Below are 56,171 nucleotides of genomic sequence, written 5' to 3'. Positions count from 1 at the left end.
CAGGCGGGCCAGAAGGCGCGGGCTGAAGCTGATCAGGACATAGGGCAGGGCCAGGCCCAGGCCCAGCATGACGAAGACGGCCAGGGCCATGGGCCAGGGCATGACCAGGGCCGCGCCCAAGGCCAGGGCCATGAAGGGCGCCGTGCAGGGTGCGGCCACCACGACGGCCAGGACGCCGGTGAAGAAGGCGCCCACGGCGCCGGGCAGGCGCGACAAGGAGCCGTTCCCGGCGCCCTGCAATCCCGATCCGACATGGAAGACGCCGGACAGGTTCAGGGCGACGGCCAGCATCAGCAGGGCCAGGGCCGCGACTACGGCGGGCGATTGCAACTGGAAGCCCCAGCCCAGGGCCTGGCCGCCCGCGCGCAGGGCCAGGAGGGCGCCGGCCAGGACGACGAAGGTCGCCAGAACCCCGGCCAGGAAGGCCAGGCCGTCGCGACGCGCCTCGACCGGATGATGGGCCGAGCGGCTGAGCGCCGCCGCCTTCATCGCCAATATGGGAAAGACGCAGGGCATGAGGTTGAGGATGAGCCCGCCCAGCAGGGCGAAGAGGGCGGCGCGCAGGAAGCCGACGGCGTCGACGGTTGATCCGGCGGTTTGAGCTCCTTCGCCGTCTCCGATCCCGCCGTCGCCAGCGACGCCGGCGAGGGGCGCACCCGGTTCCGCCGTGATCTCCCAGGCGCCCAGGTCGGTGGACAGGACGCCTTGGATCGGTCCCGTCAGGCCCTCGGCGACCAGGTTCCGCCCGGCCGCGACCGTCGTCGTCAGGCCTTGCGGGCCGCGCTCGCCGGACTGGGCGGCGGCGTGATCGATGATTCCGCCCTGGAAGGGATAGAAGTAGGCCCAGCGCGGGCGGGCGTTCGCCAGGGGCCCTCCGCTCGCCGTCAGGGTCAGCCGGCCGTCGGCCAAGGCGGCGCGCGCGACGATCCCTGCGGGGCGCGGCGCGGCAGCGACCGTATCCTGGATCGCCTGGCCGTAGCGGGGATCGAGCGGCGCGGCACCGTCGCGCACCGGCAGGTTCAGCGCCAGATTCAGGTCCTCGGGCACGCACATCTCGTCGCTGCAGACGAAGAAGCGCGCCGTGGCGCGCAGGGACAGGACCTCGCCGGGACGGGCCGAGGCGGGAACCTCGATCGGCACGGGCAGGAAGACGACGTCGGAATAGCCGTAGTTCATCAGGCTCTGCAGCCTCTGCCGTTCAGGCAGGGGCCAGAGGATGTCGCCCGCCTTGATTCCGGCGGGCAGGGACCATTCGAGCGTGGTCGGGCCGCCCGAATCCCCCTGGTTGCGCCAATAGGTGTGCCAGCCGGGCTTGATCTTCTGGCGCACGGCGACCACGGCGGTCGAGCCCGGCGCGGCCCATGCGCTCATCGGGACCAGCTCCGCCTCGATCCGTTCGGTCCTCTGGGGACCGGCCGGAGATGCGGCCGCGCCGGCGGCCAGAGCCTGGTCGAGGGCTGAGGGCGCCGCGACGGCCGGAACGGCGAGAGCCAGCCAGAGAAGCAGGAGGGACAGAAGGCGCAAGACGAAAGGACCGCTGAGTTTCAGAGCGAGCCGGACCTTAGTCGCCTCTTGCCCCGACAGCCACCGTCCACGACCCGGCGCCGCATGGGCGGATTGTCCGAGGCTCAGCGCCGGGGACGCGCCTCGATCAGGACCTCGGTGCGGCGACGCAGGGGATCGTTGACGCCGTTGACCCGGGCCCCGTCGGCGCCGGCGGCCTCGACCTCGAAGGCCGGCGCGGGAAGTCCGGCGGCGGCCAGGACCTCTGCGACGGCGCGGGCGCGACGCTCCGACAGGGTCTGGTTGGCGGCGGCGGTGCCGCTGCGGGCGTCGGCCAGGCCCAGGACCTGTACCTTGGTGACGTCGCAGCCCTGGAGCTGGGTGGCGGTCAGGCTGACGGCCTCGCGTGCGGCGGGGGTCAGGCGGGCCTGGTCGTTGTCGAAATAGACTTCGAACCGCTTGGGCGCGCAGGCTGCGGGATTGCTGACCAGATCGCTGCGTTCCTTGTAGGGGCTGGAGGGCGCGCAGGCGGCGAGGGCGGCCAGGCTGGCCCCGGCGACGACGGCGAGGACGTGGATCGTTTTCATGCGGCGGCCCCTCTAGCGAACGCCCAGCCCCGGGCGCGACAGGATGGATACAGAAATCAGAAAGGGCGGCCCGCGTCGCGGACCGCCCCTGAAAACTGACCCGAAAAAGCTTCGGACGCCAGCCGCTTAGTAGCGACGCTGGCCGTTCTCCCAGTAGCACTCGGACTGACGGTTGTCGTAGCAGTAGTAATAGCGACCCTGGTTGTCGCGATAGCGCTGCTGGTTGCCGCGGTCCTGGTTGGAGCCGCGGATGGCGCCGGCTGCGCCGCCTGCCAGGGCGCCGATGGCCGCGCCGGTCGCGGCGTTGCCGCCGCCGACATTGTTGCCGATGATGGCGCCGGCGACCGCGCCGATGCCGGCGCCGATGGCGCCCTGACGCACGGTTTCATTGCCGCCGCCGCCGTAATACGGATCGCTGGCGCAGGCTGTAACCAGAAGGCCGGCGCCGGCGATGGCGATGATCGCCTTGTTCATGGGTCTGTCCTTCATCCCGAAATTGCTCCCCTTGCGCACAGAACGCCCAGGAAAGAGGGCGGTTCCGGGGCGAAGGCGATAAGCTTCGCAATATTTCGTTCGACGGAACTTCGATGGGAAACGAGGCGTTCCCGCGAACCATGACAGACACGGCTCCGACATTGGAAAAGCGCCCTCTAACCCCGCACGCGGCGCTCAAGCGGGTGATCATCCTGGTCAATCCCCTGTCCGGCGGGGTCGGCCCCGGCGCGGCGGCGGAAGCCGAGGCCATGCTGGCGGAATATGAGTTGGAGGCGACGGTGACGACCCTGGAGGGGGCGAAGATCCCCGTCCAGATCGGCGAGGCGCTCGAGGCCGGAGCGGATGCGGTCTTCGTCCTGGCCGGAGACGGGACGGCGCGCTCGGTGGCGACGCGGGCGGGACCGGACGGCCCCCTGGTGGCCCCCCTGCCGGGCGGAACCATGAACATGCTGCCCAAGGCCCTGTACGGCACGGGGGACTGGAAGGTCGCCCTGCGGCGCGCGTTGGAGGAGGGCGTGGCCCAACCCGTGTCCGGCGGCCGGATCGATGCGGAAGAGGCCTTCTTCTGCGCCGCCATCCTGGGCTCTCCTGCCCTCTGGGCGCCGGCCCGCGAGGCCATGCGGACCGGCAAGCTGAAACTGGCCTGGATGTATGCGCGCCGGGCCTTCAACCGCGCCTTTTCCGGCCGCATCCGCTTCGCCCTGGACGCCGGAGAAAAACAGAAGTCGGAAGCCCTGGTGCTGATCTGCCCCTTGATCTCCAAGGTCATGGACGAGCCGGTGGGGCTTGAGGCTGCGGCGATGAACACCTCGGACGCGGCGCAGGCCTTCCGCCTGGCGGCGCACGCCCTGTTCGACGACTGGCGTCATGATCCCGAGGTGACGACCCGACCCGCCAGGAAGATCGCCGTCTGGGCGCGCTCCCGCATTCCGGCGGTGATCGACGGAGAACCGGTGCTGCTGCGCGCAGAAGCCAAGGCGGTCTTCATTCCGCGCGCCTTCATGGCCCTGGCGCCCCGGCGTTCGCCGCCCGAGGCCGCGACGGACGTCCGCGCCTGATGGGGCGGGTGATCCAGTTTTCGGACGTCCATTTCGGCTGCGAGCACGTGCGGGCCGTGGCGGCGGCGGTGGACTACGCCCACGCCGAGCCTCACGACCTGGTCCTGATCACCGGGGACATCACCCAGCGGGGCCTGCCCGAGGAATTCGCGGCGGCGGGCGAATGGATCCGCGCCATGCCCCAGCCGGTCTTCGTCACCGTGGGCAATCATGACGTGCCCTACTGGGATGTGGCGGCGCGCCTGTTCTGGCCCTGGCGGGCGTTCGAGCGGGCCACCGGCCATCCCGCGCACGACCATGAGTTCCGCAGCCCGGGCCTGATGGTGCGCGGGGTCACGACGGCGCGCGGCTGGCAGGCGCGGCTCAACTGGTCGAAGGGGGTGATCGATCTGGATCAGACGCGTCGCGCGGCCGAGGCCCTGAGACGCGCGCCCCAGGGCGCTCTGCGCATCCTGGCCTGCCATCATCCGCTGATCGAGATGATCGGCGCCCCCATGACCGGCGAGGTCAAGCGCGGCGAGGCGGCGGCCCTGATCTTCGCCGAGGCCGGGGTGGACCTGATCACCACCGGCCATGTGCACACGCCCTTCGCTCTGAACGTCGATCTGTCCGATCGCTGCTCCTACGCCGTGGGATGCGGAACCTTGTCGCGGCGGGAGCGCGGAGCGCCGCCAGGCTTCAACCGTATCGATTGGGACGAGCGGGAGATGGTCGTGACCTCCGTCGTCTGGACCGGCCAGCGGTTCGCCGACGACCAGGTCTGGCGCCTGCCCCGACGCCGAGCGGCCGTAGCCCCGGCGTGAAAAAGCCCCGGCCGACGACCGGGGCTTTTGTTCGATCTGCTGAATGTGGCGGCTAGACGCGAGGTCCGCGTCCTCTCATGCCGCCGACGAGCAGAGAGACCACAAAGAGAATGACGGCGATGATGGCGATGAATTTCGCGATCTCGAACGACATTCCTGAAATGCCGCCGAAACCGAGAACGGCCGCGACCAAGGCGATTATAAAGAAGATGATAGCCCAGCGAAGCATGAAGACCTCCGGAACATTATCGGGATGAAGGCGAAATCATCGATGTCCATCGATGGCGATTTCACCTGCTCCTTGATAACGCTCCGAAGACTGTGCTGTTCCGTCGATCAACGGCGGCGGCGCGAGTGGCTTTTCTCGGTGAAGGCTGCGGCGACCATGGTGGCCAGGGCCGGATTGCGCAGGAAGATCCAGCCGCCGGCCAGGGCCGCGACCGTGCCCAGGACGGGGCGTTGCTGGAACAGGTGGAAGGCGCGGGCGCCCAGGCCTTCCGGCTGATAGTCCTCTTCCTCCTCCTCGTCGTCGCCATGGGCCTGACGGATGAAGATCAGGACCACGAACAGGGTGACGAGGGCGAACAGGGCCGAGGTGACGGCCGCCGCGGCCACGGGCGGCAGGGCCAGCAGGAGCAGGTAGTAGACCGTGGCGCCCAGGGCGACCATGGCGACGAAGCCCGCTCCCGCCGCGACAAAGGTCGCGACCGCGCGATTGATCAGCCGGCGCCCGAGCATCAGCGGCGACGACCGGCGATCAGCATGCCCAGGACGACGCCGACGCCGAGGGCGATGGCGGTGGACTGGACCGGGCGTTCCTGGACGCGTTCGATGACGTAGCGCTGGGCTTCGTCGAAGCGCTCGGCGGCCTCGTCGTAATATTCACGGCCGCGCACCCGGGCGCTGTCGTAGTAGCCGCGCGCCTTGTCGCGCAGTTCCTCGCCCTGTTCGCGCAGGCGGGCCTCGGCCTCGGCGGCCTTTTCCTTCAGGCGCTGCGTTTCTTCGCGGGCGCCGGTCTTCAGATCCTCCTTGAGGGTCTTCAGGTCGTTCTTGATGTCTTCCCGAGCCTTGGTCGTGGCCATGTGCGCGCTCCGCTGGGTGTATAAGCTTGACGATTATAGATAGAGAACCCTTGAGCCGAACGCCACACCGGCGACCAAGGTTCCTGTAGAGCCGCCGCGTCTGGCGTCGTCCGAACGGTCGTCCTAAGAACGACGGCATGACCCGATGGCTGTTCCCGCCCGCTTCGATTCCCTCGCTGTCCGTCGTCGGCGACGACCGGCGTTTCCCGGTGCGCCGCATCCTGTGCGTGGGCCAGAACTACGCCGCCCACGCCCGTGAAATGGGGGCTGATCCGGACAAGCCCGCGCCCTTCTTCTTCGCCAAGCCCGCCGACGCCCTGGTCGTGGACGGAGCCGATCCGGCCTATCCGTCGGCGACCGGGAACCTGCACCACGAGGTCGAATTGGTCGTCGCTGTTGGTGAAGGCGGGGTCATCGCGGGTTGGGCCGTGGGCGTCGATCTGACGCGGCGCGATCTTCAGGCCGAGGCCAAGGCCAAGGGGCGGCCGTGGGAGGCGGGCAAGGCCTTCGACCAGTCGGCGCCTTGCGGCGCCCTGACGCTGGGCGCCCTGCCTGATGCGGATGCGGTCATAGAGCTGAAGGTCAACGGCGAGGCGCGTCAGTCGGGACGTCTGTCGGACATGATCTGGGACCCGGCGGGGATTCTGGCCAAGGCCAATGAGCTGTGGAGCCTGCAGCCCGGCGACCTGATCTTCACCGGCACGCCCGAAGGAGTCGGGCCTCTGGTTCCCGGCGACCGGGTCGAGGCGAGCATCGGCGGCCTGACGCCGCTCAGCTTCACGGTGACGTCATGATCCTGCACGGCTACTGGCGCTCGGGCACCAGCTATCGCACCCGCATCGCCCTCAACCTGAAGGGGCTGGTCTATGAAACCGCTCCGGTCGATCTGAGGGCCGGAGTGCAGAAATCCGCCGCCTATCTGGCGCTGAACCCCCAGGGCCTGGTTCCGGCGCTGGAGACCGACGACGGCCTGGTCCTGTCCCAGAGCCCGGCCATTCTGGAGTGGCTGGAGGAGACGCACCCGACCCCGGCCTTGCTGCCCTCGTCGGCAGGCGACCGGGCCGTGGTGCGGGCCATGGCGGCTCTGGTCGGCTGCGACATCCATCCGCTGAACAATCTGCGGGTGCTGAAGGCGGTGCGCGAACTGGGCGCCGATCAGACGGGCGTGGACGCCTGGGCCGGGCGATGGATTCTCGACGGCTTCGCCGCCCTGGAGGCTCTGGTCGCGCGTCATGGCGAGGGATGGTGTTTCGGCGGCGCCCCGACCCTGGCCGACTGCTACCTGATCCCGCAGATTTATTCGGCGCGGCGGTTCAACGTCGATCTGGCCGCGTTTCCGCGTCTGCTCGAGATCGAGATGCGGGCGGGCCTGCATCCGGCCTTCAATGCGGCGCATCCCGATAATCAGCCGGATGCGGATTAAGCCTGTTCGTTCACCAACAGCCTTGATTTCAGTCAATCTCCCTTAAGCTTTGGCGCGGAATATCGGCGTGTGAGATTCGCCGTCCCGCCCTCTCCGGCCGACCGGCTGGCCATCGCTGTGGTGGCCGAGCCCGAACGGTCCCGTCCGCTGCCGCCCGGCCAGCGGGAGGATGCGACGCGCCTTCTGCTTCAAACTGCGGGCGACGCGGGCGTCAGCCTGGTGGCCACCCGTCCCGAAGGCGACGTGGAGCGGATGCTGGGCCAGGCCTGGCCCTTCCCCTCGCCCTTCCGCGTCACCGTGCGCACAGTGCCCCTGGCCGACGGCCTGGACCGGGTTGAGGCGCGGGCGCGTCGTTCGCTGGAGCGCATGGGCCTGCCGCGCGGCGACGCCGTCCTGGTTCAAAGCGCCGCCGATCTGGCGGGCGCCGAGGGGCGCGCCCTGTGGGACCGGCTGCAGGCGCTGAAGGATCGGGGAATCTTCCGCAAGATCGGCTTCGTGGCGGCGGTCGAGGACGGTCCCGCCCTGATGGCCCGTCGTTTCCAGCCCGACGTGGTGCAGATCGCCTGCAACATCCTGGATCAACGGGCCGCGCGCGGCGGCGCGATCGAGGAGATGGCGGCCCAGGGGGTCGAGGTGCATCTGGCCTCGGTCTTCGCCCAGGGCCTGCTGTTCGCTCATCGCGACAGCCTGCCGCCGGAACTGGCGGATCACGGCATGGCCCTGTCGCGGACGCGACGTCGTCTGGCCGAGGCGCGGATCGACCCCATGCAGGCGGCCCTGGCCTACGCCCTGAACCTGCCCGGCGTGGATCAGGTGGTGGCCAGCGTCGCCTCGGCCGCCGAGATGCGCGCCATGATCGCCGCCTCCCACGCCCGGACGCCCGACATCGACTGGAGCGCCCTGGCTCTGGACGAAGGCCCGGCGGCCCTGGCCTCGCGCCTGCGCCTGAGGATCAGCAACGCGGCCTGATCCACAGGAGGTTGGGCGTTTCGCCTTCCGCCTGTGCATGATCGGCGCGGTTCACGCTTGAGGCGGGCGGGGCGATCCTGCACCCTGTGCGGGTATGAACGCTCCCGTCGCCCACCCTCCGAAAACCGATCTGAAGCCTGACGCCGGAACCACGCCGGTCATGGCGCAATTCCTGGCGGCCAAGGCGGGTCAGCCGGACGCCATCCTCTTCTTCCGCATGGGGGACTTTTACGAGCTCTTCTTCGAGGACGCGCAGAAGGCGGCGGCGGCCCTCGGGATCGCCCTGACCAAGCGGGGCAAGCACCAGGGCGAGGACATCCCCATGGCCGGGGTGCCGGTCCATGCGCTGGACGGCTATCTGGCCCGACTGATCCGCATGGGCTTCAAGGTCGCCATCTGCGAGCAGTTGGAAGACCCGGCGGAGGCCAAGAAGCGAGGCTCCAAGGCCGTGGTCCACCGCGACATCGTTCGCGTGGTGACGCCCGGCACCCTGACCGAGGACAGCCTGCTGGACGCGCGCGGGGCCAATCGTCTGGCGGCGGTGGCGGTGCGCAAGGGCCGCGCCGCCGTGGCCGTGGTCGAGCTGTCGGCCGGGGCGGTGGACAGCGTGGCCTGCGATCTGTCGGACTTGGGCGCGGCGCTGGCGGCGTTTCGACCATCGGAAGTGCTGGTGCCCGACCGTCTGTTCTCGGACGAGACGCTGAAGGGGGCGCTGGACGGCTCCGGCGGGGTGGTCCAGGCCATGCCGCAGGCCCTGGCCGAACCGGTCGGAGCGCGTGATCGGGTGCAGCGCCTGTACGGCGTCTCAGCCCTGGACGGCTACGGCGCCTTCGAGGAGGCCGAGGTCTCGGCCCTGGGCCTGATCGCCGCCTATCTGGAGACGACACAGGCCGGCAAGATTCCCGCCCTGGCTCCGCCGCGCCGCTCGGGCGAGAGCGGCTTCCTGGCCATCGACCCAGCGACGCGGTTGAGCCTGGAGATCGACCGGACCCAGCGCGGCGAACGCGACGGCTCCCTGCTGCACTGCATCGACCGCAGCGTCACCTCGGGCGGGGCGCGGGCCCTGGCCGAGCGCGTGTCGCGGCCCCTGCGAGATCCGGCGGCGATCAACGCTGGGCTGGACGCGGTGGAATGGCTGCTGGAGCGGCGCGACCTGAGGCGAGGTCTGCGCGACGCCCTGCGGGCCTCGGCCGACGTGGCCCGGGCGACCTCGCGCCTCGCTCTGGGACGCGGGGGGCCGCGCGATCTGGCGGCGATCCGCTCGGGGCTGACGACGGCGCAGGGACTGGCGGGCCTGTTCGCGGCCACGACCCATGACCCTCTGGCCGGACCGCCGGCGCGCGTGGCGGCCTGTCTCGACCGGCTGACGCTGGACGGCGACCTGTCGCATCTGCTGGCTGATCTGGCGGACGGCCTGGTCGAGGAGCCGCCGCATCTGGCGCGCGACGGCGGCTTCGTGAACCCCGGCCATCGTCCTGAACTGGACGCCGCCCGCACCCTGCGCGACGACAGCCGCCGGGTGGTCGCCGATCTGGAGGCTCGCGCTGTGGCCGAGAGCGGCGTCGCCTTCAAGGTGCGCCACAACGCCGTGCTGGGCTACTTCCTGGAGGCCTCGGCCAAGGCCGCGGAAGGCCTGCTGCGGGCCGGGCCGGACAGCCCCTTCATCCACCGTCAGACCCTGGCCAACCAGGTCCGTTTCACCACGGTCGAACTGTCGGAGCTGGACGCCAAGATCAGCCAGGCCGGGCACCGCGCCCTGGCCATGGAGGGCGAGACCTTCGAGGCCTGGCGCCGCGACGTCGTGCGGCTGGCCGGGCCGTTGCAGGGCGTGGCCGAGGCCCTGGCGGAGCTGGACGCCCACGCCGCTCTGGCCGAATGGGCGGAAGAGGTCGGGGCCGTGCGGCCCGTGGTCGACGATTCCCTGAACTTCGCCGTTGAAGCGGGCCGCCACCCGGTGGTCGAGGCGGCGGTGAAGGCGCAGGGCGATCCCTATACGCCCAACGATTGCCGGTTGGCCGGCGACGGGCAGAGGGCTTCGCGTCTCTCCATCGTCACCGGTCCGAACATGGCCGGCAAGTCGACCTTCCTGCGTCAGAACGCGCTGCTGGTGGTCCTGGCCCAGGCGGGCGCCTTCGTCCCTGCGCGCGCCATGCGGCTCGGCGTCGTGGATCGGCTGTTCAGCCGCGTCGGCGCCGGCGACGACCTGGCGCGCGGCCGATCCACCTTCATGATGGAGATGGTCGAGACCGCCGCCATTCTGACCCAGGCCACGGAGCGCAGCTTCGTCGTGCTGGACGAGATCGGACGCGGCACGGCCACCTACGACGGCCTGGCCATCGCCTGGGCCACGGCCGAGGCCCTGCACGAGACCAATCGCGCCCGCACCCTGTTCGCCACCCACTATCATGAGCTGGCGCGGCTGGAGGAGCGGCTGAACCACGTCTGCAACCTGTCGATGAAGGCGCGCGAGTGGAACGGCGACCTGGTCTTCCTGCACGAGGCGGCGCCGGGGGCGGCGGACCGTTCCTACGGCGTGCAGGTGGCCAAGCTGGCCGGGGTGCCGACCGCCGTGGTCGGACGCGCCCGCGAGGTGCTGGATCGGCTGGAAAGCGAGAAGGCGGCGACGGCGCGCCTGGACGACCTGCCTCTGTTCGCCGCTGTGGCCGAACCTCCGCCGGCGCCGATCAGTTCGGCGCTGGATGAGGCGATGGCGGATCTCGATCCCGACGACCTGACCCCGCGCGAGGCGCTGGAAGCGCTGTATCGCCTGAAGGGCCTGGCCCAGGAGCGGAGCCGGCCGTGAACCTGGATCAGCGGCTCGCGGAGGCGGCTTCGACGCCCGACGTGCGGGCCGCTGCGGCGAGCGTGCTGACCAAGTCCTTCGAAGCCGCTCGCGCCCGGGCTGCGCGGCGATTGGAAAGCGGGCAGGGGGCCTCGGACGGAGCCGAGACAGCCCGGCTCTACTGCAACGCCGCCGACGAGATGCTGATCGCCCTGTGGCGGTTCGCGACCGAGACCCTGTATCCGACCCAGGGCGCGACCGAGGCCGGGCGGCTGGCCCTGGTGGCCGTCGGGGGCTATGGGCGCGGGGTTCTGGCGCCCTTTTCTGATCTGGACCTGCTGTTCCTGCGGTCGGGCAAGTCCGACGCCCGGACGGAGGCGGTGACGCAGTTCGTCCACTACGTCCTGTGGGACATGGGGCTGAAGGTCGGTTCGGCTTCGCGATCGCTCGATGAGACCCTGGCGCTGGCGCGCACCGACATGACGGTGCGGACCACCCTGCTGGAGGCGCGCTTCCTGGCCGGCGACGAAGCCCTGGCCCTGGACATGATCGGCCGTTTTCGCGCCCAGGCGGCTAAAGCCGATCCCCGCCCCTTCATCGCCGCCAAGATGGAGGAGCGGGACGTCCGCCTGCAGAAGACCGGGGCGGTGCGCTATCGGGTCGAGCCCAACGTCAAGGACGGCAAGGGCGGGCTGCGCGACCTGAACACCCTGTTCTGGATCGCCCGGTCCCTGGCGCCGGACAGCGAGCGGGGACAGGCGGCCCTGGAGGGCCTGTTGAGCGCGCGCGAGCTGCGCAGCTTCCGCGAAGCCATCGGCTTTCTGTGGAAGGTGCGCATTCATCTGCACCTGGCGGCGGGCAGGGCTGAGGAGAAGCTGACCTTCGACTTTCAACCCGAGATCGCCCGGCGCATGGGTTGGCGCGGGCGCGGCGACGAACTGGCGGTCGAGCGTTTCATGCGGCGCTATTTCCAGGTGGCGCGCGAGGTGGGCGCCCTGACCCGCGCGGTTTCGGCTCAACTGGAAGCTCGTCAGCAGAAGAAGGCGCAAGGGTTGGCGCGCGGCCTGTCGCGCCTGATCCCCCGGCGGCGGGCGAAGCTGGCCTTCGACGGTCTGGCGATCGAAGAGGGGCGGCTGACGGTAAGGGGGGGCGGGGTCTTCGCCCATGACCCGGTGCGGCTGCTGCTGCTGTTCGTCGAGGCCGACCGGCTGGATCTGGACCTGCATCCCGACGCCTTCGCCGCCGTGATCCGCGCCCTGCCTCTGGTGACGCCGGCGTTGCGGCGCGACCCGCGCGCGGCAGAGGCCTTCCTGACGGTGCTGGCGCGCGGGATGCGGCCCTACCGCGTCCTGTCGATCATGAACGAGACGGGTTTGCTGGGTCGCTTCCTGCCGGAATGGGGGCGCATCGTCGGCCAGACCCAGTTCAACATGTACCACGCCTATACGGTCGACGAGCATACGCTTCAGGCCGTGGGGATCATCAACGACATTGCGCGCGGCAAGCTGGAGGCGGATCACCCCGCCTCGACCGCCATCATTCATCGGATCGCCGATCCGGAGGTCCTGATGCTGGCCATGCTGCTGCATGACGTGGGCAAGGGCGGCGACAGGGGACAACTGGAGGACGGCGCCATCGCCGCCCGGCGGGCCTGCGAGCGGTTGGGCGTCGATCCGGGACGGATCGAACTGGTGGTCTGGCTGGTGCGCCACCACCTGCTGATGAGCGACTACGCCCAGAAGCGCGACGTGTCCGACCCCTCGACCGTGCGGGCCTTCGCCGAGGCCGTGGGCGATCCGGAGCGCCTGCGGATGCTGATGGTCCTGACCGTGGCCGATATCCGGGCCGTGGGGCCGGGCGTCTGGAACGGATGGAAGGGCCAGTTGATGCGCGCCCTGTTCGAGGCTGCAGAGGCTTTGTTCCGCGGCGACGACGTGCGCCGCGAGGACCCGCTGACGGAACATCCGGCCCTGGTGGAACGAGCGCGCCGCGAGGGGGCGGCGGTCGAGGCCCTGATGCCCGAGACGGCGCTGGAGAGCACGGCGCGCGTGGCGGTGGCCGCCGTGGATCGACCGGGCCTCTTCGCCGACCTGGCGGCGACCCTGGCCATGGCCGGCGCCGACGTGGTGGGCGCCCGCCTGGCCACGGCCGAGGACGGGACGGCCCTGGACGTGTTCGAGATTCAGGACGGCGCGGGCGAGGCCTATGGTCAGCGCGAGCCGCGCCGCCTGGCCATTCTGGTCAAGGCCCTGGAAAGGGCGGCGCAGAAAGGGGCGCGGGCTTCGGCCGTGGAGACTCCGCGAGTCAGCGCGCGCCGCGCCGTCTTCGAGGTGCGGCCCGTGGTCCGCATCGACACCGAGGCCGGGACCAGCGCCGTGGTGATCGAGGTTTCGGGCGCCGACCGTCCCGGCCTGTTGGCGGATCTGGCGCGCACCATATCGGCTCACGGCTATTCGACCCGATCGGCCCATATCGCCAGCTTCGGCGAGCGGGCGGTGGACGGCTTCTACATCACCGATTCCGACGGCGGGAAACCGAAGGACGCTCCGCGTCTGGAAGCCTTGAGGGCGGATCTTCTGGACGTCCTGAACCGCGCGCCCCTGGGACCGGCGGGGCGACGCATTGTTCCAGTACGAGCCAGCGTGCGGGACGTCTCCGACCTGGAAGGCGAGGTGGGACGCAAGCCCGTATCCAGCGGCGCGCGGGCGCGCTAAGGCGTGTGACCGGGCGAGCATAGAGACCAGCCGTGAACGACAAGACCGATCCCATCGAACCGGCCGCGCCGATCTCCGCCGCCAACGCCACGATGGAGCCGGTCGTCCAACCGCCGGCCGCTTCGACCACGGTCAAGGGCGGGGGCGTCATGCGCTCCTCGGCCATCTTCAGCGGCATGACCCTGCTCAGCCGCCTGGCCGGGTTCGCGCGCGACGTGGTCATCTCGGCGGCGTTGGGCGCCTCGGCGGGACCGGCGGCGGACGCCTATAACACCGCCCTGAACTTCCCCAACCTGTTCCGCCGCATCTTCGCCGAAGGGGCCTTCGCCGCCGCCTTCGTGCCGGCCTACGCCAAGACGCTGAAGACCGAGGGCGAGGCGGCGGCCGATCAGGTGGCGACCGACGCCCTGGCCGCCGTCGCGGCGGTGACGGTGGTGCTGACCATCTTGGCGCAGTTGACGATGCCGTGGCTGATGACGGTCATCAACATCGGCTTCCTGGACGATCCGGCGCGTTTCAAGCTGGCTGTGGTGCTGACCCAGATCACCATGCCCTATCTGCCCTGCATGGCGATCGCCTCCCTGCTCAGCGGGGTGCTGAACGCGCGGGGGCGATTCATCGTCTCAGGCGCCTATCCCATCCTGTTGAACCTGATCATGCTGGCCGCCGTCGTTCCGGCGCAGGGCGGCCAGGTGGGCGCCGCCTATGCGGCGTCCTGGGGCGTGGCGGTCGCGGGCGTGGCCCAGGCCGGTCTGTGCTGGTGGGCGGCGCGCAAGGCTGGAGCGAACATCCGTCTGTCCATGCCGCGCCTGACGCCGGCGGTGAAGGCCATCATCATCACCGCGGTTCCAGCCGCCATCGGCAACAGCGCGACCCAGATCAACGTCTTCATCTCCGGCAATCTGTCCAGCTTCGTGGCGGGCGGTCGGACCTGGCTGGCGACAGCGGACCGGCTGTACCAACTGCCGCTCGGTCTTGTCGGGGTGGCCATCGGCATCGCGCTTCTGCCTCGCCTGTCGGCAGCCGTGGCGTCCGAGGATCGGGGGCAGCAGCAGGCTTCGATGGACGAGGCGACGGTCCTGTCCATGGCCCTGACTCTGCCGGCGACGGGGGCCCTGATGGCCATGCCCTACTTCCTGATCGACGCCCTCTTCACGCGCGGCGCCTTTCTTCAGGTCGACGCGGTCAACACCGCCCAGGCCCTGTTCCAGTTCGGCTGGGGCGTGCCGGCCTTCGTCCTGATCCGCATCCTGGCCCCGGCCTTCTTCGCACGCGGCGACACGCGCAGCCCCATGGCCTTCGCCCTGGTATCGGTGGCGGTGAACGCCGCCCTGGCCATCGCTCTGTTCCACCTGGGCATGGGGGTGTCGGGGATCGCTGCGGCGGTCAGCGCGGCGGCCTGGACCAACGCCCTCTTGCTCGGCGCGACCCTGTGGCGGCGCGGACATTATCGGCCAAGCGCCTCGGCGATGTCGCGCCTGTTGCGGATCGGCGTCGCCAGCCTGGGCCTGGCCGTCGTGGTCGGCGCGGCTTCCTGGGCGCGTCCCCTGCTTCAGGCGCCTGTCCAGACGGTCATGGAGGCCCTGGGTTCGGGACATGGCGCCAAGGAGATCGCCCTTTTGCTGGTCGTGGCGGCAGGAGGGCTGACCTATGTGCTTCTGGCCTTCCTGACGCGGGCGATCACGGTGGCCGAAGTGAAGGGCATGATCCGGCGCGCGCGCTGAAAGTGAGGTTTTCCAAGCCTTGCCCTTCGCTCGCCGAACCGATAAGCGCGATGGCATGACTGCTCAGGGACATCCCTTCGTCGCCCAGCGATGGCGAGGCTGACTGTTTTCAGCACGCCTTCGCGCGCCTGGACCTCATTGTTCAGCGTGCGCGCCGAACTCAGCCGTTTTGATTCCGAGAATCGCCCCCATGACTGACCAGACCCCGGCTCAATACACCGGTCCTCGCCGCATCCTGTCCGGCATCCAGGCCTCCGGCGCCCTGCACCTGGGCAACTACCTGGGCGCTCTGAAGCGCTTCACCGAACTGCAGGACCAGGGCGCGCCCCTGTTCATCTTCGTCGCCGACATGCACGCCATCACCGTCTGGCAGGAGCCCGAGAAGCTGGCGGCTCAGACGCGCGAGATCGCGGCCGCCTATCTGGCCTCGGGCCTGGACCCGGCCAAGGCCATCATCTTCCCGCAGTCGGCCGTGCCGGCCCACGCCGAGCTGGCCTGGATCTTCAACTGCGTCGGCCGCCTCGGCTGGTTGGACCGGATGACCCAGTTCAAGGAGAAATCGGGCAAGCACAAGGAACGCTCCAGCGTCGGCCTCTACACCTATCCGGTGCTGCAGGCGGCGGACATCCTGCTCTACAAGGCGACCGAGGTGCCGGTCGGCGAGGACCAGAAACAGCATCTGGAACTGACCCGCGACATCGCCGCCAAGTTCAACAACGACTTCGGCGCGCCGGGTTACTTCCCGCTGCCCGAACCCCTGATCCAGGGGCCTGCGACGCGGGTCATGTCTCTGCGCGATGGTACGGCCAAGATGTCCAAGTCCGATCCGTCGGACCTGTCGCGCATCAACCTGACCGACGACGCCGACACTATCGCGGCCAAGGTCAAGAAGGCCAAGTCGGACATGGACGTCCTGCCCGACACGATCGAGGGTCTGGAAGGGCGGCCCGAGGCCAAGAACCTGGTGGCCATCTACGCCGCCCTGTCGGACACCACGCGCGAGGCCGTCCTGGCCGAGTTCGGCGGCCAGGGCTTCGGCGCCTTCAAGCCCAAGCTGGCGGAACTGGCCGTGTCCTCGATGGCGAACGTCACGGCCGAGATGCGCCGCCTGATGGCCGACCCGGCCGAGATCGACCGGGCCCTGGCGGCCGGGGCGGAGAAGGCGCGCGAAGTCGCCCAGCCGACCATCGACGAGGTCAAGAAGATCGTCGGCTTCTGGCAGGGCTGAGGCCGTGCCTCATCCTCTCGACCGTCCCATCTGGAACGCCCTGACGTCCACGCGCCAGTCGAATCTGGCCGTGGGCGGCGTGGCGAACGGGGGCCGGGCTCTGCGTTTCGCCCCTGGTTACGGCGTCTTCGCCGCCAGCGTGGACGCTTCGCCTGACAGCCTGTCGGCCATGGCGGAGCTGGAGCAGCCCGAAGGCCTGATCGCCACGGTCGAAGCGGAGGCTGCGCCGGCGCCGCCCGGCATGACGGTGTTGAAGGCGGCGGTTCTGGCGCAGATGGTGCTGATCGATCTGTCTCCGGCGAAGGCCCGCGACATTCGGATCGAGCCTCTGACCGAGGCGGACGCCCCGGCCATGCTGGCGCTCGCGACCCTGACGGAACCGGGTCCCTTCTTCGATAAGACCCATCGTCTGGGCGACTTCTTCGGCGTCAAGCACGACGGGCGGCTGGTGGCCATGGCGGGAGAAAGGCTGAAGCCCGACGGCTTCACCGAGGTGTCCGGCGTCTGCGCCCATCCGGACGCGCGCGGGCGCGGCTATGCGGGCGCCCTGATGCGGACGGTGATCGAACGCATCCTGGCGCGGGGCGAAACGGCCTTCCTGCATTCCTATGCGGACAACGCCGGGGCCATCGCCCTGTACCACGCCCTGGGCTTCACCATTCGGGCCGAGATGCAGATGCGGATGCTGGCGAAAGGCGGCGCGGGCGCCTAGCTTGGGTTCCGAACCACTTTCGGAGCACGCCATGAGCCAGCATCTCGCCGTCGTCGAATGGAGCCGGGGCGATCAGCCCTTCAGCGACAATCAGTATTCGCGGGCCCACGAATGGCGTTTCGACGGCGGGGCCGTGGTGCGCGGCTCCTCGGCGCCGTCGGGCGTGCCCGAGCCCCTGTCCGATCCGGCGGCGGTGGACCCTGAGGAGGCCATGGTCGCCGCCCTGTCCAGCTGTCACATGCTCTTCTTCTTGGCCTATGCCCGCAAGGACGGCTTCGTCGTCGATTCCTACCGCGACGAGGCGGCGGGGACCCTGGGCAAGGACGAGCGCGGCAAGGTGTCGATCACCGAGGTCGTTCTGCGCCCCGCCGTGACCTGGTCGGGCGACAAGCGGCCGGACGCGGCGGCGATCGACGACCTGCATCACCGCGCCCACGAGGCCTGCTATATCGCCAACTCGGTCCGGGCCGAAGTGCGGGTCGAGCCGCAGTAGGAGGCGGACCTCAGGCCGTCTCCTCCTCCAACAGGGAGCGGAAGGCGGCGTGGGCGGCGGTCATGCCGTCCGTTGTCGCCAGGGTGATGTTGCCCGCCGGTCGAGCCAGATCGCCGGCGGCGAAGACGCCGGGCTGGCTGGTCTGCTGCTGGGCGTCGACCTTGACGATCCGCCCCATGGGGGTGTCGGTCATCTCGCACCCCAGGCGCTCGGCGAAACCGTTCGACAGCCGCACCTGGGCGCCGACGAAGACAGCCTTCAACGGTACGAAGCGGCCGTCGGTCAGGCGCACGCCGGTCAGGGTGGGGGCTTCGCCCTCCAGCTGTTCGACAGGCGTCGGCTCGATCGTGACGCTGCGCCTGGCCAACTGGCGAGCCTCGGCCTCGCTCACGCGTGCGGGGTCGATGAACAGGACTGCTTGGCCCCATTCGGCGACGACGAGGGCGTACTGCACAGCGTGGTCGCCGCGTCCGAAGACGCCGATCGGTCCGCCGCCGACTTCGTAACCGTGGCACCAGGGGCAGTGCAGGGCGGTTCGGCCCCAGCGCTCCTTCACGCCCGGAATGTCGGGTAGGACGTCCTCGACCCCGTGGGCCAGGATCAGGCGCCGGCCTGTGGTCCGGGTCCCGTCGGCGAAGGCGATCGAAAAGCCGTCGTCGATGCGCTCGACATCCACGGCCTCGGCCATGCGGAAGGCGGCGGTGGGATAGGCCGCGACCTGGGCGCGGGCGGCGGCGGCGATCTCTGCTCCGGGGCGGCCGTCGTTGCTCAGCACTCCGTGAGCGCGGGCGGCGAAACGGTTCCTGGGGCGACCGTCGTCGACGACCAGAACCCGACGACGCGCCCGGACCAGTTGCAGGGCGGCCGAGAGGCCGGCGTAGGAGCCGCCGATGACGACAGCGTCATGGGGCATCGGGTTTTCCAGGGTGCGCATGAAGCAGGTCTCTCTTCGGATGGTCGGCCAGACGGCGTGAGAAATCCTCCGCCAGATCGGCCAGGGTGAGGGAGGTCAGCCGCGCCAGGATCAGGGCGCGCGCGGCGGCGTAGGCGTCGGACAGGGCGTCGTTGACCGCCGCCTCGATCAGGCAGCCCTCGGCTTCGACCGGCAGGACCTCCGGAACCAGGCCGGGTTCGCCCAGGGCCTCGTGCACCTGGCCCAGGGTGACGTCGGACAGGGCGCGCGCCAGCCGCCAGCCACCGCCGTGGCCCTTTTCGGAGACGACCAGACCTTGCTCACGCAGACCCGCCATGGTTCGCCGGACGACGACGGGATTGGTCGACAGGCAGATCGCCAACTGGTCCGAGGTCATGGGCCCGCCGCATCGTTTCTCGTGCTCGGCCATGTGCAGCAGGGCATGAAGGACATTGGAAAGGCGGGAGTCTCTTTTCATGTAACTTCAATTGTTGCGTGATGGGGCGAGCGTCAACCCGCATTGGCGAATTTCTTTTCGGCCGAACCTCAGGCCTCGGCGGCCGTGGTCTTCAGGAAGTCGGTGAAGCGGCGGAGCGCTTCCAGCGTCACTTCGGGGTCGTGACGCATGGGGCCGTTGTTGGTCGGTTCGTCGAAGGCGTGGGTGCCTTCGGCCACCCAGCTTTCAACCTCGGCCCCGCAACTGCGGATCATGGCGTTGACGCGTTCGGCGTTGCGCACGGTCGTCAGGTGATCGCGGCGTGCGGTCATGGCCAGGACGCGGGGCGCATGCCGCCAGGGCTTCATCCGGTTGAAGGCCCAGGCGCCGACGTAGGCATAGGCCAGCCAGACGGCGCGCACGCCCGACAGGTCCACGTCGCCGGGGTTTGCGACCCCCATGCGTCCCGGTTGGGGGTCTTCGCTCATCATCTCCATGATCGACCAGCCGCCGTGGCTCCAGCCGCCCAGGGCGATCATGGTCGGATCGACGTCCGGGCGCTGCGACACGCCCTTGATCGCAGCGAGGACATCGCCCGCCCGCTCATAGCCGCGCAGCACCAGGCCCGTGCAGACGGTGGTCAGGGTGAAGGCCCGATTCCAGCCGCGCGGACCGTATGAATCGACGATGAAGGCGCGCCAACCTGCGGCCTTGGCCGCCTCGGCGTAGCGGGGCAGGTGGGAGCGCAGACCGCCGCAGCCGTGGAACAGCAGCACGGCGGGGCGTGGCCGATCATCGTCCGGCCCGACCATGACGACATGGGGTTCCAGCAGGGACCAGCGGGCTTCAAGCGTATCCATTGTCTCAACCTAGAGCGAAATCGGTTCGGATGCGATCACGACCGAACCGAGATCTTCGCACCAAGCCGAAGGCCGTTTGCGTCGCGAAGAAGGGGACTTGTGTTTTCGATATATCGATATATCTGTTTGCGAGTTATATATATCGAAGTGTGAGAAACAAGATGAGAGGATCCAGAGGGATCGGAAAATTCGGCCGAGGGTTCGGCCACGGAATGAAGCGTCGCGGCGGCCATGGCTTCGGTTGCGCCATGCGTCCCGAAGGACGCCGGGGCGGTCATTGGGGCGAGGGCCGGACGCGCGGCGAGCGCCATGGACGGCGCGGCGGCGGCGGACGCATGTTCGAGCACGGCGCCCTGCGCTGGGTGCTGCTGTCCATGATCGCGGACAAGCCCAGCCACGGCTATGAGCTGATCAAGGAGATCGAGAGCCGCATGGGCGGGACCTATGTTCCCAGTCCTGGCGTGATCTACCCCAGCCTGACGTTGCTGGAGGACATGGGCGCCCTCAGCGTCGTCGCCGAGGCGGGCAAGAAGCGTTACGCGATCACCGACGAAGGGCGTCGTCTGCTGATCGAGAACGCCGAGGCCCTGGCCCACGCCGAAATGAAGATGAAGGCCCTGCGCGGTCGCGCCGACCGCCCGGCTCGCGTCGCCCAAGCTATTGAGGCCTTCCGCACGGCGACGCACGAACGCCTGACTCAGGATCCGCCCCTGAGCGAAGCCCAGGTCGAGGCCCTGGCCGACCTGATCGAGGCGGCGGCGGAACAGGTGAGGGGGATATGAGGGAGGCCCTGTTGCGCCAGCCGCGGCGCGTGCGGCACGAACTGAAGTTCCGTCGCGCCCAGGTGGAATCGGTGGAGCAGCTGACGCCTGTGCTGCGCCGCGTGGTTCTGACCGGCGATGAGCTGGAGGGTTTCTTCAGTCCCGGCTTCGACGACCACTTGAAGATCTTCCCGGCCCCGCGCGGTCAGAATCTGATCCTGCCGACCGTTGGGCCGGACGGTCCTGTGTTTCCGGAGCCTCGACCGGTGGCGCGGGACTACACGCCGCGCGCCTATGACGCGACGAACCAGCGGTTGACCATCGACTTCGCCGTTGGTCACGGGGGACCGGCCACGGCCTGGGCGGAGGATGCGCGGGTCGGAGACGTGTTGGGGCTGGGCGGGCCGCGCGGCTCCTTGCTGGTCCCGACCAGCTTTTCCGAGCACCTTCTGGTCGGGGACGAGGCGGCGATCCCCGCCATAGCTCGGCGCCTTGAAGAGTTGCCCGAGGGGGCGCGGGCGGTCGTCTGCATCGAGGTCGCCGACGCCTCGGGCGAGCTGGCCCTGTCCAGCGCGGCGGACGTCGAAATCGTCTGGGTCCATCGCGACGGCGGCCCGCGCGGTCGACCGGAGGCCTTGACCGCCGCGGCGGTGGAGGCGGCGGGCCGGATCGACCCGATCGACGCCTATGTCTGGGTCGCCTGTGAATCCTCTGTGGCGCGAGCCATGCGCGCGGCGCTTCTGGCGGCGCGCCCGTTCAATCCGAAATGGATGAAGGTCGCCGGCTACTGGCGCCTGGGCCGCGCCGGCTCGCACGAAGTGATCGAGGACTGAGCCCCTAAGTCTCAGACGCCGACAAAAAGGGCGCTGCCGACGACCGGCAGCGCCCTATTTTTACGCTCAAGCAGCGAGCCGCCGTGCGGTTCGCGCTAGCGTCCTGAAAAGCGGCTCAAACAGCGGGCGACCGTGTCGCCCGCATTAGCGCCCTTCTGGCTTAATGCCGGAAGACGCGCACGCCTGTGAAGGCCATGGCGATGCCGCGTTCGTCGGCGGCGGCGATGACCTCCTCGTCGCGGATCGAGCCGCCCGGCTGGATCACGGCCGTGGCCCCGGCGGCGACGGCTTCCAGCAGGCCGTCGGCGAAGGGGAAGAAGGCTTCGGAGGCGCAGGCCGACCCTTCGGCCAGAGAATGGGCCAGGCCCTTGGCCTCGCCCGCTTCCTTGGCGCGGATGGCGGCGATGCGGGCGCTGTCGCGGCGGTTCATCTGACCGGCGCCGATGCCCGCCGTCTGGCCGTCCTTGGCGTAGACGATGGCGTTGGACTTGACGTGCTTGGCCACGGTGAAGGCGAACAGCATGTCCTGGATCTCGGTCGGCGTCGGCTGACGCTTGGTGACGATCTTCAGGTCCGACGGCTTGATCAGGCTGCGGTCGCGCGACTGGACCAGGAAGCCGCCGGCCACTGAACGGAACACCTCGCCCGCGCCATGCGGGTCGGGCAGGCCGTCGGTGATCAGCAGGCGCAGATTCTTCTTGGCGGCGAAGACGGCCTTGGCCTCGTCGTCCGCGCCCGGCGCGATGACGACTTCAGTGAAGATGCCGGTGATGGCGCGGGCGTCTTCGCCGTTCAGCGGGCGGTTGACCGCGATAACGCCGCCGAAGGCCGAGACCGCATCGCATTCCAGCGCGCGGGCGTAGGCTTCCGACAGGTCCTTGCCGACGGCCACGCCGCAGGGGTTGGCGTGCTTGACGATGACGCAGGCCGGGGCCTCGAACTCGGCGACCAGCTCATAGGCGGCGTCGGCGTCGGCGATGTTGTTGTAGCCCAGCTCCTTGCCCTGGACCTGCTCGGCATAGGCCACGCCCGGGCGCTTCTCGCCGGTGCGGTAGAAGGCGCCGGTCTGGTGCGGGTTCTCGCCATAGCGCAAGGTCTGGGCCAGCGAACCGGCGATCGACTTGCGCGCCGGGGCGGCGTCTTCCAGTTGACCGGCGAACCAGCCGGATACGGCGGCGTCATAGGCGGCGGTGCGGGCGAAGGCGCGGGCGGCCAGTTGCTTGCGCAGGGCCAGGGTGGTCGAACCGTCGGCCTTCAGCGCCTCGACGATCAGGCCGATGCTTTCGGCGTCGACGGCGACAGCGACGTGGCCGTGGTTCTTGCTGCCCGAACGGATCATGGCCGGGCCCCCGATGTCGATGTTCTCGATGGCCGCTTCAAAGTCTCCGCCGCTCTCGACCGTCTTCTCGAACGGATAGAGGTCGATCCAGACGATGTCGATGGCGCCGATGTCGTGCTCGGTCATGGCGGCGGCGTGGGCCGGGGCGTTGCGCACGCCCAGCAGGCCGCCGTGCACGACCGGGTGCAGGGTCTTGACCCGGCCGTCCATCATTTCCGGGAAGCCGGTCAGATCGGCCACGTCCTTGACCGGCAGACCGAAGCCCGCGATCGCCGCCTTGGTGCCGCCGGTCGAGACCAACTCGACGCCCAGGCCCGCAAGCGTGCGCGCGGCGTCTTCCAGGCCTGCCTTGTCCGACAATGAAATCAGGGCGCGGACAGGCTTGATCGCGTCCGGGGCGGGCGGAAAGTCGGGAGCGGCGGGCATGGGCGGCGTCCGTTTACAGCTGGGGCGGGGAGATGGCGGGGCCTCTAGCACCAACAGGCGGCGGCGTCAGCCCGCGCCGCCCGATTAGTGCGGATCGCCGCTTGCGCCGGCCGGGCTCAGCTTCCAGCGGACCTTAGTCTCGGCGTCGGTGCGGGCCGAGCCTCGGACGACGATCTGCAGGGAGCGCCGGGTCAGGCCCTCATCGACGTGGACCGCTGGCTCGATGGCCACGTCGGGGCCGTCGCTGCGGAACCACCAGCCGCGTCCCGAATGGCCGCGCAGCAGGATGGAGCGGCGGTCGCGGGCCAGGGAGGCTTGAACGCCGGGCTCCAACTGGAAGCGTAGAGCGTAGGGGGCGGCGATGGCGCGGCTCACGTCAGGGCGGCCCTCGGGCGGATGCAGGCGTTCCTCCGCGCGCAGTTCGTCCAGGCGCTGATCCAGATAGAGGCGGCGCTGGTGCATCAGGCCGTAGTGGGCCATCCAGCCGTCGTGCTCGACTTCCAGCCAGACAGCGCCGTCGCCCTCGCGGTGGTCGCGTGAGACGTGCAGGGCCGGGCCGATCAGGCGGGGGCCGAGCAGGTCGCTCTTCCAGCCGGACAGAGGCTCGCCGAGGGGTTGTTCGCCGAGGGTCAGGGTCGAGGCGCCGGGCGTCAGGCGCAGGGCCTGACGGTCCATGGCGCGGGGCGTCCATCCGGCCGAAGTGAACAGACGGTCGCGGCCGCAGGCGACCTCGATCGCGGCAGGCTGGCCGCAGGCGGCGGCCGACCAGGCGCCGCGCGCCGGAGCGTCCACATCGATCATGACAGTCAGCAGGGGGCTGGAGATCCGCACCAGGCCGCCGACGGCGCCGCTGGGCGGCGGGGCGGGAGTCTCGTCATGGGCGCGGGCGGCGGCGACGCGCTCGGGCGTCGAGGGGCCGCCGCCCTGGAAGGCGGCCAGACGGCCGTCCGGCTGAACCAGGATGCGAAGGGCGGTGGTCAGGCGCGAAATCGCGGTCGCCAGGGCTTCCGGAGTCGGTTCCGACAACTGGGCCAGGGCGTCGTCCAGGGTCAGCAGGTCCAGCAGCAGTTCCAGACCCATTTCCGGCGCGCGGGAGGCGTGATGGCCGTCGGGGAAGACAGTCGCTTCCAGCACGTGGGGCAGGCGCTTCAGGGCGGTGCGGCGAATCCCGGCGCCGGCCTTGCCCGACAGGGCGCAGCCGGCCACGGCGGCGGCGGTCAGACGCTCGGCCCGACCCATGACGCCGCCTGGCGGACGCAGCAGCTGACGCGCCTGACGTGCGAGAATGTCGGTCAGGCGCAGACGCTCGGCCTCGGTCGCGACCTGGGCCAGGCGACGGCCCGCGCAGGCCAGACGATAGACGCGTCGCGCCAGGATGTCGGGATCCCAGGAGAAGGGCGACCAGCGGGCGAAGACGTCATGCCAGGCCAGAGTCAGGGCCAGGGCCTCGCGCGCGCCCTTGTCGCCTTGGGCCATCATGGCCGGCAGCCAGGCGAAGGCGTGCAGTTCGACGGCGAAGGCGCGACTGGGCGTGGGGCGGTTCCACAGATCCGTAGGCCCCTCGGCGTCCAGGCTGAGTCCGGCCAGGGTGAAACGACCCGACAGCAGGGGGCGCGGGGCTTCTTCGGGCAGGGGGCGGAAATCGCGGGGACTGACGGCGAAGCCGTCGGCGCGGGCGCCGGCCAGGGTCATGGTGTAGCCGGGCAGGCCGTAGAGCTCGATCCAGACCTGACGCGCGGCCAGTTGGGCGGCGACGGCGGCCCACAGGGCGGGATCGGTCTTGGCGGCGGCGGCGCGCACAGGGGTGCGGATCGGGGCGCCGCGCAGGCCGGGGATGTGGCCTTCGTTCAGGCCGCCTTCCGCGTCGCGCGGGGCGAAGGGGCCGAGGGGGCTCACGCGGCGGCGGCCTTCAGGGCCTGGATGTTGGCGGCATAGGCGTCCGGCCCGCCCTTGAAGACGAAGGAGCCGGCGACCAGGGCGTCAGCCCCGGCGGCGACACAGGCCCCGGCGTTGGCGGCGACCACGCCGCCGTCGACCTGCAGGTGGGCCTTGGACCCGGCGCGGTCGAGGATGGCGCGGGCGCGCTCGATCTTCTTCAGCGAGGACTCGATGAATTTCTGACCGCCGAAGCCCGGGTTGACCGACATGATCAGCACCAGGTCGACCAGATCGACCGCCTCTTCCAGCACGCTTAGCGGGGTGGCCGGGTTGAAGACCAGGCCGGCCTTGGCGCCCAGCTGGCGGATCTGGCCCAGGGTGCGATGGACGTGCGGGCCGCTCTCGGGGTGGACGCTCATGATGTCGGCGCCGGCCGCGCGATAGGCCTCCAGCCAGTTGTCGACCGGGGCGACCATCAGGTGGACGTCGAAGGGCAGGTTGGTATGGGGACGAAGCGCCTTCACCACGTCCGGGCCGATGGTCAGGTTGGGCACGAAGTGGCCGTCCATGACGTCGACGTGAATCCAGTCGGCGCCCGCGGTCTCCAGCGCGCGAATCTCCTCGCCCAGCTTGGCGAAGTCGCTGGCGAGAATGGAGGGGCAGATCAGCGGGGCGGTCGCGGTCGTCTGGGTCATGGTCTGCGACTTACGGCCCCTCGGCGCGGGGGGCAAGCCGGGCCGCTGACGCAGGGCTGCGACGGGCGACGGCGACAGGTGTTCACTGGCGCTTCGCGAACGGTCGGCGGTGGTCGTTGGCGAAGGCGCGACGGTCGAGGGCGCAAGGCCGCTGGCGAGGCTGGGCGGGGCGGGGGAGGAAGACGGCGACTTCTTCACCACCCCTTCAAGGACGCCCGCCATGATCCGCTCTCTCGCCTTCGCCGCCGTTCTGGCCTTCGCCGCTCCGGCCCTGGCGCAACCTGCGTCTTCGACGGCCGACAACCGCCTGACCCTGACTTTCGAGACGGCCGCCGAAACTGGCGCAGTCTTGGTCGCCCTCTATGACAGCGAGGCCGCCTATGAGGGCGGCCAGCCGGCCCGCGTGGCCCAGGTCGACGTGGCGGCGGGCCAGAACGAGGCGGTGTTCGACCTGCCCGCCGGAACCTACGGCATGAAGGCCGTCCACGACGTCAACGGCAACGGCAAGATGGACGTGAACCCGTTCGGCATGCCGAGCGAGCCCTACGCCTTCTCCAACAACGCCGTCGGCAACATGGGGCCGGCCAAGTGGGATCGCGCCCGCTTCGAGGTGTCGGGCGTCACGGCCCAGACCATCCGCATCCGCTAAGTCCCGAGCTCGAAGAGATCGCCATGACCCCGACCCGTCGCACCCTGTTCATGGGCGCCGCCGCCCTCGCTGCCGCCCGCGTCTTGACCCCCGACCGGGCCTATGCCGCGCAGGCGATGAGCGCGACCGCCGACTGGGCCCTGGCCACCGCCGACGTCGAGGGCGACGTGGCCCCGCGCGCCCTGCGTCTGGTGCACGGTCGGGCGCCCGCCGGCCTGTCGGGCAGCCTCTATCGCAACGGCCCGGCCAAGTTCCGCAGGCCCGGCGGCTCGTCCCAGCACTGGTTCGACGGCGACGGCCTGATCCGTCGCTGGCGCATCGAGGACGGTCAGGCCAGCCTGGCCGCCCGCTTCGCCGACACGCCCAAGCGGCGTCAGGAGGCCGAGGTCGGGGCCATGCTGATGCCGGGCTTCGGCACCGTGGCGGACCCGCGCGCCCGCATTGGCTCGGCCGACGACGTCAGCCCGGCCAACACCTCGGTGCACAAGGTCGGCGGCAAGCTGTGGGCCCTGTGGGAGGCGGGCTCGCCCTTGGCCATGGACCCGGAGACCCTGGAGACCGAGGGCTTCATGACCCTGCGCCCGGACCTGAGGAACATGCCCTTCCTGGCGCACCCGCGTATCGAGCCGGACGGCCGTATCTGGAACCTGGGCCTGAACGGCAAGCAGGCCATGGTCTGGCGCCTGGCGGCGAACGGGACGCTGGAGGACGCCCAGGTGATCGCCCTGCCGCGCGCCAGCTATATCCACGACTTCAGCGCCACAGCGCGGCATCTGGTGATCGTGCTGCAGCCCTGGGTGCATACGCGTGACGTCATGCCGATGTCGGCGGGCTTCGACTGGACGCCCGAGGCGGGGACCCAGGTGCTGGTGGTCGACAAGGCGGACCTGACCCAGCGCCGCATCTATGATCTGCCGCCCTTCGGCTTCTTCCACGCCGGCGACGCCTGGGAGGAGGTGGACGGCACGATCCGTTTCGACCTGTGCGCCCATGGGGATATGGATTTCGCGGCCCGCGGCGCCCATGAAGTGCTGAACGGCGTGCCTTTGGGCCATAACCCGGCTGAACTGGCCATGGTCGTCCTGTCGCCGAACGGGCGCGGGCGGCTGGAACGCACCGGAGTGGTCGGCGAGTTCCCGCGCAGCGACCCGCGCCGCGCCGGTCTGGCCCGTCGCTTCAGCCTGCACACCACGGGCGAGCGCGCCGACCGACCCCTGGCCTCGGCGGTGGGGGTGACGGACTGGTCGTCAGGCCGCACGCGGTCCTTCGACTTCGGTCCCGGCCATGTGACGGACGAGATGGTCTATGTGCCCAAGCCCGGCGGGACGCACGAGGCCGACGCCTGGCTGGTCGGCCCGACCATCAACCTGAAGCAAGGGGTCAGCGAACTGCACGTCCTGGACCTGATGCATGTGGAGGACGGCCCCGTCGCCACCTGGCGCGCCGACGTGGCCCTGCCGGCGGCGTTTCATGGAAACTGGGTGTGAGGAGGCTAGTGAGTGGCGGTGGGGACCAGCCTGATACCTGAACCCTCTGCCTCATTCTCGTTCGTGACCGTCATGTCGAGCGTCAGTCCTGTTTCGCCAGTGAGCTTGAGAGCTTCAGCGAGCATGGCGCCGACATCGTCGGCCGACATTGCGGTTCTCACGTCCAGATACCAGGCCCATCGATCCTCGTCAGGCCAGTGTGCGAGCGCGAACCATGCCTCGCGAACGCGGCGCTCGGCGGAAAGCGGACGAGTCAACGCGGCCAGAAGCGCCTCGGGTCGCTCCTTGGGCACGCCGAGCATGATTTGCGTCTCTTTCTCGATGGTGATCCTGACAGGCTTGCCCAAGACGGCGCTGAGTTGGTCAGCGGCCCAGTGGACGCCGTAGGCGGAGCCGGGGTTCAGGAAGGCGCCGCTCTCGGCGACGAGTTCGAGAAGGGTTGCGCCGTTCATCTGGATGAAGCCGGTCCCGGCTCCAAAGGCGTCGACGATTCTCTGTTCGGAGGTGAAGATGGCGGCCACCGGCACGCCGTCGGGGGCGGGGACGTTCAGGAGCGATACGCGCTCCGAGGTTGTCAGGGTCCGCCACCTACTATCGTCATGCGCCTCTGGCGTCGCTGCCAGCAGATCTGATTCCAGCATGACCTTCTGGAACTCACTGCGTTTGCTGGGGTCCGTACTGGCGGCGATCAGCAGGATTTCAAGTTCGTTCAAAGCGACGAAGGGCGGCGTGCTCGAGGGGGGTGTTTCCGTGGGCGGGGTGCCCAGCGTCTGATCCGGCGAGGCGGGGCGGTCCGCGGTTTGATCAACTGCGGATTTGCCGAGTAGCTTTCTGAGCCATCTGTTCACGGTATTGGTCGCCCCGGTTCGATTGGATCGAACAAGCATCGGTCAAGCTTGGCGAGAGAGCAATCTTGAGGTGGTCAGGTGGCCGATCGCCTCCTTCACCACCACCCCGCCTCGCGCAAGGCCTTGGCGTAGCGGCGGCTGACTGGGGCGATGGCGCCTCCTTCCAAGGTCAAGGCCGCGCGGCCGTCGCCTCGGGCGACGGAGGCGACGGCGTCCTTGGCCACCCACCAACTGCGGTGGGTCTGGGCGCCTTCCAGGCCTTCCAGTTCGGTGAGGGCGTCGGACAGGCGCATCAGGATCAGGTCCGAGCCCCGATCGGTGTGCAGGCGCAGATAGTGGTCCTCGGCCTGGACGGCGATCAGGCGGGCGCCGCGCAACTTCAGCGGCAGGCGGTCCAGGAAACGAGCGGGCGCGGCGCCGGGCGCGGCGGCGTGGGTTTCGACCGGACGCTCGCGGCCCAGAAAGACGTTGATCGCGCTGACCGCGGCGGTGATCAGGGCCACCGGGGGCAGGAAGTCGATCAGGACCGCCAGAGGAAAGAGCCGTCCGCTGAAGAAGAGGCCGGTCGCGGCCCAGACACCGAGCGTCAGGGGACCGGTGATGAGCGCCGTCAGCGCCGCCGTGACGGCCCAGGGGCGGGCGTCCTGGTCGATGAAGCGAGTGACCACGGCGCCGCAGACGTGGCCCCAGACTCCCCCGACCACCAGCATGGAAATCCAGTAGGCGAGCCGCTGCGTCAGCGGGGTGTCGCCCGAGCCGAAGGCGCCGCTGACGGCCAGGAAGACGCCGGCCACGACGGCTACGATCAGGCCGCGCAGGTAGTCGCGGGCCTTGGCTTTCAGCATGTCAGGCAGGCGCATCAGGCGTTCGACTTCGGTCCGCAGACCGCACGGAAGCCGGCGGCGGCGAAGCGCACCATGTAGTCGCAGGCGCTATCCAGGTCGCCGGACCTGCACAGGCCGCCGGACAGGCGGTCCAGACGACCTGTCTCGCCCAGGGTCAGGGTCAGTGCGCCGGACAGGTTGTGATAGGCCCAGTAGAGGTCAGTCTCCTCGGCCTCGGGCAGGACGCGCTTGACCAGTTCCAGCAGGCGGCGGATCGCCGGGTCGAAATAACGCGCCATGGTCTCGCCGCCGAAGGCCGGGTTGGCGTTGGTCTGGGCCACCAGGGCGGCGTAGTGCTTCCACCCCGGTCCGCCCTTGAGCGACCATTGGAAGGGCGGGCGTAGGAAGGCCTCGAACAGGCCCTCCAGGGTCATGGCGTCGCCCGCCGCCTCGGCGTAGCGGTCCACGGCGGCGACGCGCTCGGCGTTCCAGACCTCGGCGCGGCGGGTGAAGACCGCGTCGAACAGCTCCTTCTTGGCGCCGAAATAGTAGTGGACCAGGGCCGTATCCACGCCCGCCTCGCGCGCCACCTCGCGAATGGTGACGCCGTAGAAGCCGTGCTTGGAAAACAGGTCCTCGGCCGCGTTCAGGATGGCTTCGCGCGTCTCGCCTGCGCCGGCGGCCTTGGTCTTCTTGGGCCGGCCCCGACGAGCCGGGGCGACGACGACAGGGGGCAGGGCGGGGGCGAGATCGTCGTTGGGTTTCATGGGCGCAAGCTAGTCGGGGTTCGACCCTGAGTGCAACGGCGCCACAGGCGGGGCCGATTTGCGGCGGTTTTCAGTGCGGCCGTTTGACAGATCGAGGAAAGACCGGCACGTTCCATGAAAATCATTGAACGCTGAATAAAAGCGTCGATCGGGCTGGAAACAGAGATTGGGATGCACATGAACAGACTCGTGAAGACTGCCTTGCTGGCGGGCGCCGCCATGGGCGCGATCACCTCGGCCGCCTATGCTCAGGACGCCCAGGCCCAGGACGCGGAGCCGATCTCGAGCGTCGAGGATATCATCGTCACTGCCCGGCGCACCGAAGAATCGGCGCAGAAGACCCCTCTTTCCCTAACGGCTTTCAGCGGCGCGACGCTGGAACGCGCCGGCGCGCAACAGGTTACGGATCTGCAGGGCGCAGTGCCTAACCTGAATCTGGTTCAGGGCCGCGGTTCGTCGAACTCGACCAACATCTATATTCGCGGCGTCGGACAGCCCGATGCGCTGCAGACCTTTGACCCGGCCGTCGGCGTCTACGTGGATGACGTCTATTACAGCCGTATCCGCGGCAGCCAGTTCGACCTGCTGGATCTTGAGCGTGTCGAAATCCTGCGCGGTCCGCAGGGTACTCTTTACGGGAAGAACACGATCGGCGGCGCCATGAAGCTGGTGTCGCGCCGTCCGGGCCAGGAGTTCCGCGCACGGGCTTCGGCGGCCTATGGCGACTATGACCTGATGGAGGTCCAGGGCGCGATTTCCGGCCCGGTCACCGACACCCTGGCGCTCGGCCTGTCGGTCCTGCATTCGGAGCGCGGCGGCTATGTCGTCGATCCGGTCACCGGCGCGGAATACAACGACAAAAACACTTCAGCCGCCCGCGCCAGTCTGGCCTGGGACCCGACCTCGACCTTCCGTATCGACTTGAACGTCGACTATTCGAAGGACGACGCGGGAATGACCGTGGGGCAGGCGACCAACAGTCTGACCTATCTGGGTTATGGCGTGGCCTATCCGGTGGCGACGCCGACGCCGGAATATAATTTCAAGACGCGCACCACGCCGGGCCTGCCCAATGAAACGCGGCTGGAGACCTGGGGCACGGCCCTGCGCATGACGTGGGATCTGTCTGACGCTCTGACGTTGAAGTCGATCACCAGCTATCGTGAGCTGAACACCGACGACTACATCGACTTCGACGCTACCCAGCTGGAAATCGCCGACGCCCTGGTGGCGGTGGATCAGAAGCAGACCAGCCAGGAGCTGCAGCTGACCTATGACAGCGGCCCGCTGACGGCGGTCGGCGGCCTTTACTATCTGAAAGAAGACGTCTCCTCGCATCAGGAGAGCTACAACGACGACCTGTTGGGGCCGCTCTACGGAAACGCCACCTTCATCCGCTATATCGACGACGCGTTGGAGACGACCTCAAAGGCCGCCTACGCCAATGTCAGCTATGCGGTGACCGACGCCCTGCGTGTGTCGGCCGGCGTGCGCTACACGAAGGAAGAGAAGGATTACGCTCGCTCGACCTCGGTGGTGAGCAGCTTCCTGTTGGGCGGTCTGCCCATCCTCAACACCAGCTACGCCTTCGCACCGCCGACTGGCGAATATGAAGACACCTCGATCATGCTGTCGGCGGACTACCAGCTATCGCCGGACGCCATGGTCTACGCCCGCTATTCGCAGGGCTTCAAGTCGGGCGGCTTCAACGGTCGCGCCAACTCAGCGACCGAGGCGACCGAGTATCAGCCGGAAACGGCCGACAGCTTCGAGGTCGGGGCCAAGACCCAGTATTGGGACAATCGCCTGCGTCTGAACCTGGCCGCCTTCATGACCAAGTACGACGACTTCCAGGCGCGGGTTTCGGGCATTGAGGTTCCTCCCGGCGGCGGCGTGCCGACACCGGTCCTTTCGGTCATCAACGCGGGTTCGCTGGACATCTTCGGCTTTGAAGTCGAGGGCGTCCTTGCGCCGATGCGCGGTCTGACGCTGGACACCCAGATCGGCTTCTTGGACGCCGACTACAAGGAGTTCAACGATGCACGCTTCACCGCCTTCGGCGGCAGCCGCGCCTTCCAGGATCCGGCCTTTTCGCCGAAGTGGACGGTGCGTGTCGGCGGTCAGTACGAGTGGACCCTGGATGGCGGTTCCTCGGTGACCTTCGGCGCGGCGGCCAAGTATCGCTCGCGTATGGCCCTGGCGGTCGACAACACCCTCATCAACACCGACACCGAACTGCCCGGCATGTATCAGGACAGCTACTGGCTCTACGACGCCCGCGTCGTCTGGTCGGATGCGGCGGACCGCTACAGCGTCGGCCTGTACGGCCAGAACCTGGCCGACGAGGTCTACAAGACCGATGCCCAGGAGTTCTCCTCCATCGGCAACATCCGCACGGCTTACTACGGCGCGCCGCGGACTTGGATGGTCAAGGTCACGGCCAAGTATTGATCCTGCGATCTCCCCAACGCCTGATCGTCTGATCGCGGGCGGCGGTTCAGACTGAACCGTCGCCCTTTTTCTTTGGCGTCGTCAAGCAGCGCCGCTACCGTCGTCGCCAATCAAGAAGCCGCACGCCCAAGGGGGGCACGCCATGACCACGTCCGGGGCCGTCGCGCCGCAAGAGACCGTCGAGAAGGCCGTCTCGCCGGGGTATCGCTACTACGTCCTGGGGATCCTGATCCTCATCTACATGCTGAACTTCCTGGATCGTCAGATCATCGGCATCCTGGCGGCGCCGCTGAAGGCGGAGTTCGGCCTGTCGGACAGTCAGTTCGGCCTGCTGGGCGGCCTGGCCTTCGCCCTGCTCTATTCCACCCTGGCCATTCCCATCGCCTGGCTGGCCGACCGGGTCAGCCGGGTGTGGATCATGACGGCGGCCCTGACCATCTGGTCGGGCTTCACCGCCCTGTGCGGCGTGGCGGGCAGCTTCGGCCAGTTGTTCCTGTGCCGCATGGGCGTCGGCATCGGCGAGGCGGGCGGCGTGGCCCCGGCCTATTCCCTGATCGCCGACTACTTCCCCAAGTCGCAGCGCGCGCGGGCTCTGGCGGCCTACGCCTTCGGCATTCCCCTGGGCATGGCGGCGGGCACCCTGGTCGGCGGCCTGCTGGCGGCGACCTACGGCTGGCGCACGGCCTTCATCGTGGTCGGCGTCCTCGGCGTCCTGGTCGCGCCCGTCCTGCGCCTGACGGTCAGGGACCCCAAGCGCGGCGGTCTGGATGCGCCGGTTGCTGAGGCGCCCAAGGCCGCGCCGGTCGTGCAGAAGGCCCCGCCCTTCGCCGAGGTGGTGCGCACCCTGGCGCCCAAGCCGAGCTTCTGGCTGCTGGCCTTCGGCGCGGCCTCGTCCTCGGTGTGCGGCTACGGCGTGGCCGCCTGGCTGCCCAGCTTCTTCATGCGCAGCTTCGGCCTGACCCTGTCGCAGACGGCCTGGTATTATTCGGCCATCGTCATGGTCGGCGGCGTGGCCGGCATCTGGCTGGGCGGCGTCATGGCCGATCGCCTGGGCAAGAAATCCAAGGGCGCCTATCCGCTGACGCCGGCGATCGCCTTCCTGATCTCGGTGCCCTGCTTCCTGCTGGCGATGAACTCGGGCGCCCTGGTCGGGGCCGTCATGCCCGGCGCCGACCCGAACGGGGCTGCGGCCCTGACCCTGGCCTTCCTGATCTTCCTGATCCCGACGGGCCTGAACCTGACCTGGCTGGGCCCGATCACGGCGGCGGTGCAGCATCTGGGAACCCCGGCCATGCGGACCACGGCCTCGGCTCTCTTCCTGCTGATCAACAACCTGCTGGGGATCGCTGTCGGCATTTACTACTTCGGCTGGATGTCGGATCTGCTGCGCCCGACCTTCGGCGAGGAGAGCCTGCGCTGGGCCATCTATACGGGCATGGGTTTCTACCTGCTGTCCTCGGCCCTGCTGTTCGGCGCCTCGCGCACGCTGAAGAAGGACTGGGTGGACTGACCGAGCCGCGTCGGGCGGCATAAGCTCAGCCTCTGGCGGCCATAAGGAGGGGGGCGGTTGCGCAGGCGAAGGCGCGACGCCTATAAGCGCGACCAAAGTTTCCACAACCCTCCTCCCAACGGCGCGGATCAGACATGAACATTCACGAGTATCAGGCCAAGCAGGTCCTCAAGGGCTACGGCGCCCCGGTCGCGGACGGCGTCGCCATCACCTCGGCCGACCAGGCCGAAGCCGCCGCCAAGCAACTGCCTGGCCCGCTCTACGTCGTGAAGTCGCAGATCCACGCCGGCGGCCGCGGCAAGGGCAAGTTCAAGGAACTGCCGGCTGACGCCAAGGGCGGCGTGCGTCTGGCCTTCTCGATCGAGGAAGCCGTCGCCCACGCCAAGGAAATGCTGGGCAACACCCTGGTCACCGCCCAGACGGGCGACGCCGGCAAGCAGGTCAACCGCCTCTACATCGAAGACGGCGCCGACATCGCCCGTGAGCTGTACTGCTCGCTGCTGGTCGATCGCTCGGTCGGTCAGACGGCTTTCGTCGTCTCGACCGAAGGCGGCATGGATATCGAGGAAGTGGCCCACGCCACCCCGGAAAAGATCCACACCATCGCCATCAACCCGGAAGCCGGCGTCACCGCCGAGAACGTCGCCGCCATCAACGCGGCGCTGGAACTGACCGGTTCGGCTGCTGAGGACGGCAAGTCGCTGTTCCCGATCCTGTACAAGGCCTTCGTCGAGAAGGACATGGACATGCTCGAGATCAACCCGCTGATCGTCATGGAGAACGGCCGCCTGCGCGTGCTGGACGCCAAGGTCAGCTTCGACGGCAACGCCCTGTTCCGCCATGAGGACATCAAGGCCCTGCGCGACGAAACGGAAGAGGACGCCAAGGAGATCGAGGCCTCGAAGTGGGACCTCGCCTATGTCGCCCTGGACGGCAACATCGGCTGCATGGTCAACGGCGCCGGCCTGGCCATGGCGACGATGGACATCATCAAGCTGTACGGCAAGGAACCGGCCAACTTCTGCGACGTCGGCGGCGGCGCCGGCAAGGACAAGGTGGCTGCGGCCTTCAAGATCATCACCGCCGACCCCAAGGTCGAGGGCATCCTGGTCAACATCTTCGGCGGCATCATGAAGTGCGACGTCATCGCCGAGGGCGTCGTGGCTGCGGTGAAGGAAGTGGGCCTGAAGGTGCCGCTGGTCGTGCGCCTGGAAGGCACGAACGCCGAACTGGGCAAGAAGATCCTGAACGAGTCGGGCCTGACCATCCAGGCCGCCGACGACCTGGACGACGCCGCCCAGAAGATCGTCGCGGCGGTCGCGTAAGCGCCGCTACCGCCCAGCAGACACACAGAATTCAGAGCACAGACAGATGTCCATCCTCGTCAATAAAGACACCAAGATCCTGGTCCAGGGCCTGACCGGCAAGACCGGCGGCTTCCACACCGAACAGGCCCTGGCCTATTACAACACCCAGATGGTCGGTGGTGTTCACCCGGCCAAGGGCGGCCAGACCTGGACCGGTTCGCACGGCGAAACCCTGCCGATCTTCGCCTCGGTCGCCGAAGGCAAGGAGCGCACCGGCGCCGACGCCACCGTCATCTATGTCCCGCCGGCAGGCGCGGCCGACGCCATCATCGAGGCCATCGAGGCCGAGATCCCCTTCATCACCTGCATCACCGAAGGCATCCCGGTGCAGGACATGGTGCGCGTCAAGGCGCGCCTGGACCGTTCGAACTCGCGCCTTCTGGGCCCGAACTGCCCCGGCATCCTGACCCCGGAAGAGTGCAAGATCGGCATCATGCCGGGCAATATCTTCAAGAAGGGCAACGTCGGCATCGTCTCGCGCTCGGGCACCCTGACCTATGAGGCCGTGTTCCAGACCACCAACGAAGGCCTGGGTCAGACCACGGCCGTCGGCATCGGCGGCGACCCGGTCAAGGGCACCGAGTTCATCGACGTGCTGGAGATGTTCCTGGCCGACGAAGCCACGACCTCCATCATCATGATCGGCGAAATCGGCGGCGCGGCCGAGGAAGACGCCGCCCAGTTCCTGATCGACGAAGCCAAGAAGGGCCGCAAGAAGCCGATGGCCGGCTTCATCGCCGGTCGTACTGCTCCGAAGGGCCGCACCATGGGCCACGCCGGCGCCGTCGTCTCGGGCGGCAAGGGCGATGCGGAATCCAAGATCGCCGCCATGGAGGCTGCGGGCATCCGTGTCTCGCCGTCGCCGGCGCGCCTGGGCACGACCCTGGTCGAAGTTCTGAAGGGCTGATCGCGATCCGCGCCTGATCGGGCGCGGGTCCTGTCAGTTGAATGACGCCTGGAAGGCGCGTGCTGATTTCAGTGCGCGCCTTTCGTCTGTTTCGGTGCCGAATTCCGAAGGAAATTCGGGGTCTAGAGAAGCGCCTGTTCGGCGTTGTCGCGGCGAACCGTGTTCCGGGGAGGTTTTTCGCGCCGCGTGACCGTTTGTAACGCCTTCGGAATCGTCCGGAGGCGTTTTTTCTTGCCGATTCGACCAATTTCCACCCGGTTCGCCTCCGTTCGGTCATGACCGGTAAGGAAACAGCGCCTATATGAGCGGCGCCTCACCCGTGCAGACGTGCGCGGACGGCCGAAAGGGACAGACGAGAGAAAAATGGCGGACGATGCAGGTCGGCTGAACCAGGTCTTTGCCGAGACCTCCTTCCTCTATGGCGCGAACGCCGCCTTCATTGAGGACCTGCACGAAAAGTGGGCTGCGGACCCCGGCTCGGTGTCGGGGGAATGGCGCGCCTTCTTCGATCAGTTGAAGGATAACGCCGACCTGGTGAAGCAGTCGGCCGCCGCCGGCTCCTGGGGCCGTTCGGGCGCCGCGGAGCCAACCGAAGAGACCGCCGTCTTCGACGGTCGCTGGCCCGCGCCCAAGGTCGATCCCAAGGCCGCCGCCGGCAAGCCGGGTCCGCGTCCTGCTGCGCCCGCCGCCGACGCCTCGGGCGGCCTGACCGCCGCCGACGTGCGCGCCGCCGCCCATGACTCGATCCGCGCCCTGATGCTGATCCGCAGCTACCGCGTGCGCGGCCACCTGCAGGCGACGCTGGATCCGCTGGGCATCGAGCAGCCGGTGAACAATCCCGAGCTGACGCCGGAATTCTACGGCTTCACGGCCGCCGACATGGATCGTCCGATCTTCCTGGACGGCGTCCTGGGCCTGCAGACCGGCTCGATCCGTCAGGTGCTGGAAATCCTGAAGCGCACCTACTGCGGCAATATCGGCGTGCAGTACATGCACATCGCCGAGCCGGAGGAGAAGGCCTGGCTGCAGCAGCGTTTCGAGGGCCCGGACAAGTTCGAGCAGAACGCCTTCACCAAGGAAGGCAAGCTGGCCATCCTGAACAAGCTGATCGAGGCCGAGGGCTTCGAGCGCTTCCTGCACAAGCGCTTCCCCGGCACCAAGCGCTTCGGCCTGGACGGCGGCGAGGCCATGGTCCCGGCCCTGGAGCAGGTGATCAAGCGCGGCGGCGCCCTGGGCGTCGACGAGATCGTCTTCGGCATGGCCCACCGCGGCCGTCTGAACACCTTGGCCGCCGTCATGGGCAAGCCCTACAAGGCCATCTTCCACGAGTTCCAGGGCGGTTCGACCGTCCCCTCGGACATCGAGGGCTCGGGCGACGTCAAGTATCACATGGGCGCCTCGTCGGACCGTGAGTTCGACGGCAAGAAGGTCCACCTGTCGCTGACGGCCAACCCGTCGCACCTGGAGATCGTCAACCCGGTCGTCCTGGGCAAGTCGCGCGCCAAGCAGGCCTTCGACATCCGCGAGGCCGAGGTCAACCAGGGCAAGCCGGACAACGAATGGGTCCTGGACCGTTCCAAGGTCGTGCCCCTGCTGATCCACGGCGACGCCGCCTTCGCTGGCCAGGGCGTCGTAGCCGAATGCTTCGCCCTGATGGGGCTGAAGGGCTACCGCACCGGCGGCACCCTGCACTTCGTCATCAACAACCAGATCGGCTTCACCACAGCGCCGCGCAACTCGCGCTCGTCGCCCTATCCGTCGGATGTCGCCCTGATGGTTCAGGCGCCCATCTTCCACGTCAACGGCGATGACCCCGAGGCGGTCGTCTTCGCCGCCAAGGTGGCGACCGAATACCGCCAGAAGTTCCACAAGGACGCGGTGGTGGACATGTTCTGCTACCGCCGCTTCGGCCACAACGAAGGCGACGACCCGACCTTCACCCAGCCGCTGATGTACGCCAAGATCAAGAACCAGCCGTCGACGCGTGAGATCTACGCCAAGCGTCTGGTCGCCGAGGGCGTGCTGACCCAGGCCGAGGTGGACGCCGAGGTCGCCCGCTTCGAGGCCTTCCTCGACGCCGAGTTTGAGGCCGGCAAGGCCTTCAAGGCCGACAAGGCCGACTGGCTGGACGGCCAGTGGCAGGGTCTGGGCGCAGAAAAGGTCGACGACGCGGCCCAGCGCGGGGACACCGCCGTTCCGGCGGAGAAGCTAAAGGACTACGGCCACCGCCTGACGCAGATTCCCAACAGCGTCGATGTGCACAAGACGCTGAAGCGGGTCATCGAAGCCCGTCGCGAAACGGTCGACGCCGGCCAGAACATCGACTGGGCCACCGCTGAGAGCCTGGCCTTCGCCAGCCTGCTGGACGAGGGCTACAACATCCGCCTGTCGGGCCAGGACTCGGTGCGCGGCACCTTCTCGCAGCGTCACTCGGGCATCACCGACCAGACGACCGAGCAGCGCTACTTCCCGCTCAACCACCTGCGCGACGGCCAGGCCCACTTCGAAGTCATCGACTCGGCCCTGTCGGAAGAGGCGGTGCTGGGCTTCGAGTACGGCTATTCGCTGGCCGATCCGAATACCCTGACCCTTTGGGAAGGCCAGTTCGGCGACTTCGTGAACGGCGCCCAGGTGGTCATCGACCAGTTCATCAGCTCGGGCGAACGCAAGTGGCTGCGCATGAGCGGCCTGACCATGCTGCTGCCGCACGGCTATGAGGGCCAGGGTCCCGAGCACTCTTCGGCCCGCCTCGAGCGCTTCCTGCAGCAGTGCGCCGAGAACAACATGCAGGTCGCGAACTGCACCACCCCGGCCAACTACTTCCACATCCTGCGTCGGCAACTGCACCGCTCGTACCGCAAGCCGCTGATCCTGATGACGCCCAAGTCGCTGCTGCGTCACAAGAAGGCGGTCTCGACCCTGGCCGACATGGCCGAGGGTTCGTCCTTCCACCGTGTCCTGCGCGACGACGCCGAGCTGCGCCCCGAAGTCGCCGGCGTCTCCCTGGTCGCCGACAAGGCGATCCGCAAGGTCGTCGTCTGTTCGGGCAAGGTCTATTACGACCTGCTGGACGCCCGTGAGAAGGCCGGGATCAACGACATCTACATCCTGCGTCTGGAACAGTTCTATCCGTGGCCGATCAAGTCGATCTCGGCCGAGCTGGCCCGCTTCCCCAACGCCGACCTGGTCTGGTGTCAGGAAGAGCCCAAGAACATGGGCGGCTGGACCTTCGTCGATCCGTGGATCGAACTGACGCTCGAGAAGATGGATATCAAGGCCAAGCGCGCGCGTTACGTCGGGCGTCCGGCCTCCGCCTCCACGGCGGCCGGCCTGATGAGCCGCCACCTGAAGGAACTCGAGACCTTCCTCGCCGAGGCCATGGCCTGATCGGCCTCGCCTGACCTATAGATACGCCAAGACACGAAAAAACACTGGACCGAACCATGGCCGATATCCTCACCCCCGCCCTCGGTGAATCCGTCAGCGAAGCCTCCATCGCCAAGTGGACCAAGAAGGTCGGCGACGCCGTCCGCAAGGACGAAGTCCTGGTCGAGCTGGAAACCGACAAGGTTTCGCTGGAAGTCGTGGCCCCGGCCGACGGTGTCCTGGCTGCGATCAACGCGGCTGAAGGCGACACCGTGGTCCCCGGCACGGTTCTGGGTTCGGTGAGCGAAGGCGGCGCGGCCGCCGCCTCGGCGCCTGCCGCTGCTGCGGCTCCCGTCGCTGTGGCCCCGGCTGCCGCTCCGGCCGCTTCGGGCGGCGCCTCGGTCGAGATCGCCGTCCCGACCATGGGTGAAAGCGTCGCCGAGGGTTCGATCGGAACCTGGCTGAAGAAGTCGGGCGACACCGTCGCCAAGGACGAACTGCTGGTCGAGATCGAGACGGACAAGGTTGCGGTGGAAGTCTCGGCTCCGGCCGCAGGCGTCCTGACCATCGCCGCCGACAACGGCGCGACCGTGACCCCGGGTCAGGTCATCGGTTCCATCGCCGCCTCGGGCGCCGTTTCGGCCGCTCCGGCGGCTGCGGCTGCGGCTCCGGCCGCCGCTTCCGCCAATACGGGCTCGGCCCAGGTTCCGGCCTCGGCCCACCTGTCGCCCGCCGTTCAGCGCGTGGTGTCGGAAAACAACATCAACCCGGCCTCGCTGTCGGCTTCGGGTCCGAAGGGCAACATCACCAAGGCTGACGCTATCGCCGCCATCGGCGCCGCCGCTCCGGCTGCGCCCGCCGCCGCTGCCGCGCCTGCCGCCCCGCGCGCCGACCAGCCGCGCGAAGAACGGGTGAAGATGACGCGCCTGCGCCAGACCATCGCTCGTCGCCTGAAGGAATCCCAGAATACGGCCGCCCAGCTGACCACCTTCAACGAGGTGGACATGACCAACGTCATGGCCCTGCGCGCCCAGTACAAGGACGTCTTCGAAAAGCGCCACGGCGTGAAGCTGGGCTTCATGTCCTTCTTCACCAAGGCCGTGGTCCAGGCCCTGCATGAAATCCCGGCGGTCAACGCCGAGATCGACGGCACGGACATCATCTACAAGAACCACTACGACATCGGTATCGCCGTCGGCACCGACAAGGGCCTGGTGGTTCCGGTCCTGCGCGACGCCGACGTCCTGTCGCTGGCCGGCATCGAGAAGGGCATCGCGGCCCTGGGCAAGGCCGCCCGCGACGGCGCCCTGACCATGGATCAGATGCAGGGCGGCACCTTCACCATCACCAACGGCGGCACCTACGGCTCGCTGATGTCGACGCCGATCCTGAACGCGCCGCAGTCGGGCATCCTGGGCATGCACAACATCGTGCAGCGCCCGATGGCCGTGAACGGCGAGGTCAAGATCCGTCCGATGATGTACCTGGCCCTCAGCTACGATCACCGCATCGTCGACGGCAAGGAAGCCGTGACCTTCCTGGTCCGCATCAAGGAACTGCTGGAAGACCCGGCGCGCGCCCTGCTGGACCTCTAAGGGCCACGTGATCCCAGACTGACGACGGCGGGACTCGAAAGAGTTCCGCCGTTTTCAATTGGGCCGGGCGTGCTAGCCTCGGCCCATGAGCCTGGTCGAGATCGCCCGTTTTCAGGATGTCTATGAGGCCGATCTCGCGGCGGCCTTCCTTGCCTCGCATGGGGTCGAGGTCGATGTGACCGAGCGGTTCCAGACCACGGTCGACCCGTTGATGCAGCGGGCGCTGGGGCTGCGGCTGATGGGGCGGGCCGATCAGGCGGAACAGGCCCGCGACCTGCTGGCGCGGGTCAGGGCGGGCGAGTTCACAGCCGACGAGGATGACGACCTGCAGCCCGGCGAACCGACGACGCGAGCGGTCGGCCGGGTGATGGCCCTGTTCATGGCGGCCTCGGGCGGCTTCGCCAGCACCAGTCTGCCGCGCCGGTTTCGTCCGGTTCACTGGATCGGAGTCGGTCTGATCTTAGCGATTGTCGCGATCAGCCTGTTCCTGGCGCTGACGGGCGTTTTCAGTCCGGCTTGATTGTCGCCAGCACGTCGTCTGTGTCCTGTCCCAGCTTCGGCGGCGGGGCGTCGTAGCGGACGGGGGTCCTGGACAGGCGGATGGGCGAGGCGACGGTGCGGATCGGCTCGGCCAGATCAGGGCGCGTCTGTTCGACGATCAGGCCGCGATGGATGGCCTGCGGCTCCTCGAACACCTGGTCGATGGTGTTGACCGGGCCGCAGGGCACGCCCGCCGCCTCCAGCGCCGCCATCAGCTCCTTCATGGTGAAGCTCGCGGTCAGGGCCGACAGGGTCGGCGACAGTTCGGCGCGGTTCTGGACCCGCAGGGCGTTGGTGGAAAAGCGCGGATCGGCGCCCATGGGCTCGACGCCCAGGGCCTTGGCCAGGGCGCGGAACTGGCCGTCGTTGCCGACGGCGATCACCACCATGCCGTCCGAGCAGGGGAAGGGTTGATAGGGGGCCAGGTTGGGGTGGGCGTTGCCCATCCGCGTCGGAGCCTTGCCCGAGACGAACCAGTTGGTCGCCTGATTGGCCAGCATGGCCGCCTGGACGTCGAACAGGGCGATGTCGACGTGCTGTCCCTCGCCTGTCGCTCGCGCATGCCACAGGGCCGCCAGGATGGCGTTGGAGGCGTAGAGGCCGGTGAACAGGTCCACGACCGCGACCCCGACCTTCATCGGCTCGGCGCCGGGCGCGCCGTCCGGCTGGCCGGTGACCGACATCAGCCCGCCCATGGCTTGGATCATGTAGTCGTAGCCGGCGCGGTGGGCGTCCGGCCCGTCCTGGCCGAAGCCGGTGATGGAGCAGTAGACGAGGCGCGGATTGACCGCCGACAGTCCAGCGTAGTCGAGGCCATACTTGGCCAGGCCGCCGGTCTTGAAATTCTCGACCACCACGTCGCAGGTGGCGGCCAGTCGGCGCACGGCCTCGGCGCCTTCAGGCGTCGCGATGTCCAGCGCGACGGACTTCTTGCCTCGGTTGGCGCACATGAAATAGGCGGCGTCGCCTTTCGACCCGTCAGTCGTGGTGGTGAAGGGCGGGCCCCAGTGGCGAGTGTCGTCGCCCTCGCCGGGCCGCTCGATCTTGATCACTTCGGCGCCGAGGTCGGCCAGGGTCTGGGTCGCCCAGGGGCCGGCCAGGACACGGGAAAGGTCGAGAACGCGAACGCCGGAGAGCGGGCCTTGAGTCTGGGTCATGTCCAAGGCTTAGCGCTTGACGCTGACGCCGAGAAGCTGAACCGTCGTCCGGTTGAGTTTTAGCGAGGGTTCCATGCGTCTTCTGTCGATCGCCGCCGTCGGCCTGTTCAGCTTGGCGGGGTGCAGCCCGTCTTCGGCCGAAAGCGCCTCGACCGAGACGACGGAGGCTTCGCAGCCCCCCGCGTTGACGACGTCTCAGGACGCGAAGCCGAAGGCAAAGTCGGCGGCGGGCGCCCCCGACGCCCTGTTCGAACGCGCCGAACCGGCTAGGGCGACCCTGGCGCTGAACAAGGAAGGTTCGGTCTGGCGCGTCTCACTTCGCGCGGGGGGCGTCCCCAACGGCGCCGCCACGGCCGCGGACTGCGAGCTTCAGGCGATAGGGCCGCAGGATGCGGATGGGGTTATCGCGGCGCGTGTGGTGCCGTTCGAGGGCGAACTGAACGACATCACCGCCGCGGACATCGGCGCCAATCCTCCCGTCATCCAGGTGCGTGTCGGACCGGAAGGCATATTTGTCGAGGACGGCGGCGCGGCCGGCCGCTTCTGCGGCATGGGGTCCGACATCGACGGCTTCTACCGCCGGCTCGGAAGCGCGGACTAGGCCGGTTTTCCCGCCTTCGTCAGCCCGGCGGCTGCATGCAGCCAGGCTGTCCGGTCCGTTCGGGGGAATCCGCCAGGGGCGCATGGACATCCATGCGCCATGCGAATCGTCCGTTCCGAGCGCGAGCCAGGTCCCAGCGATCGGGACTTTCTGTTTTCGCCTGACGCAGGGCTCGAGCGCCGAGGCAGCGCCCGGACGGGACTTCCTTGGCGATGCGGCAGTCGCTGACGTTCTGGTCAGGATCGACGGCGCAGTCCAGTTCGACCTCGCCCACGGCGATGAAGGTGAAGGGCTGAACCACCCGGCTGTCGACAGGCTGCCCGTCGACCTGGCCGGGCTGCAGTCTTGATCGGGCCATGCCGTCCAGGCCTGCCTGGCCGAAACCCCAGCCCAGAGGCGTTTCCTCGATCACGCGGCAATCGCGCGTGCCGCCTTCGCGGGTCGAGACGCATTGGATGCGGGCGACGCCCGATACGGCTTCCTTGAGCGCGCGAGCGGGGAAGAGGTCTTGGATGTTGGGCTGCGACAGGAAGCGCGGCGAGACATCCAGGCGTTGCGTCGGCGGCGGCTCAATCGGCGGAGGGGCGGCCGAAGTCGAGGTTTGAAACAGAATAAGAAGAGCGGCGCCGATTGATGTCACAGACCGACGTCCCAGACCCCCGCGTCGCGCATCCGGCATTCGCGGGCTTCCTCGGCGCGGCCGCCCATGTCGCGGGCCATGCTGCGTATGGCGTCGGACACCGTCGTCTTGTGCACGCCCGGCACGACCGAGTGGATGAAGGCGCAACTCGCCAGCCGCATCAGTTTGAAACCGAAGCGCGAAGAGGCGGCCATATGCTCGAAATAGGTCTCTTGGACCTCGCGCGGGTGATCGCGGAACAGACGGGAAAACGTGCTCGACATGGGGTAAGCCTAACGCGGTTCCGGGCGGCCCTCTACCCGGCTTCGTCATTTTGGCCTAAACCCGCCGCCGGAACAGGGGTCGCATCGTCACGCCCGCTCAAGGCTGCGTGACGACGGCATGGAACTCCGGACACGGACACTAGGGAAACACGTCATGGCCGAAGGCACGCACGCCTCGCAACAAACCTTCCGTTGGGACGACCCCTTCGACATGCGGGGACGGCTGACCGACGACGAGCGCATGATCCAGGACGCGGCGCGCGCCTATGCCCGCGACGCCCTGCTGCCGCGCGTGGTTGCGGCCTTCCGTGACGAGGTGTTTGACCGCGCCATCATGACCGAGATGGGCGAGATGGGCTTCCTGGGGGCCATGCTGCCGGAACAGTACGGCGGTTCGGAAGCCAGCCACGTCGCCTATGGCCTGATCGCCCGCGAGATCGAGGCGGTGGACAGCGGCTATCGCTCGGCCATGTCGGTCCAATCGTCCCTGGCCATGTACCCGATCTACGCCTTCGGCTCCGAAGAGCAGAAGATGAAGTTCCTGCCGAAGATGGCGGCGGGCGAACTGGTCGGCTGCTTCGGCCTGACCGAGGCCGACGGCGGTTCCGATCCGGCCTCGATGAAGACCACGGCGGTCGCGGTCGAGGGCGGCTATCGCCTGAACGGCGGCAAGTACTGGATCACCAACAGCCCCATCGCCGACCTGGCCATCGTTTGGGCCAAGCTGGACGGCGTGATCCGCGGCTTCATCGTCGAGCGCGATTTCGACGGCTTCACCACGGGCAAGATCGGCGACAAGCTCAGCTTGCGCGCCTCGATCACCGGCGACATCGGCCTGAACGACGTCTTCGTGCCGGAGGCCAACCTGCTGCCGGGCGTGAAGGGGTTGCGCGGGCCCTTCTCCTGCCTGAACAAGGCGCGTTACGGCATCGCCTGGGGCGCCATGGGCGCGGCCGAGTTCTGCCTGCACGCCAGCCGCGACTATGTGGCGGAGCGCACCCTGTTCGGTCGTCCCCTGTCGTCGCGTCAGCTGATCCAGAAGAAGCTGGCCGACATGCAGACCGAGATCTTCCTGGGCTTCGAGGGCGCCTACGCCCTGGGTCGCCTGTTGGACACGGGCGCCTGGGTTCCCGAGGCCATCAGCCTGATGAAACGCAACAACTGCGGCAAGGCCCTGGCCGTCGCGCGCGAGGCCCGCGACATGCACGGCGGCGCCGGCATCACCGGCGAACTGCATGTCATGCGCCACGCGATGAACCTCGAGACGGTCAACACCTATGAAGGTGCGCACGACGTTCACGCCCTGATCCTGGGTCGCGCCATCACGGGCGAAGCGGCCTTCTGATCCCGACATCTCCCTTCGCGGCTTCGCTTCGGGAACCTGAAGCTTTCAGCGGGGTTCGGATGCGGATCGCATCTGCACGGATTTCGCACTAGGCTGTGAGTCCGCGAAGGGAATGACCATGAACCGATACGCCCTGCCGGCCGCGACCGGCGCCGTCCTGACCCTGATCCTGAGCCTTTCGGCGGGAGGGCTTCCCACGACGGCGTCAGCGGCGACAGCGGCTGCGGCGACGGTTCAAACGCCGAGCGTGCAAGGTCTGCCCTATGACGCTCGGCGCGGGGTTTTCACCTTCGCCTCGGGCCTCGACGCCTCCCTGCCTGCGGTGGTCCAGGTGACGACCCTGGGGCAGTCGCGCGGACCCAGCTCCGACCATGATCCCAAGCCCGCCCAGGGCGGCTCCGGCGTCATCATCGACGCCGCCAACGGCATCATCGTCACCAACCACCACGTCATCGAGAATGGCCAGAAATTCACCGTCGACCTGATCGACGGGCGCCTGTTCGACGCCACCCTGATCGGGGCCGACAAGGCCACCGACATCGCCGTCCTGAAGATCGAGGCTTCTGGCCTGTCGCAGGTCCAGACGGTGGATTCCGACACCCTGCGCACCGGCGACCTGGCCTTCGCCGTCGGCTATCCCCTGGGCCTGGACCAGACCCTGACCATGGGCGTCATCTCCGGCCTGAACCGGTCGGGCATGGGCGACGCCATCGAGGACTATATCCAGACCGACGCGGCCGTGAACTCGGGCAATTCGGGTGGGCCGCTGCTGGACAGCCGGGGACGGTTGATCGGCATCAACACGGCCATCCTGTCGGGCGGTATGGGCGGCGGCAACGACGGCATCGCCTTCGCCGTGCCGACGCGGATCATGATGTTCGTCGTGGATCAACTGCGCGCCAGCGGAGAGGTCAAGCGCGGCCAGGTCGGTCTGGCCGTGGGCTCCCTGACGGCCGAGCGTGCGCGCGAACTGGGCATGAGCATCGTACGCGGGGCCGTCGTCTATGACGCGGCGCCGGGTTCGTCGGCGGATCAGGCGGGCCTGCGTGCAGGCGACGTCGTCACCCGCATCCAGAATCGCCCTGTCGCCAACGCAGGCTCCGTCCAGGCCACGGTGGGCATCGCCCGGCCGGGCGCGGTCCTGCCCGTCGTCTATCTGCGCGACGGTCGCGAGCGGACGGCCAATCTGACGGTGGAGGCTTCGGATCCGGCCGCCGTGCGGATCGGAGCCCATGCGGCCATGGCGCGCGGCCTGACCTTCCGCAATGTTTCCGACGGCGCCCAGATCGCCGTGGTCGAGGCGGGGTCCGCCGCAGCCGCGGCGGGCGTCCAGGCCGGGGACGTGGTGGTGTCGGCGAACGGCGCCGGCGTGGCGGACATGGCCGCCCTGGCGCGGGCGCTGCAGGGGACGGGCGCGGTCGCCCTGACGGTCCTGCGCGACGGTGAAAGAACCGAGATCAGCCTGCCGGGCTGATCATCGACGGCCGGAGGCGCTTTCCATCCGAAAGCGCCTCTATCCGCGACCCTGCTCCAGACAGCAAAACGCCCGCGTCGCCAGGAGGGGGAGGGGGGCGGTCGCGGGCGTCTCGCTTGGAGGAAGCATCGGCCCGTCGAAGCCCTTAACGCGGAAAAATCCTGGGGGGCTGGGGGGGCTGTTCAGGATCCGGGACTCTTCCGAACTCCGACAGGCCGATAATCGACTTATGATCGGCCTTCCGGGCGGACGAAGGACGGAATGGGGGCGTTTTCGTGTTCCCCGAAGAAAGTTCTCCGGCCAAGCTTGGCCCCGGTCGAGGCGTCAGACCCTGGACAGGATCAGGGTTCCGTTGGTGCCGCCGAAGCCGAAGCTGTTGGACATGACGTGTTTCAGTTCGCCGTCATGGCGCTTGCGCAGGATCGGCATGCCTTCGAACTCTGGGTCCAGGTTCTCGATGTGGGCGCTTTCGGCGGCGAAGCCGTGCTTCATCATCAGCAGGCAGTAGATCGCCTCCTGCACGCCCGCGGCGCCCAAGGAGTGACCCGTCAGCGACTTGGTCGAGGAGATCATCGGCAGGTCGTCGCCGAAGACGTTACGCACCGCGCCCATCTCCTTGGAATCGCCGACCGGGGTCGAGGTGCCGTGTGGGTTCAGGTAGTCGATGCGCGGGTTCCCGGCCATCTCCAGCGCCAGCTTCATGCAGCGCTCGGCGCCCTCGCCCGAGGGGGCGACCATGTCGTAGCCGTCGGAATTGGCGCCGTAGCCGGTGACCTCGGCGTAGATGGTCGCGCCGCGCGCCACGGCGCGTTCGTATTCCTCGAGCACCACGATGCCGGCGCCGCCGGCGATGACGAAGCCGTCGCGATCCTTGTCATAGGCGCGGCTGGCCTTGGCCGGGCTGTCGTTGAAGTTGGAGGACATGGCGCCCATGGCGTCGAACATGTTCGACATGGACCAGTCGATGTCCTCGCAGCCGCCGGCGAAGACCACGTCCTGCTTGCCCCAGGCGATCTGCTCGGCGGCCGCGCCGATGCAGTGGGCGCTGGTCGCGCAGGCCGAGGAGATCGAATAGTTGATCCCCTTCAGCTCGAACCAGGTGGCCAGGACGGCCGAGGGGCCGCTGGCCATGGCCTTGGGCACAGCGAAGGGGCCGACGCGCTTGGGCGAGCCCTTCTCGGCGGTCGTCTGGGCCGCCTGCAGGATAACCTGGGTCGAAGGACCGCCTTCGCCGACGATCAAGCCGATGCGCGGATCCTTGATTTCGTCGGAGGACAGGCCGCTGTCCTTCAACGCCTCTTCAAAGGCGATGTGGGCCCAGGCCGTGCCGTTGGCCAGGAAGCGGGCGGCGCGGCGATCGACCAGCGGCGCCCAGTCTTCGGCTGTATGGCCCAGGGCGGGCGGCGCCCAGACCTGGGAGCGGAAACCGTACTTGATGTGGTCCGGCGCGGATTGGACGCCCGACTTGGCGTCGCGTAACGAGGCCGCGACCTCGTCCTGGCCGGTGCCGATGGAGGAGACGATGCCCAGTCCGGTGACGACGACGCGCCGCATGGTGGTTTCCTAACTTTCAAGTCTTCAGGTCGCCGCGTTGGCCGCGGTCTGGATGAGGAGGTGGGGACGAACCGCCCCCGACGCCAGCGGACCATGCCCGCAAGACGCCGTCGGGGGCAAGGAGGCGAGAAGCCTCAGGCCTTCTCGCCGCCTTCGGCCTGGCCGCCGAACAGGCCGACGCGCATGTCGTTGCTGGTGTAGATGACCTCGCCGTCGGCCTCCAGCACGCCGTCGGCGATGCCCATGACCAGCTTGCGGTTGATGACGCGCTTCAGGTGGACCTTATAGACCACCTTCTTCACGTCCGGCGTCACCTGACCGGTGAACTTGACCTCGCCGACGCCCAGGGCGCGGCCCTTGCCCGGTCCGCCGATCCAGCCGAGGTAGAAGCCGACCAACTGCCACATGGCGTCCAGGCCCAGGCAGCCCGGCATGACCGGGTCGCCGATGAAGTGGCACTGGAAGAACCAGAGGTCCGGGTTGATGTCGAGCTCGGCCTCGACATAGCCCTTGCCGTAGTCGCCGCCGTCGGCCGAGATCGTCTTGATCCGATCGAACATCAGCATGGGCGGGGCAGGCAGCTGGGCGTTGCCCGGACCGAACAGTTCGCCGCGGCCCGAGGCCAGCAGGCCTTCATGATCAAACGACGACGGATATTGGGACTGGGTCAAAATTCGGGACTCCGGCAGGTGTTGCTGGCGCGTTACACGAGGCGGCGCGCCTGCTCAACAGGGGTGAGGTCTAGCGGCGCCCCGCTCCGGCCGGGCGCGAGGCGTTGCAAAGGGCGCGTTCCTGGGTTCCGAAGACGGCCCGTTCGGCTACCCAACCGCGTATCTTGCGGGCGCGAACCCGGCACCAGCCGTCCTCGCATTCGTCCAGGGAGACGATGGAGCGGGGCGACAGGCGGGCGCGGACGGCCGAGGCCTCGGTCCGGCCGGCGTGGATCATGATCTCGGCGTCCGACCGGTTGAAGACGCTGCGGCGGCCTGAGGCCACGGTGCGGTGAATCCAGGCGACCGAGCCGTCCGGGTCGCAGATCTTGCGCCATTCACGGGTCTCGGCGATCACCTGAACGGGCAGGCCGGCGGCGTGGTATTCCCACAGAATGCGGTAGTCGAGGCCAGGCCCCTGACGCGCCCGCACCTGCGAGGACTTCAGCGTGACCCAGCGCGGCACCTCCAGACCCGTCGGGGTCGGGCGGCCGTTGGGCATGGTCGCGCCGGCGCCCGCGAGGACGCCCAGGCCGAGGACAGACATGATGACGGCGATACGCCGGAAACTTTTGAACCTGACCACAGCTTTGCTAGACATCGGATCAATCCGTCCCGCACAGACGTCGCCGTCCGTCGAAACCCAGGCTCCCTATGTCCGTCCGCAAGCTTAAGGTCGTATTAACCAGACGGCTGCCCGACACGGTCGAAACACGGATGCGCGAGCTTTTCGACGCCGAGCTGAACCTGACGGACCGCCCCATGGACCGACAGGCTCTGGTCGAGGCTCTGCAGCGGGCCGAGATTCTGGTGCCGACCATCACCGATCACCTTGACGCCGAGATGATCGCGGCGGCGGGCGAGCAGTTGAAGATGATCGCCAACTTCGGCGCGGGCGTGGACCATATCGACATCGACGCCGCCGTCGGTCGCGGGATCATCGTCACCAACACCCCGGGCGTCCTGACCGAGGACACGGCCGACCTGACCATGAGCCTGATCATGGCCGTCAGCCGCCGTGTCGTCGAAGGCGCCAATGTCGTCGCGGCGGGCGAATTTCAGGGATGGAGCCCGACCTGGATGTGCGGGCGCAAGCTGTGGGGCAAGCGTCTGGGCGTCGTCGGCATGGGTCGCATCGGCCAGGCCCTGGCCCGGCGCGCCAAGGCCTTCGGCATGCAGGTCCACTATCACAACCGCAAGCCGGTTTCGGACATGATCGCCGAGGAGCTGGGCGCCACCTGGTGGGACGACCTGGATCAGATGCTGGCGCGGATGGATGTCGTCTCCCTGAACTGTCCGGCCACGAAGGATACCCACCATCTGCTGTCGGCCGAGCGTCTCGCCCGGCTTCAACCCCACGCCATCGTGGTCAACACCGCGCGCGGCGAACTGATCGACGAGGCGGCCCTGGTCGAGGCCCTGGATCGCCGCGCCCTGTTCGGCGTCGGCCTGGACGTGTTCGAGCATGAACCCGCGGTGCATCCGGGCCTGATCGGCCGTCCGAACGTCGTCCTCCTGCCCCACCTCGGCTCAGCGACCATCGAGGCCCGTCAGGACATGGGCGACCGCGTCATCGCCAACATCATGACCTATCAGAACGGCCACCGCCCGCCGGACCGGGTCATTCCGGCGATGTTGTGAACGACGTTACCCGATGATCTTGACGCTCCGCCGCCGGACCTCCAGTAAGGCGAGGTCTCGCGGGGGAACACATGACAATTCAGACGACTAGCCATGCAGCAGCTTTGTCGCGGCGAGGCGCGCTGGGCCTAGGCGCCGGCCTGATCGCGGTCCTTTGGGGGATGGGGCGGAGCCACGCAGCGACGAGCGCCTATCCGCTGGCCGATTTCTTCGCCCAAGCGAAGACCCGGGCCGTCGTCCTGTCGCCTTCGGGCGACCGTATCGCGGTCCTGGAACAGCACGGCGCAGCCGATGACCCGCGAGGCCTCATCCTGTTGTTCGATGCGGTCGATCCGGCAAGACCCGTGCGGCGCATCGAACTCGGGAGTCTGAAGGTCGAATGGCTGGATTGGGCCAACGAGCAACGTTTGCTGGCCGGGGTGGTGATCAAGAAAACTGTGCCCGGGGCGAAACCAATCGGTTCTCTCACGCCCGGGGCGGCCCAAACCGTCACGGCGCGCCGTGTCGTCTCTTTGGACACGGCGGGCGGAGATCCGGTCGTGCTGTTTGAGACTGACGCCGCGCGCATGCGCCGATCCCAGGACATGGGCGCTGTCATCGATCTCCTGCCCGAAGATCCCGACCACGTTCTGATGGTGGCCTGGGAGGTTGAAGGCGTGATGGGTCTGCACAAGGTCAACATCAACACCGGCAGGGCCGAGCGCTTGGAGCGCGGCAATTTCGCCACTGTCGGTTGGCGTACGCACAACGGCGTCGCGGTTCTGCGGCGTGACGTCAATCCACGCCGAACGGTGGAGACCCTTTACGCTCGCGCACCGGGCGAAAGCGAATGGAAGTTCATGCGGCGCACCCGCATCGTCGATAAGCCCGACCTTTCCTGGGTCGCCGGCGGGGACAACATCGACACCGTGCTCGTTTCCACACGCGCAGAGGGCGAGGATGTCGAGACCATCCGCGAGATGAATCTGCATACCCTGGCCTTTGGTCCGCCCATGCAGCCGCGCGCGGGGCGGGACGTGCTCTATGGTCTGCTCGACGATCGCCGCCGCTATGTGGGGGCGGCCTATTATGGCGATCGACTGGAGTATGAGTTCGCCGAGCCGGGCCTTGCGGCGCACCACCGCGCCATGAATCGCTTCTTCGACGACGACTGCGACGTCCACCTAGTCCAAATCAGCCCCGACCGCAGTCGAATCGTCGCCTATGTCGACGGCCCGCGTGAACCGGGCGCCTGGTATCTCTACGACAAGACCGCGAGGAGCATGACCAACATGGGCGCCCGCTTGGTGCTTGATCCGCAACGCCTGGGCCACTGTCGGCTGTTGAAGATCGGCACGCGCGACGGCGCTGAAATCGAGGCCTACCTGACGTCTCCGCCGGGCGGGACGCCTGGGCCTCTGGTCGTTCTGCCGCACGGCGGCCCGGAAGTCCGCGATCAGCGTCGCTTTGATCGACAGGTGCAGGTGCTGGCGGCCCAGGGCTGGTGGGTTCTGCAACCCAATTTCCGTGGTTCAGGCGGCTATGGCCTGGACTTCGCCAAACAGGGCTGGCGCCGTTGGGGCGAGCGGATGCAGGAAGATATCGAGGACGCCGTAGCCCATGTGGTGCGCGACAAGGGGCTGGACGCCGAGCGGGTGGCCATCATGGGAACCAGCTACGGCGGCTACGCCGCCTTGATGGGCGCCGTGCGGCGGCCCGACCTCTACAAGGCCGCCATCTCGATCTGCGGCGTGTCGGATCTTCCTGACATGCTGGCCTGGGAAAAGCGCGACGACGAGACGCCGACCAAGGAAATTTTCGATTTCTGGAAGAAGCGGATCGGGGATCCGGAGGTCGACGGGCCCATGCTGGAAGCAGCGTCCCCGCGTCGCCGAGCGGCGGAGATCGCCTGTCCCGTCCTGTTGGTGCACGGCGTGAACGATGAGATCGTTCCCATTGTCCAATCTCGTATCATGAACCGCGCACTGCGCGGTGCAGGCAAGTCGGTGGATCACGTTGAAGTGCCCGACGCCGGACACGGGGATTGGGAGGACAAGGTCGAGAAAGAGCTGATGGAACGCTATGTGGCGTTGCTACGGCGTGCTTTCGCCTGATCGCTACAGATCGGGCAAGCGGGGTCAGCCGCCACCTTGGCCACGCGGCTCGTTCCGGCCAGTCCGTCATAGAGCATCAGGCGACCGGCAAGCGGTTCGCCTGCGCCGGTGATCAGTTTGATCGTTTCCAGGGCCGCTATGGCGCCGATGACGCCGGCCAGGGCGCCGACCACGCCGACGCGGGCGCAGGTCTCGGCCTCCGGCGGGGTCTCGGGCACCAGGCATTGATAGCAGGGACGGCCGGTGAAGGTGCCGACCTGGCCGTTCCAGCGGCCCAATGCTCCGGACACCAAGGGCACGCCCGCGCCGACACAGGCGGCGTTGACGGCGAAGCGGGTGTCGAAGTCGTCGGTGCCGTCCAGAACCACGTCGAAGCGCTCGATCACGCTGCGGGCGTTGTCGGAGGTCAGGCGCGCGACGAAGGGCTCAACGGCGACATGGGGGTTGAGGGCGGCCAGGTGTTCGGCGCCCGCCTCGACCTTGGGCCGATCCGTGTCGGCGGTGGTGAAGATGATCTGGCGTTGCAGGTTCGACAGCGCGACCCTGTCATGGTCGATCAGGCCGAGCGTTCCGACCCCGGCGGCGGCCAGATAGAGGGCGGCGGGCGCGCCCACCCCGCCCAGGCCGACGATCAGGACGCGAGCGCGTTTCAGGGCCTGTTGGCCGGGGCCGCCGATCTCGGACAAGACCAGCTGGCGCGCGTAGCGATCGACCTCCTCGTCGGAAAAGCGGACGGGAGGGGAGGGAGGAGATTGGGTCACGCCTGCCTGTTTAGCGCAGTCGCTCGGGCGCGTCAGGCCGGAAGCGGCGGCGGCTAGACCACCGGCTTCAGAGTCTCGACCGCCTTGGCGAGCAGTCTTTCAGCCCGGTCGTGACTCAGCTGGTTCAGCCTGTTCCCGTTCAGCAGACGCACCGTCGCGGGCGTCGTCGCAACCAGGGTCATCGGCCATTGTGGAAAGAGGCGGGCCGACGCGCTCTGGTCCGAGAGCAGGCGCAGGTTTTCATGACGAGGGTCGGCGCGCAGTCGATCCATCAACTGATCCACCTCGGCGCGACGCCCTTCGATCGCCTGTAGGAAACAGCCGTTGTCGCGCATCAGAACCCCGGTCAGGCCGTCGCGGCGGTTGTTGCGCTCCGAGGCGCCGAGAATCTCCGCGAGATCAAGCAGGCTGGTCGCAGCCTCCCCGACGGCGTCGCTGACGTAGAGGGCGCGATGAAGGGGCACTGGGTACTCGAACTGAAGACGACGCAACTGGCGGCCATCTGTCATGGTTGAAGTTTACAATTCATTTCTTCGCAGGGCTGCGGCGCGGCGACGCCTTGCGAGGGCGGCGTTTCCTCGCCATCTGCTCCGCCATGACCCAGAGTTCCAACTTCCCTGACTGGCACGGCACCACCATCCTGGCGGTGCGCAAGAACGGCCGCACCGTCATCGCCGGCGACGGTCAGGTCTCCATGGGGCCGACCATCGTCAAGGGCGCGGCGCGCAAGGTGCGCACCCTGGCGGGCGGCAAGGTGCTGGCCGGCTTCGCCGGGGCCACGGCTGACGCCCTGACCCTGATCGAGAGGCTGGAAGCCAAGCTGGAACAGTATCCGGACCAGTTGGCCCGCGCCTGTGTCGAACTGGCCAAGGACTGGCGCACCGACCGCTACCTGCGCCGTCTTGAGGCCATGCTGCTGGTCGCCGACAAGGACACCGTCCTGACGGTGACGGGGGTCGGCGATGTGCTGGAGCCGGAATACGGCGTGGCCGCCGTCGGCTCGGGCGGCAACTACGCCCTGGCCGCCGCTCGCGCCCTGATCGACGAGAACACCGAACTGGACGCCGAGCAGATCGCCCGCAAGGCCATGAAGATCGCCGCCGACATCTGCGTCTACACCAACGGCAACCTGACTATCGAAAGCTTGGGAGTGGCGAGTGGTGAGTGACGAGTGGCGAGGCCGTCCGGGTTTCGCCGCCGCGCCTGCTGTTCTACCGCTCCGCCTGCCTTCCTCCCTTTCTCGCCACTCATCACTCGCCACTCGCCACTAAAATCATGACCGACCTGTCTCCCCGTGAAATCGTTTCCGAGCTGGACCGCTACATCGTCGGCCAGGACGACGCCAAGCGCGCCGTGGCCGTGGCTTTGCGCAACCGTTGGCGCCGCAAGCGCGTGCCCGACGACCTGCGCGACGAAGTCACGCCCAAGAACATCCTGATGATCGGCCCGACGGGCGTGGGCAAGACCGAGATCGCGCGGCGCCTGGCGCGTCTGGCGGGTTCGCCCTTCCTCAAGGTCGAGGCGACCAAGTTCACCGAGGTCGGCTACGTCGGCCGCGATGTCGATCAGATCATGCGTGACCTGGTCGAGAGCGCCCTGGTCATGGTCCGCGACAAGCGCCGCGCGGACGTCAAGGCCCGCGCCGAGGGGCAGGCCGAGGAGCGTATCCTGGACGCCCTGGTGGGCGCAGGCTCGCAGCCCGCCACGCGCGAGGCCTTCCGCAAGAAGCTGCGCGCCGGCGAGTTGGACGACAAGGAGATCGAGATCGCCCTGGCCGATACGGCCTCGCCGCTGCAGGGGCTGGACATGCCGGGCGGCGGCAACGTCGGCCTGCTGAACCTGTCGGAGATGCTGGGCAAGATGGGCGGCGGTCGCACCAAGACGGTCAAGCTGACCGTCCGCGAGGC

General features: G+C 68.3%; 52 protein-coding genes (2 of these 52 running past the window's edge). 29 read left to right on the top strand and 23 right to left on the bottom strand.

The genetic code is table 11. The features are described from left to right. From ABIE19_RS10110 to ABIE19_RS10100, 3 genes are all read right to left on the bottom strand, one after another. Window positions 1-1,524, bottom strand: partial view of a protein-disulfide reductase DsbD family protein gene (locus tag ABIE19_RS10110; RefSeq protein ID WP_354089049.1) — the 5' portion only. It extends 696 nt beyond the left edge of the window; the window shows 1,524 of its 2,220 coding nt (coding positions 1-1,524); the start codon lies at window positions 1,522-1,524; its stop codon lies off the left edge, out of view. Between the two features lie 104 nt (window positions 1,525-1,628). Further along, on the bottom strand, window positions 1,629-2,090 hold the full coding sequence (locus tag ABIE19_RS10105) for an OmpA family protein (protein WP_354089048.1): 462 nt from the start codon (window positions 2,088-2,090) through the stop codon (window positions 1,629-1,631). Between the two features lie 126 nt (window positions 2,091-2,216). Then, window positions 2,217-2,564 (bottom strand): YMGG-like glycine zipper-containing protein, encoded by a 348-nt coding sequence (locus tag ABIE19_RS10100; protein ID WP_354089047.1) that lies wholly within the window; start codon window positions 2,562-2,564, stop codon window positions 2,217-2,219. Between the two features lie 140 nt (window positions 2,565-2,704). Here ABIE19_RS10100 and ABIE19_RS10095 point away from each other — a divergent pair, with 140 nt between their 5' ends. Both ABIE19_RS10095 and ABIE19_RS10090 read left to right on the top strand, forming a co-directional pair. Next, complete coding sequence (locus tag ABIE19_RS10095) at window positions 2,705-3,643, top strand: diacylglycerol/lipid kinase family protein (RefSeq protein WP_354089046.1); 939 nt, start codon at window positions 2,705-2,707, stop codon at window positions 3,641-3,643. Continuing rightward, the gene (locus tag ABIE19_RS10090; protein WP_354089045.1) at window positions 3,643-4,446 is read left to right on the top strand and encodes a metallophosphoesterase family protein; all 804 of its coding nucleotides are present in this window, start codon (window positions 3,643-3,645) and stop codon (window positions 4,444-4,446) included. The genes ABIE19_RS10095 and ABIE19_RS10090 overlap by 1 nt, the downstream gene beginning before the upstream one ends. 52 nt (window positions 4,447-4,498) lie before the next feature. Here ABIE19_RS10090 and ABIE19_RS10085 read toward each other — a convergent pair whose 3' ends face one another. The 3 genes from ABIE19_RS10085 to ABIE19_RS10075 form a co-directional block, all read right to left on the bottom strand. After that, window positions 4,499-4,675, bottom strand: a complete 177-nt coding sequence (locus ABIE19_RS10085) for a DUF1328 domain-containing protein (protein ID WP_354089044.1) — start codon at window positions 4,673-4,675, stop codon at window positions 4,499-4,501. Window positions 4,676-4,782: 107 nt separating this feature from the next. After that, window positions 4,783-5,184: a hypothetical protein gene (locus ABIE19_RS10080; RefSeq protein WP_354089043.1), complete on the bottom strand. Its 402-nt coding sequence runs from the start codon at window positions 5,182-5,184 to the stop codon at window positions 4,783-4,785. Further along, window positions 5,184-5,528 carry an ElaB/YgaM/YqjD family protein gene (locus ABIE19_RS10075; RefSeq protein WP_354089042.1) on the bottom strand — a complete coding sequence of 115 codons (345 nt, stop codon included), beginning with the start codon at window positions 5,526-5,528 and terminating at the stop codon, window positions 5,184-5,186. The genes ABIE19_RS10080 and ABIE19_RS10075 overlap by 1 nt, the downstream gene beginning before the upstream one ends. A gap of 137 nt (window positions 5,529-5,665) precedes the next feature. Between ABIE19_RS10075 and ABIE19_RS10070 the strand changes: the two genes are divergently transcribed. The 9 genes from ABIE19_RS10070 to ABIE19_RS10030 all read left to right on the top strand — a co-directional run bounded on the left by ABIE19_RS10070 (window position 5,666) and on the right by ABIE19_RS10030 (window position 17,573). Further along, window positions 5,666-6,322 (top strand): fumarylacetoacetate hydrolase family protein, encoded by a 657-nt coding sequence (locus ABIE19_RS10070; protein WP_354089041.1) that lies wholly within the window; start codon window positions 5,666-5,668, stop codon window positions 6,320-6,322. After that, window positions 6,319-6,951: a maleylacetoacetate isomerase gene (gene maiA / locus ABIE19_RS10065; protein WP_354089040.1), complete on the top strand. Its 633-nt coding sequence runs from the start codon at window positions 6,319-6,321 to the stop codon at window positions 6,949-6,951. Before ABIE19_RS10070 ends, maiA begins: the two co-directional genes overlap by 4 nt. 69 nt (window positions 6,952-7,020) lie before the next feature. Beyond that, window positions 7,021-7,920 (top strand): aldo/keto reductase, encoded by a 900-nt coding sequence (locus ABIE19_RS10060; RefSeq protein WP_354089039.1) that lies wholly within the window; start codon window positions 7,021-7,023, stop codon window positions 7,918-7,920. A 94-nt stretch (window positions 7,921-8,014) separates the two neighbouring features. Then, window positions 8,015-10,723 carry a DNA mismatch repair protein MutS gene (gene mutS / locus ABIE19_RS10055; RefSeq protein WP_354089038.1) on the top strand — a complete coding sequence of 903 codons (2,709 nt, stop codon included), beginning with the start codon at window positions 8,015-8,017 and terminating at the stop codon, window positions 10,721-10,723. Continuing rightward, window positions 10,720-13,416 (top strand): [protein-PII] uridylyltransferase, encoded by a 2,697-nt coding sequence (glnD, locus tag ABIE19_RS10050; protein ID WP_354089037.1) that lies wholly within the window; start codon window positions 10,720-10,722, stop codon window positions 13,414-13,416. The genes mutS and glnD overlap by 4 nt, the downstream gene beginning before the upstream one ends. A 32-nt stretch (window positions 13,417-13,448) precedes the next feature. Beyond that, window positions 13,449-15,140: a murein biosynthesis integral membrane protein MurJ gene (gene murJ, locus ABIE19_RS10045; protein ID WP_354089036.1), complete on the top strand. Its 1,692-nt coding sequence runs from the start codon at window positions 13,449-13,451 to the stop codon at window positions 15,138-15,140. A 190-nt stretch (window positions 15,141-15,330) separates the two neighbouring features. Next, complete coding sequence (trpS, locus tag ABIE19_RS10040) at window positions 15,331-16,368, top strand: tryptophan--tRNA ligase (protein WP_354089035.1); 1,038 nt, start codon at window positions 15,331-15,333, stop codon at window positions 16,366-16,368. Window positions 16,369-16,372: 4 nt separating this feature from the next. After that, complete coding sequence (locus ABIE19_RS10035) at window positions 16,373-17,080, top strand: GNAT family N-acetyltransferase (protein WP_354089034.1); 708 nt, start codon at window positions 16,373-16,375, stop codon at window positions 17,078-17,080. A 31-nt stretch (window positions 17,081-17,111) separates the two neighbouring features. Next, a complete protein-coding gene (locus ABIE19_RS10030) occupies window positions 17,112-17,573 on the top strand; it encodes an OsmC family protein (protein WP_354089033.1) in 462 nt (153 codons plus the stop codon). A gap of 10 nt (window positions 17,574-17,583) precedes the next feature. On the opposite strand, the gene ABIE19_RS10025 is transcribed toward ABIE19_RS10030, so the two are convergent. From ABIE19_RS10025 to ABIE19_RS10015, 3 genes are all read right to left on the bottom strand, one after another. Beyond that, window positions 17,584-18,507 carry an NAD(P)/FAD-dependent oxidoreductase gene (locus ABIE19_RS10025; RefSeq protein ID WP_354089032.1) on the bottom strand — a complete coding sequence of 308 codons (924 nt, stop codon included), beginning with the start codon at window positions 18,505-18,507 and terminating at the stop codon, window positions 17,584-17,586. Continuing rightward, window positions 18,476-18,964 (bottom strand): Rrf2 family transcriptional regulator, encoded by a 489-nt coding sequence (locus ABIE19_RS10020; RefSeq protein WP_354089031.1) that lies wholly within the window; start codon window positions 18,962-18,964, stop codon window positions 18,476-18,478. The genes ABIE19_RS10025 and ABIE19_RS10020 overlap by 32 nt, the downstream gene beginning before the upstream one ends. 68 nt (window positions 18,965-19,032) lie before the next feature. Beyond that, a complete protein-coding gene (locus ABIE19_RS10015; RefSeq protein WP_354089030.1) occupies window positions 19,033-19,782 on the bottom strand; it encodes a dienelactone hydrolase family protein in 750 nt (249 codons plus the stop codon). A 212-nt stretch (window positions 19,783-19,994) separates the two neighbouring features. Here ABIE19_RS10015 and ABIE19_RS10010 point away from each other — a divergent pair, with 212 nt between their 5' ends. After that, on the top strand, window positions 19,995-20,564 hold the full coding sequence (locus ABIE19_RS10010) for a PadR family transcriptional regulator (protein ID WP_354089029.1): 570 nt from the start codon (window positions 19,995-19,997) through the stop codon (window positions 20,562-20,564). An 11-nt stretch (window positions 20,565-20,575) separates the two neighbouring features. Continuing rightward, complete coding sequence (locus ABIE19_RS10005) at window positions 20,576-21,376, top strand: siderophore-interacting protein (protein WP_354089028.1); 801 nt, start codon at window positions 20,576-20,578, stop codon at window positions 21,374-21,376. A gap of 160 nt (window positions 21,377-21,536) precedes the next feature. Here ABIE19_RS10005 and purH read toward each other — a convergent pair whose 3' ends face one another. The 3 genes from purH to rpe all read right to left on the bottom strand — a co-directional run bounded on the left by purH (window position 21,537) and on the right by rpe (window position 25,714). Continuing rightward, window positions 21,537-23,141: a bifunctional phosphoribosylaminoimidazolecarboxamide formyltransferase/IMP cyclohydrolase gene (gene purH / locus ABIE19_RS10000; RefSeq protein ID WP_354089027.1), complete on the bottom strand. Its 1,605-nt coding sequence runs from the start codon at window positions 23,139-23,141 to the stop codon at window positions 21,537-21,539. A gap of 84 nt (window positions 23,142-23,225) precedes the next feature. Beyond that, window positions 23,226-25,037, bottom strand: coding sequence for a heparinase II/III family protein (locus ABIE19_RS09995; protein WP_354089026.1), 1,812 nt, complete (start codon window positions 25,035-25,037; stop codon window positions 23,226-23,228). Further along, window positions 25,034-25,714 carry a ribulose-phosphate 3-epimerase gene (gene rpe, locus ABIE19_RS09990; RefSeq protein WP_354089237.1) on the bottom strand — a complete coding sequence of 227 codons (681 nt, stop codon included), beginning with the start codon at window positions 25,712-25,714 and terminating at the stop codon, window positions 25,034-25,036. Before rpe ends, ABIE19_RS09995 begins: the two co-directional genes overlap by 4 nt. A gap of 220 nt (window positions 25,715-25,934) precedes the next feature. Between rpe and ABIE19_RS09985 the strand changes: the two genes are divergently transcribed. Both ABIE19_RS09985 and ABIE19_RS09980 read left to right on the top strand, forming a co-directional pair. After that, the gene (locus ABIE19_RS09985) at window positions 25,935-26,363 is read left to right on the top strand and encodes a DUF2141 domain-containing protein (protein WP_354089025.1); all 429 of its coding nucleotides are present in this window, start codon (window positions 25,935-25,937) and stop codon (window positions 26,361-26,363) included. Window positions 26,364-26,386: 23 nt separating this feature from the next. Then, a complete protein-coding gene (locus tag ABIE19_RS09980) occupies window positions 26,387-27,850 on the top strand; it encodes a carotenoid oxygenase family protein (protein ID WP_354089024.1) in 1,464 nt (487 codons plus the stop codon). 5 nt (window positions 27,851-27,855) lie between these two features. Here the strand turns inward: ABIE19_RS09980 and ABIE19_RS09975 are convergent, their stop codons facing one another. The 3 genes from ABIE19_RS09975 to ABIE19_RS09965 form a co-directional block, all read right to left on the bottom strand. Further along, window positions 27,856-28,698, bottom strand: a complete 843-nt coding sequence (locus ABIE19_RS09975) for an enhanced serine sensitivity protein SseB C-terminal domain-containing protein (protein WP_354089023.1) — start codon at window positions 28,696-28,698, stop codon at window positions 27,856-27,858. 95 nt (window positions 28,699-28,793) lie between these two features. Beyond that, entirely contained in the window at window positions 28,794-29,558 is a 765-nt protein-coding gene (locus ABIE19_RS09970; protein ID WP_354089022.1) for a LytTR family DNA-binding domain-containing protein, read from the bottom strand. After that, a complete protein-coding gene (locus tag ABIE19_RS09965) occupies window positions 29,558-30,289 on the bottom strand; it encodes a TetR/AcrR family transcriptional regulator (protein WP_354089021.1) in 732 nt (243 codons plus the stop codon). Before ABIE19_RS09965 ends, ABIE19_RS09970 begins: the two co-directional genes overlap by 1 nt. Before the next feature lie 189 nt (window positions 30,290-30,478). Here ABIE19_RS09965 and ABIE19_RS09960 point away from each other — a divergent pair, with 189 nt between their 5' ends. The 7 genes from ABIE19_RS09960 (at window position 30,479) to ABIE19_RS09930 (ending at window position 42,005) form a co-directional block, all read left to right on the top strand. Further along, on the top strand, window positions 30,479-32,740 hold the full coding sequence (locus ABIE19_RS09960) for a TonB-dependent receptor (RefSeq protein WP_354089020.1): 2,262 nt from the start codon (window positions 30,479-30,481) through the stop codon (window positions 32,738-32,740). A 142-nt stretch (window positions 32,741-32,882) separates the two neighbouring features. After that, the gene (locus ABIE19_RS09955; RefSeq protein WP_354089019.1) at window positions 32,883-34,250 is read left to right on the top strand and encodes a spinster family MFS transporter; all 1,368 of its coding nucleotides are present in this window, start codon (window positions 32,883-32,885) and stop codon (window positions 34,248-34,250) included. A 134-nt stretch (window positions 34,251-34,384) separates the two neighbouring features. Beyond that, complete coding sequence (gene sucC, locus ABIE19_RS09950; RefSeq protein ID WP_354089017.1) at window positions 34,385-35,575, top strand: ADP-forming succinate--CoA ligase subunit beta; 1,191 nt, start codon at window positions 34,385-34,387, stop codon at window positions 35,573-35,575. A 46-nt stretch (window positions 35,576-35,621) separates the two neighbouring features. Further along, a complete protein-coding gene (sucD, locus tag ABIE19_RS09945; RefSeq protein ID WP_354089016.1) occupies window positions 35,622-36,524 on the top strand; it encodes a succinate--CoA ligase subunit alpha in 903 nt (300 codons plus the stop codon). A 363-nt stretch (window positions 36,525-36,887) separates the two neighbouring features. Further along, a complete protein-coding gene (locus ABIE19_RS09940) occupies window positions 36,888-39,911 on the top strand; it encodes a 2-oxoglutarate dehydrogenase E1 component (protein WP_354089015.1) in 3,024 nt (1,007 codons plus the stop codon). Between the two features lie 56 nt (window positions 39,912-39,967). Then, window positions 39,968-41,485: a 2-oxoglutarate dehydrogenase complex dihydrolipoyllysine-residue succinyltransferase gene (odhB, locus tag ABIE19_RS09935; RefSeq protein ID WP_354089014.1), complete on the top strand. Its 1,518-nt coding sequence runs from the start codon at window positions 39,968-39,970 to the stop codon at window positions 41,483-41,485. Between the two features lie 85 nt (window positions 41,486-41,570). Then, window positions 41,571-42,005 (top strand): hypothetical protein, encoded by a 435-nt coding sequence (locus tag ABIE19_RS09930; RefSeq protein ID WP_354089013.1) that lies wholly within the window; start codon window positions 41,571-41,573, stop codon window positions 42,003-42,005. Here the strand turns inward: ABIE19_RS09930 and ABIE19_RS09925 are convergent. Further along, on the bottom strand, window positions 41,992-43,182 hold the full coding sequence (locus ABIE19_RS09925; RefSeq protein WP_354089012.1) for a CaiB/BaiF CoA transferase family protein: 1,191 nt from the start codon (window positions 43,180-43,182) through the stop codon (window positions 41,992-41,994). The genes ABIE19_RS09930 and ABIE19_RS09925 overlap by 14 nt on opposite strands. A 73-nt stretch (window positions 43,183-43,255) precedes the next feature. On the opposite strand from ABIE19_RS09925, the gene ABIE19_RS09920 reads away from it, so the two are divergent. Further along, window positions 43,256-43,783: a hypothetical protein gene (locus tag ABIE19_RS09920; protein ID WP_354089010.1), complete on the top strand. Its 528-nt coding sequence runs from the start codon at window positions 43,256-43,258 to the stop codon at window positions 43,781-43,783. Window positions 43,784-43,802: 19 nt separating this feature from the next. Here ABIE19_RS09920 and ABIE19_RS09915 read toward each other — a convergent pair whose 3' ends face one another. Together ABIE19_RS09915 and ABIE19_RS09910 are read right to left on the bottom strand one after the other, a co-directional pair. Then, window positions 43,803-44,423, bottom strand: coding sequence for an energy transducer TonB (locus tag ABIE19_RS09915; RefSeq protein ID WP_354089009.1), 621 nt, complete (start codon window positions 44,421-44,423; stop codon window positions 43,803-43,805). Further along, on the bottom strand, window positions 44,420-44,686 hold the full coding sequence (locus tag ABIE19_RS09910; RefSeq protein WP_354089008.1) for a DUF6356 family protein: 267 nt from the start codon (window positions 44,684-44,686) through the stop codon (window positions 44,420-44,422). The genes ABIE19_RS09915 and ABIE19_RS09910 overlap by 4 nt, the downstream gene beginning before the upstream one ends. 154 nt (window positions 44,687-44,840) lie before the next feature. On the opposite strand from ABIE19_RS09910, the gene ABIE19_RS09905 reads away from it, so the two are divergent. Together ABIE19_RS09905 and ABIE19_RS09900 are read left to right on the top strand one after the other, a co-directional pair. Further along, window positions 44,841-46,031 carry an acyl-CoA dehydrogenase family protein gene (locus tag ABIE19_RS09905; protein ID WP_354089007.1) on the top strand — a complete coding sequence of 397 codons (1,191 nt, stop codon included), beginning with the start codon at window positions 44,841-44,843 and terminating at the stop codon, window positions 46,029-46,031. Between the two features lie 118 nt (window positions 46,032-46,149). Next, a complete protein-coding gene (locus tag ABIE19_RS09900; protein ID WP_354089006.1) occupies window positions 46,150-47,505 on the top strand; it encodes a S1C family serine protease in 1,356 nt (451 codons plus the stop codon). A gap of 324 nt (window positions 47,506-47,829) precedes the next feature. Here ABIE19_RS09900 and fabB read toward each other — a convergent pair whose 3' ends face one another. The 3 genes from fabB to ABIE19_RS09885 form a co-directional block, all read right to left on the bottom strand. Further along, a complete protein-coding gene (gene fabB / locus ABIE19_RS09895) occupies window positions 47,830-49,059 on the bottom strand; it encodes a beta-ketoacyl-ACP synthase I (protein WP_354089005.1) in 1,230 nt (409 codons plus the stop codon). A gap of 134 nt (window positions 49,060-49,193) precedes the next feature. After that, window positions 49,194-49,730, bottom strand: coding sequence for a 3-hydroxyacyl-[acyl-carrier-protein] dehydratase FabA (gene fabA / locus ABIE19_RS09890; RefSeq protein ID WP_354089004.1), 537 nt, complete (start codon window positions 49,728-49,730; stop codon window positions 49,194-49,196). Window positions 49,731-49,800: 70 nt separating this feature from the next. Continuing rightward, the gene (locus tag ABIE19_RS09885; RefSeq protein WP_354089003.1) at window positions 49,801-50,316 is read right to left on the bottom strand and encodes an SH3 domain-containing protein; all 516 of its coding nucleotides are present in this window, start codon (window positions 50,314-50,316) and stop codon (window positions 49,801-49,803) included. Between the two features lie 107 nt (window positions 50,317-50,423). On the opposite strand from ABIE19_RS09885, the gene ABIE19_RS09880 reads away from it, so the two are divergent. Together ABIE19_RS09880 and ABIE19_RS09875 are read left to right on the top strand one after the other, a co-directional pair. Continuing rightward, window positions 50,424-51,410, top strand: a complete 987-nt coding sequence (locus ABIE19_RS09880; protein WP_354089002.1) for a 2-hydroxyacid dehydrogenase — start codon at window positions 50,424-50,426, stop codon at window positions 51,408-51,410. A gap of 161 nt (window positions 51,411-51,571) precedes the next feature. Further along, a complete protein-coding gene (locus ABIE19_RS09875) occupies window positions 51,572-53,503 on the top strand; it encodes an alpha/beta hydrolase family protein (RefSeq protein ID WP_354089001.1) in 1,932 nt (643 codons plus the stop codon). Here the strand turns inward: ABIE19_RS09875 and ABIE19_RS09870 are convergent. Both ABIE19_RS09870 and ABIE19_RS09865 read right to left on the bottom strand, forming a co-directional pair. Further along, window positions 53,470-54,264, bottom strand: coding sequence for a HesA/MoeB/ThiF family protein (locus tag ABIE19_RS09870; RefSeq protein ID WP_354089000.1), 795 nt, complete (start codon window positions 54,262-54,264; stop codon window positions 53,470-53,472). The genes ABIE19_RS09875 and ABIE19_RS09870 overlap by 34 nt on opposite strands. 53 nt (window positions 54,265-54,317) lie before the next feature. After that, window positions 54,318-54,728, bottom strand: a complete 411-nt coding sequence (locus tag ABIE19_RS09865; protein WP_354088999.1) for a BLUF domain-containing protein — start codon at window positions 54,726-54,728, stop codon at window positions 54,318-54,320. Between the two features lie 131 nt (window positions 54,729-54,859). Here ABIE19_RS09865 and hslV point away from each other — a divergent pair, with 131 nt between their 5' ends. After that, the gene (gene hslV, locus ABIE19_RS09860; RefSeq protein ID WP_354088998.1) at window positions 54,860-55,432 is read left to right on the top strand and encodes an ATP-dependent protease subunit HslV; all 573 of its coding nucleotides are present in this window, start codon (window positions 54,860-54,862) and stop codon (window positions 55,430-55,432) included. A gap of 107 nt (window positions 55,433-55,539) precedes the next feature. After that, window positions 55,540-56,171, top strand: partial view of an ATP-dependent protease ATPase subunit HslU gene (gene hslU, locus ABIE19_RS09855; protein WP_354088997.1) — the 5' end (the start) only. Its footprint extends 670 nt past the window's final position; the window shows 632 of its 1,302 coding nt (coding positions 1-632); the start codon lies at window positions 55,540-55,542; the stop codon falls past the right edge of the window.

The organism is Brevundimonas faecalis (genome assembly GCF_040549405.1).
Classification (GTDB): Bacteria; Pseudomonadota; Alphaproteobacteria; order Caulobacterales; family Caulobacteraceae; genus Brevundimonas; species Brevundimonas faecalis.
The sequence above is the reverse complement of the archived record's forward strand: the minus strand, read 5'-3'. Positions and strand labels throughout refer to the sequence as shown.

Bases quoted from the DNA above. Each gene is read 5' to 3' on its own strand.
- ABIE19_RS10105 (WP_354089048.1), bottom strand. From the start codon at position 2,090: ATGAAAACGATCCACGTCCTCGCCGTCGTCGCCGGGGCCAGCCTGGCC.
- ABIE19_RS10100 (WP_354089047.1), bottom strand. From the start codon at position 2,564: ATGAACAAGGCGATCATCGCCATCGCCGGCGCCGGCCTTCTGGTTACA.
- ABIE19_RS10095 (WP_354089046.1), top strand. From the start codon at position 2,705: ATGACAGACACGGCTCCGACATTGGAAAAGCGCCCTCTAACCCCGCAC.
- ABIE19_RS10090 (WP_354089045.1), top strand. From the start codon at position 3,643: ATGGGGCGGGTGATCCAGTTTTCGGACGTCCATTTCGGCTGCGAGCAC.
- ABIE19_RS10085 (WP_354089044.1), bottom strand. From the start codon at position 4,675: ATGCTTCGCTGGGCTATCATCTTCTTTATAATCGCCTTGGTCGCGGCC.
- ABIE19_RS10080 (WP_354089043.1), bottom strand. From the start codon at position 5,184: ATGCTCGGGCGCCGGCTGATCAATCGCGCGGTCGCGACCTTTGTCGCG.
- ABIE19_RS10075 (WP_354089042.1), bottom strand. From the start codon at position 5,528: ATGGCCACGACCAAGGCTCGGGAAGACATCAAGAACGACCTGAAGACC.
- ABIE19_RS10070 (WP_354089041.1), top strand. From the start codon at position 5,666: ATGACCCGATGGCTGTTCCCGCCCGCTTCGATTCCCTCGCTGTCCGTC.
- maiA (WP_354089040.1), top strand. From the start codon at position 6,319: ATGATCCTGCACGGCTACTGGCGCTCGGGCACCAGCTATCGCACCCGC.
- mutS (WP_354089038.1), top strand. From the start codon at position 8,015: ATGAACGCTCCCGTCGCCCACCCTCCGAAAACCGATCTGAAGCCTGAC.
- trpS (WP_354089035.1), top strand. From the start codon at position 15,331: ATGACTGACCAGACCCCGGCTCAATACACCGGTCCTCGCCGCATCCTG.
- ABIE19_RS10030 (WP_354089033.1), top strand. From the start codon at position 17,112: ATGAGCCAGCATCTCGCCGTCGTCGAATGGAGCCGGGGCGATCAGCCC.
- ABIE19_RS10025 (WP_354089032.1), bottom strand. From the start codon at position 18,507: ATGCGCACCCTGGAAAACCCGATGCCCCATGACGCTGTCGTCATCGGC.
- ABIE19_RS10020 (WP_354089031.1), bottom strand. From the start codon at position 18,964: ATGAAAAGAGACTCCCGCCTTTCCAATGTCCTTCATGCCCTGCTGCAC.
- ABIE19_RS10015 (WP_354089030.1), bottom strand. From the start codon at position 19,782: ATGGATACGCTTGAAGCCCGCTGGTCCCTGCTGGAACCCCATGTCGTC.
- ABIE19_RS10010 (WP_354089029.1), top strand. From the start codon at position 19,995: ATGAAGCGTCGCGGCGGCCATGGCTTCGGTTGCGCCATGCGTCCCGAA.
- purH (WP_354089027.1), bottom strand. From the start codon at position 23,141: ATGCCCGCCGCTCCCGACTTTCCGCCCGCCCCGGACGCGATCAAGCCT.
- rpe (WP_354089237.1), bottom strand. From the start codon at position 25,714: ATGACCCAGACGACCGCGACCGCCCCGCTGATCTGCCCCTCCATTCTC.
- ABIE19_RS09985 (WP_354089025.1), top strand. From the start codon at position 25,935: ATGATCCGCTCTCTCGCCTTCGCCGCCGTTCTGGCCTTCGCCGCTCCG.
- ABIE19_RS09980 (WP_354089024.1), top strand. From the start codon at position 26,387: ATGACCCCGACCCGTCGCACCCTGTTCATGGGCGCCGCCGCCCTCGCT.
- ABIE19_RS09970 (WP_354089022.1), bottom strand. From the start codon at position 29,558: ATGCGCCTGCCTGACATGCTGAAAGCCAAGGCCCGCGACTACCTGCGC.
- ABIE19_RS09965 (WP_354089021.1), bottom strand. From the start codon at position 30,289: ATGAAACCCAACGACGATCTCGCCCCCGCCCTGCCCCCTGTCGTCGTC.
- ABIE19_RS09955 (WP_354089019.1), top strand. From the start codon at position 32,883: ATGACCACGTCCGGGGCCGTCGCGCCGCAAGAGACCGTCGAGAAGGCC.
- sucC (WP_354089017.1), top strand. From the start codon at position 34,385: ATGAACATTCACGAGTATCAGGCCAAGCAGGTCCTCAAGGGCTACGGC.
- sucD (WP_354089016.1), top strand. From the start codon at position 35,622: ATGTCCATCCTCGTCAATAAAGACACCAAGATCCTGGTCCAGGGCCTG.
- ABIE19_RS09940 (WP_354089015.1), top strand. From the start codon at position 36,888: ATGGCGGACGATGCAGGTCGGCTGAACCAGGTCTTTGCCGAGACCTCC.
- odhB (WP_354089014.1), top strand. From the start codon at position 39,968: ATGGCCGATATCCTCACCCCCGCCCTCGGTGAATCCGTCAGCGAAGCC.
- ABIE19_RS09930 (WP_354089013.1), top strand. From the start codon at position 41,571: ATGAGCCTGGTCGAGATCGCCCGTTTTCAGGATGTCTATGAGGCCGAT.
- ABIE19_RS09925 (WP_354089012.1), bottom strand. From the start codon at position 43,182: ATGACCCAGACTCAAGGCCCGCTCTCCGGCGTTCGCGTTCTCGACCTT.
- ABIE19_RS09920 (WP_354089010.1), top strand. From the start codon at position 43,256: ATGCGTCTTCTGTCGATCGCCGCCGTCGGCCTGTTCAGCTTGGCGGGG.
- ABIE19_RS09910 (WP_354089008.1), bottom strand. From the start codon at position 44,686: ATGTCGAGCACGTTTTCCCGTCTGTTCCGCGATCACCCGCGCGAGGTC.
- ABIE19_RS09905 (WP_354089007.1), top strand. From the start codon at position 44,841: ATGGCCGAAGGCACGCACGCCTCGCAACAAACCTTCCGTTGGGACGAC.
- ABIE19_RS09900 (WP_354089006.1), top strand. From the start codon at position 46,150: ATGAACCGATACGCCCTGCCGGCCGCGACCGGCGCCGTCCTGACCCTG.
- fabB (WP_354089005.1), bottom strand. From the start codon at position 49,059: ATGCGGCGCGTCGTCGTCACCGGACTGGGCATCGTCTCCTCCATCGGC.
- ABIE19_RS09885 (WP_354089003.1), bottom strand. From the start codon at position 50,316: ATGTCTGTCCTCGGCCTGGGCGTCCTCGCGGGCGCCGGCGCGACCATG.
- ABIE19_RS09880 (WP_354089002.1), top strand. From the start codon at position 50,424: ATGTCCGTCCGCAAGCTTAAGGTCGTATTAACCAGACGGCTGCCCGAC.
- ABIE19_RS09875 (WP_354089001.1), top strand. From the start codon at position 51,572: ATGGGGCGGAGCCACGCAGCGACGAGCGCCTATCCGCTGGCCGATTTC.
- hslV (WP_354088998.1), top strand. From the start codon at position 54,860: ATGACCCAGAGTTCCAACTTCCCTGACTGGCACGGCACCACCATCCTG.